A 57671-nucleotide genomic window follows, 5' to 3' on the forward strand; every position below is an offset into this window, starting at 1 on the left:
GAGATCGTTTCCGCTGCCTGTTTCGGCAGACAGCAAGCGACCATCCTGATTAACCACGGTGACGTCTTCAGCGGCAAGGTCGGGAACGCTGCCTGAGACCATGTGGACGATAGCGCTAACTTGCCCTTCACCCAGCACGCGGCCGGGTAATAGCGTGAGCACCACAGATGCTTTCGCAGGTTCACGATCGCGAATAAATACCGATGGTTTGGCCATGGAGAGGTGAACACGAACGCCTTCGACTGGCCCTAGTGATTCAATTGAGCGCGCCAGCTCGCCTTCCAGGCCGCGCTGATAATTAATCTGCTCAGCAAATTGGCTAATCCCAAACGCCTGGCTATCCATCAGTTCCAGGCCCAAATTGCCACCACGGGGAAGGCCCTGCTCAGCTAGTTGCAAGCGCAAGGTGTGGACTTGGTCGCTAGGCACCATTAATGCTTGGCCGCCCTCGCTGAACTGATAGGGAATGCCGCGGGCATCGAGCTCGTTGATGATGCCGCCGCCATCGGATTCGCTCAAGTTGCTATAAAGAACGCGATACTCTGGGCTACTTGCCCACATGAAGAGGGCTGCCACAATGGCAATAGAGGCGGCGCCAGCGATGAGTAGCGCCACCAATGGATTACCACGCAGCTGCTTCAGCGTTCGTCCGAAGGCCGAGTCGCTGGCGGCATCACGTTCGGTACTTCCATTAGGTGTACCGCCACTGCGAGGGGCGGCTTGATTCGTACTAGTTTGACGGCCTGCCGTTGCACCGGTTTCGCTCATGCGACCCTCCTAAGGGGCAGGCAAAACTGGCGTCGGCCCAGGCGCATCACCAAAGAAGGCATAGGCTATATCCGTCGATCGCGGTTATCCGCCAAAAAGATGAAGCGGAATTGTGATGGACGCCATTATCCGGTGACTAGTCCAGCCTAAAGGAGGGATAAGCTTCGCTTTTTATGCGCATTTGTCCGTATGAGGTTAGTCGCTTCAGTGTTAGGCTTTTTGCATTAGTTTTTTTGCGAATCGAGGTAAGCGTATGAGCACTCCCGCAATACAGGCTGCGCTACAACAAATGCAAGGCTTGGCAACTCAGGCGGCATCCACGCAGCCTCTTAGCGGTGCTCAGGCGTCAACAGCGGTAGGGCACGGCGGTTTTGGCGGTGAATTACAGGCTTCCATTCAGCGTATTAACCGTCTTCAGCAAACGGCTAACAGCCAGGCGATGGCTTTCCAGGCGGGCGACCCTAACTTGCAGCTCAACGATGTGATGGTTGATATGCAGAAATCCAGCGTTGCTTTTCAAATGGGGCTTCAGGTTCGCAATCGCTTAGTGTCTGCATATCGTGACGTTATGAATATGCAAGTGTAGAGCTTTAGGCTTCCAAAGAGATGATCTGCCCTTGCATTGCCTCTAGCCGCTCAGCAATTTTTAGTACTTCTTCCGCGGGAATTTGGCGTATGACGTCTCCAGACTCTCGGTCGATTACTCGTGTAATGACGCGTGATGTCTCTTCGCTTAACTCAAACTCTAAGCCGCGTGGGCGCATCGCTTCGTTAATGCGTTGAATGGGCTCGATAAGTTCGTCAGCGGAGATTTCTCGTTCGTCTTGGTCGATATTTTTAATTTGAATGTTCGTTGGCGCTAGCTGGGCCAGCGTGTTTTCTAGCCGTTGTCCCGGGTTTAGGTTGGTGAGAACCGAGGTCAGCGGCTTGGTTGCTTCAGCAGGGGGTAATGAACTCATGGGGCACATTCCTCTTTAGTTAGCTTTGGCAACCGGTTGTGGTGCAGCAGCGAGTAACGGCGGCTTCAGCTTGGATTTTTAATTATCAATATACGCCTCTACCTTTTTATCGGCATGGCGCAGAAAAACTTTATGCTGCGCCGGGGGGGTGCCTGTTTGTTGGCGCAAGAGCCAGATACCTATTCTTCTGCCTCTGCTTCTATAGTCTTTTAATAAGCATAGGAATGATGGCTTTTTGTGCATACGCCCCGCTGTTGGCATCTGATATGCTTCTGCGCTTTGCGGTGAACTAATTAACGCATAAGAGTAAGTGAGGCGAGCATGGCAGCGCAGCAGGATGAGTTTGAAACAGTAGCAAGCACAACGGTAATTGAGTCTCTGCTGAACGCGCTAATTGAAACGGGCGGAGTATCCCTGTGTCTCGCCACGGCTGATGCGCGTCCAGAACCTATTGTATTGATGGAGCAGCATCGGGACCAAACCTTGGTGATGGATCTCTCCTCGGTTGATTATTTGCTTCACCACTTGCAGGGCGGTGCTGCTTTCTACTTGCGCGGGCAGGCTCAGGGGAAAGTGGTTCAAACACCTCTCTTGCACTTGACGGAAACGCGCCATGCAGGTGGGCGTTTTTTGTGTTGCAGTGATTACCCTGCGACGTTAGACGTACTTCAGCGCCGTGAATCCTTTCGCGCCGAGTTGCGAATGGGGATGGTGGTGGCGGCCAGTTTGGGTAGTGGGGATGCCGAGGTGGCTGGCGAGCTAAAAGACCTTTCCCAAGACGGCTGCCAACTTGAGTTGCCGTTAGCGGCCAGTGGTCTATTGGCAGAAGATGCTAACTCGCTAAAGTTGGCGTTTACCTTTCCTGACGGCACTTATTTTGAAGTGCTTGGCGATGCCCGGCATCAAAAAACTGATGCTGAACGGCACCTGCTGCGTGTTGGTTTTAACTTCGTTGAGTGCAGCGCGGAGCAAGAACGCCAAATTTGGTATTTTGTGTGTGAAATTGAACGTGAGGCTGCCCGTTATAACAAAGAGCAACAGGACGAGCGCCAGCCCTCTCCACTGTTTGCATTACCGCATAAGCGTTCTGGCGCAGACGAGCTACTGGGGCGACGAGATGTTAAGCGTTACGCCACGCCGATGGCGCGACGACTGGTAAAGGTAGCCGCCTATTTAGATGCGCAGTTACTATCGTTGCAGCAAGGCAGTGATATCGATGGGCGCCAGCTCTCTCGTTATGCTGATCGAATATTGGATCTTCACGATGAGGATCGTGAAGCCTTGCTGTTTGCCTCCCGCTGCTTATTTCCAGAGCCATTGGTGGTGCGCCACGGCATTGCAGTGGCCATTCATTTGCTTGATTTTGTGGGCGCGAGTATGCCGCGAGAATTGCGCAAAGCGATTGTCGCCAGTGGTCTTATTCATGATCTTGGCAAGGCGCTGGTTCCCCAGGTGTTGTTTAAGGCGCCGCATTTTGAGGCAAGTCATCGAAAAGTAGTCAGCGAGCATGTCCAGTTGCTGTTAGATCGCTTGCACGGCTGTCAGTGGCTGTCAGTGGCGATTGTGCAGGCCGTTATTGGAGGGATTAATGAGCGTATGGACGGCAGTGGTTATCCTGAGGGAGTAGGTGGGACTGAGCTCAGTGAGTTAGCGAAAGCCAGTGCTGTTGTTGATGTGGTCGAGGCGATGAGGCGTGATCGCGCTGATCGTCCCGCTAAAACGGTACAGCAAATTTATCGTCATTTATTACAGCATCCACATCAATTCGATATGCGTTGGATCAAGCGCTATATCGAGCATTTCAAGGGGCTACCTGTGGGTTCGCTGGCGCGTTTTTCCAGCCAGCAACAGGGTTGGATATTGCGCCTAGATGCAAAGGGTAATCCCACCGAGGTGTTGCTTGCACCGCAAGCTGAACCGCCCATGCGTGACAATGTCGGGGCGATAGTAAAGGACGATGTCACTGAGCGGCTTGGGCGAACGGTAGGCGAAATCGCTGTTTCTACCTGAAAGTGCAAAAAGCGCTAGTGAATGGTTAGCCATTCGTTGCCATCAAATAGGCCTGGGTAAAAAAAGCATTGCGAGACGTTAAAGTCCCTCTGGCTCGCGCCGATAGTTAATAGTAGCAGCGTGCAGTTTGCTGTTTTATATCTTTTAATCTTCGTGGTTCCCCGCTATAGGCGATAACCAAACCACGCACAGGAGTTCCGCTTATGACTTACTCTCGCGGTGGCGCCGCCTATGGGCGTGGAGCTAACGCTTATGCGCGTATCGGCGTAGAAAGCGGAGTGATGTCGGCAGACCCACATCAACTTATTGTGATGTTATTTGACGGCGCTCAAGCGGCTATTCGCGCTGCCCGCATTCATATGCAGGCAGGCAATATAGCTGAGAAAGGTAAATCGATATCAAAAGCGCTTGATATCGTTAATAACGGTCTCGCCGCCGCGCTCGATCAGGAGAAAGGTGGAGAAATTGCCGAGCGCTTAGCGTCTTTGTATGACTATATTGTACGCCTGCTGTTGGCGGCTAATCTGCGTAACGATGAAGAGAGCTTAAATCAAGCCGAGCGTTTGCTTGAAGATATTGGCTCAGCGTGGCGCGATATTGGCCAACAGCAGAGCGCGTGAGGCAATAATGTTAGCTTCTACCACCGCTTGTGACCAAAATGCTCAACAGTCATTGCTTGCTAGTTACGAAGCGCTATTGAGCAGCGTTGAATACATGCATGAACTTGCCAATGCTGAGCAGTGGGCCGAGCTCATTGACCAACGTACCAACTATGTTGTGTTAGTGGAGCAACTGCGTGAGTTGGATGCGACCGTGCTGCTTGACGGTGCTGCCCAACAACGAAAGGCAGAGTTGCTTGAGAGCATACTTGAGCACGATGTTGATATCCGGCGTCGCTTGGTAGCACGTCGAGATGAGCTGGGTAAGCTAATTGGGGTGTCGCAACGTCAGCGCGACTTGCATCGCGCTTATGCACCCCAGCAGGGCGCAGGGGTGTCCTATGCCGCCGATGATGCTGATGTTACGGGGTCATCGTGAGCGGTATTACCCCTCTCATTGATACGCTCTTGAACCAAGTGTTAGGGCGACAAGGGGAGGTGTCGCTGCAGCGGGCGTTAGATCAACCAGTTAAGCCCGTTGCGCCTGGCGAAGGACCGCGTGCCGTAATGCGTGACGCTAATTTAGATGGAAGAGCGCCAGCGACACCATTAAATGATTTAAAGCGCTTGCCCCTTCCTCTTGATGGTGGAAAAGCGCTACCCCGCGGTGAGCCGCTGCCTTCTCCGCCGGGGTCAACCCAAACCCATTTTAGCCCCGCTGCACGAACTATTGCTGACGTGCTGCTGCGCTTTCCAGCACCTCCCTCCGTCATGCGACCCGAAGCGCCTCTTTTCACCAGCCCAGAAGCACCCGGAGTCAGCGCCGTTGCGACCCGCTTGGAAGCGAGCATCCGCGACAGCGGGCTGTTCTACGAGTCGCATTTAAAACGGTGGTTCCAGGGCGCGGGAACCCGCCAGCAGTTAATGAATGAACCTCAAATGCAGCCTGGGCCGCGCCCTTTGGCGCCCTTGTTACCCGCTGGGTTGGGCGTCACCAATGGGTTAACGGGATTAGCACCATTGGTCACACCGGGGGCTCAGGCGGCTGGGCAAGGGGTAACTATCCTGCCTAATGTGCCGTTAGTGCCGGTGACTCAAGAAAATGGCTTGGCGCCTCGGCAGAATTTAGTGGCGGCTGCTCCGCTTATGAATTCACCAGGTGCGGCTACCCAGGCGCCTTCAGCTGCTATGCCCAGCTCAGCGCCTGAGAGTAATCAAGCAAGAGTAGATCTAAGTCACGCAAGGGAAGTGACTGAGCTGATAGCTAACCGTCCAGCGCGGGATGTCGTGCATGAAAGCCTACAGAGCTTGGTGCGTCAGCAGCTTGAGATGTTGGTGATACCCACTATTCGCTGGGAAGGCGATGTTTGGGCAGGTATTTTTATGGCCTTAGTGATTAATTTGCCCGCTCGTGAAGAGGGGCAAGAGAACAAGCAGCAAGAGGGTGAGCCAGAGGGTGGTGGGCGTTCTGATATGCAGCTAGACGTTCCTAACTTGGGGGCGTTCAATGCGTCGTTATGGCTCTACCGAAATGTGCTGAGTATCGATTTCACCACTGAAAGCACAGAGGCTCATCAACGAATTAACGCTGGGTTACCAGCGTTAGAGAAGCGCCTGAGTGCTTTAGACCTACAGAAAGTGCAGCTTCGCGCACGTTATGTCGAAGCGGAGGTAGCCCATGGCCACGCCGGGTGAGCGTCGTCGTCAAGCTGTTGCGCTGGCTTATCAAGAGAATGATCGCGCCCCTCGTGTTGTGGCGAAAGGCTATGGAGATCTGGCCGAACGCATTATGGCAGAGGCTCAACGTCAGGGTATTTATGTGCACGATGCGCCCGAGCTGGTAGCGCTCTTAATGCAGCTAGATTTGGACGCGGAAATCCCCGCCGGACTTTATCAAATTGTCGCGGAACTCTTGGTATGGGTGTTTGAGCTTTCAGAAGAAGGGCTAAGTCATCGTGAAATACCTGAGTAGCCAATTACAGACGTTGTATGCAACCATGAGGATAGGTAATAAAAAGTCATTAATGGCGCCAGTACAATGGTCAACATATCGCGCCTGAGTCATTTAATGGGACATCATGAGTCAAACCAACTTTCTCGATGAAATTCAGGAAATAAATTTAGCTTATTTACTTCTGGCGCAGCGCTTGCTTGATGAAGATCGCGAGGCCGCCATGTTTCGCCTGAAAATAGATAGCGAGGTTGCCGAGCTACTTGTGTCACTCAATGCTCGTCAGCTTACCAAGCTGGCACGCACCAGCCAGCTATTGTGCCGGTTCAGTCAAACGAGTGCCGAGCGGCTGCGCCAACTCACTGACAACCCTCGTGACCAGGGCTTGGCTGGGCTCCATGCTTCGCTGCTGCTGGCTAGTGAACCATTTGAGCCAATGCCGTCAGGAGAAGTGAAGTGAGCCAGAAAAGCTTGGTCGATGAAATGCACCAAGTGCAACTGGCAATCGAATTGATTGAGCTGGGCGCGCGCTTGCAGGTGCTGGAAACAGAAACGGAATTAAGCCGCACGCGTTTGATCAAGCTGTATAAGGAAGTGCGGGGCATGTCGCCCCCCAAGGGGATGCTGCCGTTCTCTACTGATTGGTTTATTACTTGGCTACCCAACGTTCATTCGTCGCTGTTTTTTAACATTTATATAAGCCTAAAAGAGACCGCAGGTTGTGAACGAATTGATGCCTTCGTTAAAGCATATCGGCTTTATGACGAGCAAATGTCGTTGGAAAAGGTGGAGCCGGTGCTTGGGTTGACGCGCGCTTGGACATTAGTACGGTTTTTTGAAAGCGATTTGCTACAGCGCAATCAATGTACACGTTGCACCGGCCAGTTTGTGGCGCATGCGCATAGTCCTGCTCAGCACTACGTATGTGGCATATGCCAGCCACCTTCACGGGCGGGAAAAACAGGCAAAGCACAGCAGGAGAATAGTGAAAAAATGTAACAACTCAATCTACTACGCGCCCATTAGCTGTAATTAAGGTATAAGACGTAGGGATAGATACTTAATAATAAAATATGAGTGCAATGGCGTAGATAGACGCAAAAGCCAATGATACTTTTTCATTAAACAGCAGCTTAGCCCTAGTATAATGGGTCTAAATTGTGCTTTGGATGGAACATTTCTTAACCATCAGATCAGGTGGCTAAGTTTTGGTTCCCTTACTTAACACTGAATACCGCAAGGACCTTGCTTGTGCTGATACCTCTAGGCTATGTGATCGTATTGCTATCTGTATTTGGTGGCTATGTACTGGCAGGCGGCAGTTTAGGCCCTCTCTACCAACCGCTAGAGTTACTCATCATCGGCGGTGCTGGGGTAGGCGCATTTATCGCTGCCAACAATGGCAAAGCGATCAAAGCAACGTTTAAAATTCTGCCGCGGCTCAAACGGGCGAAAAAATATAACAAAGCGCTTTATATGGAGCTCATGGCGCTGCAGTACAAGCTACTGTCCAAAATTCGCCGCGAGGGCATGCTAGGCATTGAGCGCGATATTGATAACCCGCAAGAGAGCCCTCTGTTTCAAGAGCACCCAACGGTATTAGCTGATCCCCACATCATGAATTTCCTGACGGACTATCTGCGCTTAATGGTCAGTGGCGGGATGGAGCCTATGGAAATCGATGAGTTGATGCTACATGAAATTGAAGTCTTCGAGCAGGAAGCCCATATCCCCATTGATGCCATTGCCAAAGTCGGCGATGCCATGCCTGCCTTCGGCATTGTGGCGGCGGTGATGGGGGTCGTTAAAACACTCACCTATGCCGATGCTACGCCAGCTCAGATGGGCGTAATGATCGGCCAAGCGCTAGTGGGCACCTTCTTGGGTATTTTGCTGGGCTATGGCTTTGTTAGCCCTCTCGCAAGCTACATCGAACGGCAGGCTAAAGAAGCCGAAAAAATGCTGCAGTGTATTCGCATTACATTGCTTGCAAGCTTGCATGGGTACGCGCCGCAGTTGGCCGTTGAGTTTGGCCGCAAAGCACTCTTTACCGCCGAGCGCCCGAGCTTTATAGAGCTTGAAGAGTATGTGAGAGATGCAAAAAAGGCCGGTAGCGCATGAGTAAGGGTGGTGACAAGCGTCCAATCGTTATTCGACGCAAAAAAGTCGTCCATACCCATCACGGTGGTGCTTGGAAAATTGCCCTAGCGGATTTTATGACCGCTCTGATGGCCTTTTTTTTGGTGCTATGGCTTTTGAGCGTTTCCAGCGAAGAGACGCGCAGGGGCGTAGCAGAGTATTTCAGTACCCCACTGATTAGCGCCATTACGGGGGGCGATCGTTCGGGTAGTACCAGTGCGATTCCTGGCGGTGGGCCGGATCCCACTCATAGCGATGGGGAGCGGGCAATGATTGATAGCCTTCAGCGCTCTCGCCCTAGTTCGCAGGATCGACGCTTCTTTATGAATGTGCAAGAGCGTATTGAGCGAGCTATCGAGCGAGATCCCGAGCTACGTCAGTTGCGCTCTCAGATGCGCTTTGACCTCACTCGAGAAGGGCTTCGCATACAGTTATTAGATACGGATCAGCGGCCCATGTTTGAGTTGGGTAGCGACCAAGTCGCGCCTTATATGCGCAGCCTACTGCGTACTATCGCACCACTACTTAACGAGCTACCCAATGAACTAAGTATTGGGGGCCATACCGATAGCGTTCCCTATGCGGGAGGCTATAGCGGCTATAGCAACTGGGAACTCTCCAATGATCGCGCCAACGCGTCGCGTAGAGAGCTTATTGCCGGCGGGTTTGACCCAGATCAATTGCTTCGCGTATCAGGCTTTGCAGACCGTGTCATGTTGCCGGAGACTGAGCCAACAGACCCCATTAATCGGCGCATAGAGCTGGTGGTGCTGCTGCCAGAAATAGCCGAAGCGATCCGTAATCCAGCCATTATGGGCCCGGGAGCTTCACTGCCAGACGATGCGTCTGAAGCGCTAACAGAATTACCACAACAAGACGAGCCTCAGGCGCAAGACCCAGAGTGACCTGAGCCTGTCAGAGCCTTTCATAAAAGCGACGTTAAGGGTGGAGCGGTGAATGGATATAGCGGATTTTTTTGACACCTTTTTTGAAGAGGCAGAAGAGCTGCTGTCGGATATGGAACAGCATTTGTTGGAGCTGGATGTTGATGATCCAGACAGTGAACAGCTCAATGCTATTTTCCGTGCCGCCCACTCGATCAAAGGGGGAGCTGGGACCTTTGGTTTTGTCGTGTTACAGAAAACCACGCATATTTTGGAAAACCTTCTCGATTACGCACGTAAAGGTGAGCTAACGCTGCGCGCCGACCTCGTGGATACCTTTTTAGAGGCTAAAGACATCATGCATGAGCAACTCGATGCCTACCGTAGCGAAGAGGAGCCAAACCAAGAGGCATTTGAGCGCATTTGCCAAACGCTACAACAGATTGCCCTGGATGAAATTGGGCAACAGTTAGATGGACCCGCTATTCCAGCGGCTGAGCCCAAGGCTTCACCTGTTACCAGCGAAAACAGCGCAGAAGCAAGCAGTAGCGAAGAGCAAGGCGCAAACGGACTTCTGTTAGTGGCACTGCTGAATGTTGTCGATAAAGACCGCATTTTGCTGGTTGAAGAGTTAGAGCAGCTTGGCGAAGTGCAGTCCCAATCCGGCGACGCAAAGCGCTACGAAGTCATCCTTAAAAGTAGCGACAGTGCAGACGATATTGAAGCGGTCATGTGCTTTATTATCGAGCCAGATCAGATTGAGATTACGGCTGTCGAGGGCGTTGCTGCTGAGTCATCAAACGCCGCGCCAGCAACCTCTGAGCCAGAAGCTTCGGCTCCTGTGCCGCAAGCGCCTGCGGAAAAAACAGCCTCAAAGGCGAGCCCGACAAAAGCAGCGACCAAAGAGAAACCTAAAAAAGCCGCCGCCGAGTCATCTTCAATCCGCGTCTCTGTGGATAAAGTCGATCAAATTATCAACTTGGTGGGTGAGCTGATCATCACCCAGTCGATGCTTGATCAAACGGTTAGTGATTTAGAAGATCAGTCAGTGGGTAATAGCTCATTGCAAAATGGCATGAGCCTGCTTCAACGCAATGCGCGTGACCTCCAAGAGGCGGTCATGTCGATTCGTATGATCCCCATGGAGTTTGTCTTCAGTCGCTTTCCACGCGTAGTGCGCGACACCGCCGGGAAGCTAGGTAAAGAGATTGAGCTGGTTACCGAAGGCAAGTCGACCGAATTGGATAAGAGCCTGGTGGAGCGGATCACCGATCCATTAACCCACCTGGTGCGCAATAGCCTTGATCATGGCGTTGAAATGCCTGATGTACGTGAAGCGATTGGCAAACCGCGTGTAGGTAAATTAACGCTATCGGCGCGCCATCAAGGCGGTAATATTTTGATTGAAGTGCGCGATGACGGTGCCGGTATGGATCGTGACCGTCTGCTTGCTAAAGCCCGTGAAAATGGCATTAACGTCTCTGACTCCATGTCTGACGAAGAGGTTTTTCAGCTTATCTTCGCCCCTGGTTTTTCTACCGCCAAAGAGGTCACCGACGTTTCCGGCCGTGGTGTGGGTATGGATGTCGTTAAGCGCAACATTCAAAGCATGGGCGGTCGCGTCGAAATTCAGTCGAAGCTAGGTGAGGGGACCAATACGCGCATCGTATTGCCGCTGACGTTGGCGATTCTGGACGGTATGTCGATTAAAGTCGGCGGTGAAACGTTCATACTGCCGCTGTCAACCGTGCTTGAGTCGCTTCAGCCCTCTAAAGACGATATGTACGCCATGGCTGGCGACGATGTGGTCATCAAAGTGCGCGATGAGTACCTGCCCGTTATCGCTATTCACGAAGTGCTGGATGTTGAGAACGCCATTACCGATCCCACCAAAAGCATTGCCGTTATTGTGCAGGGCGAAGGCCGTCGTTACGCCATGCTGGTGGATGAATTGATTGGGCAGCAGCAGGTCGTGGTTAAGAATTTGGAAGACAATTACCGCAAAGTGCCGGGGATCTCGGCCGCTACCATTTTAGGCGATGGCAGTGTTGCGTTAATTCTGGATATTACCGGTTTACATCGCTTAAGCCGGTACAAAAAAGAAGCAGGCAAAAAAGTAGTGAACAATCAAAACTTTTCATTTTTCAAGGAGGCTGAGCCGTTATGAGTCAAGCCAACAGTGGGGCGGTATTAGCCGCAGAAGCCGAAAACCGCGAATTTCTCGTGTTTTCATTGGGTGATGAAGAGTACGCCATTGATATTTTGAAAGTGCAGGAAATCCGTGGGTACGAAAACGTGACTCGGATCGCCAATGCGCCTGATTTTATCAAAGGGGTCACCAATCTGCGCGGCGTGATTGTGCCGATTGTCGACCTACGTATTAAATTTCATCTTGAAAACGTCGAGTACGGCGGCCAGACGGTGGTCATCGTCGTCAATGTCGCAGACCGCGTGGTCGGCATCGTGGTCGATGGCGTTTCGGACGTAATGACGCTGACGCCCGATCAGATCAAGCCCGCACCGGAATTTGGCGTTACGCTCTCGTCTGATTTCCTGAGTGGCTTAGGTAGCCTAGATGATCGCATGTTGGTATTGGTCGATATCGACAAGCTGCTGACCAGCGAAGAGATGGCGCTAGTCGACAGCACCAGCAGTCACTAAACCTAAACAACAAGGCATAAGGGACATGCCGGTTACGTTCTACCTAATGATGCACTCTCGCGCTATGGAAAGCACCGAGAGCGCAGGTTGTGCGTGGAGAAAAGGGCGTGACACAGCAAATGCGGCAATTAATGAATAATATGACGGTGCGTTTAAGTTGGGGCTTAGTGCTTGCGACCCTATCAGTACTCGTCTTAGTTGCCAGTGGTATCGGCCTTTATGCATTGCACCATGGCGCGGCAATCGTGCAAGCATCGAACGATGTGCAGACCCAGCAAGCCGCCTTCAGTGCATTTGCTACCACGATACGTTGGACGTTAATTGGCATCGTAGCGATGACGGTGACTACAGTCATCGTGGTGATCTGGGGAGTAACCGCTAACGTGTTGCGCCCGTTAGATCGCTTGGTGGGTCATTTTGAGCGCATGGCACAGGGTGATTTAAGCCAACGTATTACCTCGCCGGGTAATAATGAAATAGGGCGCCTCTACAGTGCGATGGCGCACATGCAGGGCTCTATCTCCCAAACGGTAGGCACCGTGCGCACTAGTGGCACATCGATTTATGAGCGCTCCCAGCAAATTGCCAGTGGTAATAACGACCTCTCTTCACGCACAGAGCAGCAGGCATCTTCGTTAGTAGAAACCGCCTCAAGCATGGAACAGTTAGCTTCTACGGTAGGCCACAATGCAGAGAATGCTCGTCAAGCCAGCCAGCTGGCCGGTAGCGCGACGTTAACTGCACGACGTAGCGGTGAAGAGGTCGGGCAAATCGTTGATACCATGCAAGAGATCAGCGCTAGCTCACACCAAGTGTCGGATATCATAACGGTTATCGATAATATTGCGTTTCAGACCAATATTTTGGCGCTGAATGCCTCAGTAGAGGCTGCCCGTGCTGGCGAACATGGTAGGGGGTTCGCGGTGGTCGCACAGGAAGTGCGTAGCCTGGCCAGCCGCAGTGCCGCTGCTTCAAAAGAGATCCGAACGCTGATTGAAGCTTCGCTCAATAAAGTCGATACCGGCACTCAGCGCGTCAATCAAGCCGGGCAAACGATGCAAGACCTGGTGGCGGCTGTTCAGCGCGTTAGTGACATTATGGATGATATTGCCGCCGCTTCTGCACAGCAAAGCAGCGGTATTAGCCAAGTGAATCAAGCCGTTGCACAAATGGATCAGGTGGTGCAGCAAAATGCCCAACTGGTTCAGCAGGCGGCGCGAAGTGCCAATGAGCTGGAAAGTGAAGCGGCTCGTTTACGTGAAGCAGTGGAGCGCTTCCGTGTCACTGAAACAACAAACCATCACTCTTCTTCTGCCATGCCTACGCCGGCCCTGGCTGTAGTAGCACACTCGCCCCTAGCGAGTCACAAACAATCAGCAGAACACAGCGAAGAGTGGGCATCGTTTTAATGTGTCTGGTAGGGCAGGCACGCTCTTAATAAATAATAAAACACTAAAAAGGTAGATCATGCGGAATAACCAGCCAGTCTCTCAGCGTGAAGTCGAGCTAAAAGAAGATGATTTCTTAGTCTCACGTACCGATGCTAAAGGGCGTATTACCTATGCGAACCCCGCGTTTATCGATATTAGTGGTTTTGACCACGCAGAGCTGATAGGTGCGCCACATAACCTGGTACGTCACCCCGATATGCCACCAGCAGCCTTTGAAAACCTCTGGCAAACCGTGCAAACGGGAGAAACGTGGCGTGGACTGGTTAAAAATCGCTGTAAAAATGGTGACCACTACTGGGTGGATGCCAGCGTGACACCGATTATCGAAGATGAACAAGTGGTGGGTTATACCTCGGTACGTGTTCAAGCCGCACGGGAGGCTATTGAGCAAGCGGAACGGGCTTACGCTGACCTACGTGAAGGACGCAATAAACGGCTCTATTTGGATAAAGGTCGTTTACGTCAGAAAGGTCTGTTCAGCCGTCTGGCTCGAGTGCGACTCGATACTATTCGGGCAAGATTGGCAGGCATGATTGTGGTGGCAGGGGGGCTACTGCTTATGAGTGGCGGCTTGGGGCTTTATGGCTTAAATGCCTCCGGCGAGCGTTTGGCGCAGCTAAATAATGATGGTTTGCGCGATGTCATTCGCTTGCAGCAAATCGATCAAACCATCGCCCAAACCCGGCAAGCGATGATTGAGCCGGAACGTATGGATCTCATCAATCAGCGTTTTGAAATGGGCGAAAGTATTGAAGAGAGCACTGCAGAAGTCGCCGCCGTATGGCAGGAATACTACTCTCGAGACGTCAATAAAACCGAACTCGCCGGTGAGTTTGATCAGCAGTTACAGGCATTTTTAGACAATGGTATGGGCCAAGCTGCCAGTGTTTTGCAAGCGGAAGAAACCTATCAAGCCTTTACCGGATTAGATGCAGTCATCAACGTGATGAACAGCGATGGTCGCGACTTGTCAGGAATGGTTAATCAACTGATTGCCCAGAAACAACAAGCAGCGGAATCCATGGCCGTTGACGCCCAGCAAGGGCAAGCCACCATGCTCGGTGCGCAAACCATCGTGCTTGGCGTTGGTTTATTGTTGCTCATTTTGATTGGTGTATTGACGCTGCGTTCGATTACTCGTCCCTTAAAAAGTGCAGCGCGTTTTACGCTGCAAATTGCAGGCGGAAATTTGGCGACAAAAGTACCACCGCCGAGGCGTGACGAAGTGGGCCAGTTAATGGACTCGCTCAACACCATGCGCAAGAGCCTCAGCAGCATCATCGCCGACGTCAAAGGGGGTATTGATGTTGTCACTCCTGCTGCCCGGGACATTGCCATTGGTAATGAAGAGCTATCGGCGCGCACTGAGCAGCAAGCGGCCTCTCTGCAGCAGACGGCTTCCAGCATGGAAGAAATGACCTCTACTGTGCGGCAAAACAGCGAAAATGCTCAAGAAGCCCGCCGCTTAGCCGATAACAATGCTATCCAGGTAACAAATACTGGCGAGCTAATGGCACAGCTGGTCGACAATATGCAGCGGATTACCCAAAGCTCCCAGCAGATGGCCGATATCATCAACGTGATCGACTCAATAGCATTTCAGACCAATATTCTGGCGCTGAATGCGTCGGTAGAGGCGGCACGTGCTGGCGAGCATGGGCGTGGTTTTGCGGTGGTTGCCGAAGAGGTGCGTAATCTGGCGGGCCGCAGTGCAGGTGCTGCTCAAGAAATTCGTGGCTTGATTGATGGCTCTAATCGCGAGGTTAGCGCCGGTTCCAGTTTGGTAACCAAAGCTGAAGAGGCGATCGGCGAAGTGGCAGAAGCTGCACGTAGCGTGACTCAAATTATGCATGAGATTTCGGCCGCTTCTGAAGAGCAGAGTAATGGGATTACGCAGGTCAACCAGGCGGTGGCAGAAATGGATCAAGCGACACAGCGTAATGCCTTGCGTGTTCAAGAGACGGCCCGCGCGGCTGTTTCCTTAGAGAAACAGGCGGGACTATTAGCGCTATCAGTGGAAGCATTTCGCTTAAATAGCAACGGCGCTTTACGTCCGCCTACGTTAACAGCAACCAACCCTGTCGCGCAGATGCCCAGCGCACTAGCCGCTCAGCCGCCTAGTGCAACGTCGCCTAATTCGCCCGTTAAACGGCAAGCAGCCTCAGTAGAGGAGTGGGAAGCGTTTTGACCGAACAACGTGAAGGGGTTGTAGATGCTGGTCAGTGGGCATCCAATAATCAGATCGAGCGAGATCTGATACTCACTGATGCGGATTTTAAGCGTATTCGTGAGCTGATTTATCAGCGTGCCGGGATTGTGCTGGCAGAACATAAGCGTGAAATGGTCTATAGCCGCCTAGCCAAGCGGCTGCGCCACCACGGTCTGACACGCTTTACCGATTATCTGCAGCGCCTGGAGCGCCAGCCTGAGGCTAAGGAGTGGGAGGCGTTCACCAACGCCCTGACGACCAATCTCACGGCTTTTTTTCGTGAAGCGCACCATTTCCCACTGCTCGCTGAGCATATAAAAAATAAGCAAGACCCGGTCACAATCTGGTGTTCGGCAGCCTCCACTGGGGAGGAGCCTTACTCACTAGCCATGACACTTTTAGAAACATTAGGCGCTAAAGCGTCACAAGCCAAAGTGATTGCCACCGATATCGATACAGATGCGTTGGCTAGAGCCCGCGCAGGCGTCTACCCGCTAGAACAGGTGCGCAAGCTTGATGAAGCGCGGGTAAAGCGTTTTTTCCAGAAAGGTACCGGTAACCATGCAGGCTTTGCGCGGATCCGGCCTGAAGTGTCGGCCCTCGTCGAGTTTCAGCCACTTAACCTGCTGGCGCCGCAATGGCCAATTAAGGGGCTTTTTGATGCGGTGTTCTGCCGGAATATCATGATTTATTTTGATAAAGATACTCAATCAAAAATACTCAAGCGATTTGCGCCACTGATGAAGCCGGATGGGTTGCTGTTTGCCGGCCACTCAGAAAACTTCTCGTATATCAGCGACGCTTTCAAACTACGCGGCCAGACCGTCTATACCCTGGCAAAAAAATGAACAATTGTCGTGTCTTTATGATCGCTTCAGGCGCTGTGGCTCCAGCGGTTGCAATCACACATCAGGCGTCTACAGCAAGAGGAGGCGTGCTTTGAGCGCAGCCAAGATCAAAGTACTGTGTGTCGATGATTCGGCGCTAATTCGCGATTTATTAACGGAAATTATTAATTCCCAGTCTGATATGGAAGTCGTTGCGGTAGCGCCTGACCCTATTGCCGCCAGGGATTTGATCAAGCAGCACAATCCTGATGTGTTGACCCTAGACGTCGAAATGCCACGCATGGATGGCCTGGATTTTCTCGAACGCTTAATGCGTCTGCGGCCCATGCCGGTGCTCATGGTGTCGTCGCTAACCCAAAGCGGTTCGGAAATTACCCTGCGCGCGCTTGAGCTTGGTGCGCTTGATTTTGTTGCTAAGCCAAGCCTGGGTATTCGCAATGGCATGATGGAGTACGCCGACGAGATCGCCGAAAAAATACGTGCTGCGGCGCGCTCTCGGCCTCGCCAGGCGCGGCATAAAAATACCCCGCCGCCTGTCGCCTTAAAGGCCCCGTTAGTCACCAGCGAGAAGCTGATTATTATTGGTGCATCAACCGGTGGCACCGAAGCGATTCGATCAGTGCTTGAGCCCCTACCGGCTAACGCCCCCGCCATTTTGATTACTCAGCATATGCCTGGCGGCTTTACCCGCTCATTTGCCGAGCGCTTAGATCGGCTATGCCGAATTACCGTTAAAGAGGCGACTGATGGCGAGCGGATTCTACCAGGGCACGCTTATATCGCCCCCGGTGATCAGCATCTCAAATTAGCGCGGAGTGGCGCTAACTATGTGGCGCGCTTAGACAGTGGCCCACCGGTAAACCGCCACCGACCGTCGGTAGATGTGTTATTTCACTCCGCGGCGCAGCACGCAGGTAAAAATTCCATTGGAGTGATTTTGACCGGCATGGGTAAAGACGGCGCAGCAGGCTTACTTGAGATGCGACAAGCGGGAGCGCCGACCATTGCCCAGAATGAGCAAACGTGTGTGGTCTTCGGCATGCCCCGTGAGGCCATTGCGGTGGGTGGTGCGGTGGAAGTGGTGGCGTTAGACGACATTCCCACGCGCATGATGGCGCTAATCGCAGCCTCAGGCCGCGCGCAGCGCGTTTAGGGCGGATCATTATACTTAGCTTAAAGCTAGTCTAAGCATTGTGAAAAAGTGGCATAAAAATTAATAAGCTCGCAAGGGAACTCCCAATGAATCGTTTACTACGCAATTTGAGTATCCACGCCGCTGTGGTCACGGCACTCGTCTGCTTTACCACCCTAATATTATTAATTGCGGGCATGGCGGTTGTGGCCGACCGCAATTCACAAAGTAATCTGTCGACGCTCAGTAGTATTAGCGATGCGCAGTTAAATGAGATTAACCGTGCCGACTCGCTGTTAAACCAAGCGATGCTGGAGATGGAAACCGCTTCTAACTATTTGATGGTCGGCCAGACCCAGCAATCCAATGCACAAGTCGCCATCGCTGGTGATCGCATTGCGCGGGCAGAGGAGCGTTTTGAACGCTTTGCTGCAACTTCTCTATCGCCACAAGGAAAAGCGTTAGGGGACGCTTTAACTGCAGATTTTCGGTCTGTACTCGGGCTAGTTAAGCAGCAACACGAAACTTTCGAATATATGGATGTGACCAGCTACAACAACCTACGTGACGAGCTGGTTGAGCCATTAAGCAATTTGGCAACGAGTATGACGGCGTTTGTTGAGTACGGTTTCCAGCGGGTAGATGCTATTCGCACCGATGCAGCGGCTCAGGGCAATCTGTTTACTATGATTAATGCGGGGGTAGTTATCTTTGCCTTGCTGATGACCTTAGTGACCTACTTAGGTTTGCGCCGTACGGTGATTGCACCACTAAGAGGCGCCATTCAGCGCCTGGATGCGATTGCAGAGGCTGATCTGACCGATCCATTGCCAGAAGCGGGTAAAAATGAAATTGGCCGCCTGTTTGGTGCTATGGGCACCATGCAGCAGAACCTCACCAATATCGTTAGCCGGGTGCGTGAAGGCAGTAATGAGATTCACCACGGTACCCGTGAGATTGCCAGCGGCAACGCCGATCTCTCATCGCGCACTGAACAGCAGGCCGCATCGATTCAAGAAACTGCCGCCAGCATGGAAGAGATGACCGCGACGGTAAAACAGAATGCCGATAACGCCCGCCAAGCCAGTACGTTGGCAGCTGACGCTTCAACCACTGCTGAACGTGGCGGCCAAGTCGTCGCGCAAGTGGTTCAGACCATGCACGGCATCTCTACCAGCTCGAAAAAAGTCGCCGATATCACCAGCGTTATAGATTCGATTGCCTTTCAAACCAATATCTTGGCCCTCAATGCGTCGGTAGAAGCGGCGCGTGCCGGCGAGCAAGGCCGCGGCTTTGCGGTCGTGGCGGGGGAAGTGCGCAATTTGGCCAGCCGCAGTGCCGATGCTGCCAAAGAGATTAAAACCCTGATTGATGCCTCGGTAACGCAGATCCAACAAGGCTCCACCCTGGTCGAGCAGGCAGGTACCACGATGTCTGATGTCGTCACCGCGGTACGCCGGGTCACCGATATCATGGATGAAATTTCTGCCGCTTCCCAAGAGCAGAGCGACGGCATTGAACAGGTCAGCCAAGCCGTTGGCCAGATGGATCAAGTCACTCAACAAAACGCTGCGCTGGTGCAAGAAGCGTCTGCTGCTGCGGCTTCGTTGGAAGAGCAGGCCAATCGCTTAGAGCAGGCCGTTGCAGTCTTCAAACTGTTGGGTATGCAGGCGGCGGCGCATCAATCGCTACCGTCAGCGACTTCGACCTCTCAGACAATGCCTGCCGCCAGAGCCGACCAGCCAGCCCGTCGGCCTGCCGCGCAGCGCAGTGACCACGAAGAGTGGGAAGAATTTTAAGGAAGCGTTTTAACCCCTGACTGTACTTACCAGTCACCCCATGTGCCATGTATTGACGAGAGGATGACCGATGGCAGATAAGAATATGAGTTTCCTGGTTGTAGATGACTTTCCTACCATGCGTCGGATCGTGCGTAGCCTGCTTAAGGAACTGGGCTTCACCAATGTGGATGAAGCAGAAGATGGTCAAGACGCGCTCAATAAGCTGCGTGCAGGCAACTTTGAATTCGTCGTTTCCGATTGGAATATGCCGAATTTGGATGGTTTAGAGATGCTTAAGGAGATCCGCCAGGATGAGGCCTTGAAGGGACTTCCTGTGTTGATGGTGACCGCTGAAGCAAAAAAAGAAAATATCATTGCGGCCGCTCAGGCGGGCGCTAACGGCTATGTCGTCAAGCCGTTCACTGCCGCTACCCTTGAAGAGAAGCTCAATAAAATCTTCGACAAAATGGGTAAATAAAGCGGCTAGGCCTGCGTGCCTGGTTAACGAGGAGACCACATAATGAGTCAGAATGAGCAGCCCGGTTCTGCCCAGCTGTCTGAAGACGCCGCTGAAGACCTAATTCACCGCATTGGCAAATTAACGCGCATGCTGCGCGAAAATATGCGTGAGCTGGGGCTGGATAAAGAGATTGAGAAAGCGGCAGAAGCCATTCCGGATGCGCGTGACCGCTTGCACTATGTCGCTACCATGACAGAACAGGCAGCAGACCGCTCGCTCAATGCCATTGATCGTGCGCAGCCGCTCCAGGATCAGTTGTCGGACCGTGCCAGCGCCTTGGATAAACGCTGGGCCGAGTGGTTTGAAGCCCCCAAAGAGCTGGATGAGGCCAAAGCGTTGGTCATTGAGACACGGACTTATCTTAGTGACGTGCCCGATATGGCCTCAGCGACCAACAAAGAGTTGATGGAAATTATGATGGCCCAGGACTTCCAAGACCTGACCGGCCAGGTGATTAAGAAGATGATGGACGTGATCCAAGAGATCGAACATCAGCTGGTACAGGTGCTGATCGAAAACGCGCCGGGCGCCCATGCACGAGAAACGATGCAGCGCAAGGTCGAGGATCAGTGGAAAAGCGACAATGCACGGCGTAACGAAGAGCTTTTGAATGGGCCGCAAGTAAGGGACAATGCACCTGATATCGTCACTGGGCAGGATCAAGTCGACGACTTATTGGACGAGCTAGGCTTTTAGAGCACGTGGTTAAACGCCCTGCGGGCAAATAAGAGCGCCATTTAGCCGTCCCTATGGGCGGCTGAATACGTGATAACCTTTGTTTCACCTGGTCGGATGACTTATGGCAGATAACGATAGCGACCAGGAAAAGACCGAAGAAGCCACGCCCAGACGTAAGGAAAAAGCGCGTGAAGAGGGGCAGGTACCTCGCTCCCTCGAGCTAACCACGTTTATGCTCTTATTGGGCGGCGTCATTGGCCTATCGAGCATGGGTAGTATGCTTTATAACCAGTTAGGCATGGTGATGGAGCAGGCGTTCCTATTTGAACGTCGCCAGGCAATGGAAAGCACGCCCATGCTGGTCAACGCGCTTGATCTTGGTCAGCGCACGCTATTGGCCATGATGCCGCTGTTCTTACTATTAACCATCATCGCGTTAATAGCGCCCGGGCTGCTGGGCGGCTGGTTGATATCAGGGAAGTCGATGCAGCCTAAGCTTTCCAAGCTCGATCCGATTAAGGGTGTAAAGCGGATCTTCTCCTCTCAGGCACTGGTGGAATTGGCGAAAGCTATCGCCAAATCGGTGTTGGTAGGCGGTGTTGTCTCGGTGTTTTTGTATTACAACATCGGCAAGTTTATGGCGCTGATGGACCAGCCTATCCAGCAGGCGCTCACCAACGCGCTGCGTATGGCGGCTCAAGCGGCTGGCCTGATGGTGCTGGTGCTTATCGTGGTTATTTTGATCGACGTGCCCTTTCAGCTTTGGAGCAACGCCAAAAAGCTGCGCATGAGCCAAGAAGAAATCAAGCGCGAGCATAAAGAGTCTGAAGGTGACCCACTCTTGAAAGCGCGTATTCGCCAGCAGCAACAGGCCATGGCGCGGGGCCGAATGATGAGTAAAGTGCCCCAGGCCGACGTCATCATTACCAACCCGACCCACTATGCAGTAGCGCTGATGTATCAGGAAGGCAGCATGGGTGCCCCGCGTTTGGTAGCAAAAGGTGCCGATGCGGTGGCCTTGCGTATTCGCGAAATTGGTGAGGAAGCAGGCGTTGCCCGTTTAGAAGCAGCGCCATTAGCGCGCGCACTGTACCATCACGTGGATCTCGATGCGGAGGTTCCCGCCGAACTGTATACTGCGGTCGCTGAAGTAATGGCCTGGGCCTACCGGCTTAAACAAGTCGCACAACAAGGAGGTGACGTGCCCCCAACACCCGATAACCTACCGGTTCCCCCAGAGCTGGAAAACCCCGGGCGTGGCACCGGCGGTAACGAGGCGCAATCATGAAAGGCTTAAACCAGCTAATTGGTCGGCGCGACTGGATGGGTAACGTGCGCATGAAGCTGCTGGTCGGGCCGATGCTCATCCTGATGATTTTGGGCATGATGATTGTGCCCTTGCCTCCCTTTGCGCTCGATTTACTCTTCACCTTCAATATTGCCTTGGCCATTATGGTGTTGATGGTCAGCATGTTTACGCAGAAGCCGCTTGATTTTGCGGCGTTTCCTGCTGTGTTGCTATTCACCACACTGTTGCGTCTTTCGCTTAACGTCGCCTCCACTCGGGTAGTGTTAATGGAGGGCCACCAAGGCGGTGCGTCCGCGGGTAAGGTAATTGAAGCGTTTGGGGCGTTCTTGGTCGGCGGTAACTTCGCGGTGGGCCTGGTGGTCTTCCTGATTCTGGTCATTATCAACTTCATGGTCATTACCAAAGGTGCTGGCCGTATTGCTGAAGTGGGTGCGCGCTTTACGCTGGATGCGATGCCCGGCAAGCAAATGGCCATCGATGCCGACCTTAACGCCGGTTTAATCGGCGAAGAAGACGCCAAAAAGCGCCGTGCAGAAGTCGCCCAAGAGGCTGATTTCTTTGGCTCGATGGACGGTGCGAGCAAGTTTGTCCGTGGTGACGCCATTGCTGGTTTGGTAATTATGGTGGTCAATATCATCGGCGGGCTGATGATTGGTATGTTGCAGCATGACATGAGCTTTGGCGCGGCTGGCCAAACCTATATGTTGCTGGCGATCGGCGATGGTCTGGTGGCGCAAATTCCCGCCCTGGTGATCTCGACCGCAGCGGGTGTCACGGTATCGCGGGTGAGCACCGACACGAACGAGGATATTGGCCAGCAAATGCTGAGCCAGCTGTTCGTTAACCCCCAGGTACTGATCTTAGCCGCCGTGGTCATGGGCTTGCTAGGCATGGTGCCCGGCATGCCCAATTTTGTCTTTCTCTTCTTCACCGCGCTGCTGGGTGGTTTAGCGTGGCTGTTGTCGCGCCAAAAAGAGAAGGCCTTGGTTAAAGAGGAAATTGACGCAGCCCCCGTGCCTGTACAAGAGACCCCGGAAGCAAGCTGGGAAGATGTGCAGCTGGTCGATACTCTTGGCCTGGAAGTGGGCCATCGCTTAATACCGCTGGTGGACTCGCGCCAAAAAGGTGAGCTGCTTGGGCGCATTAAAAGTGTGCGCAAAAAGTTTGCTCAAGAAGTGGGCTTTTTGCCGCCGGTCGTGCATATCCGCGATAATTTAGAGCTGCCGCCCAACGCCTATGTGCTTTCGATGAAAGGCGCTGAAATCGGCCGCGCCGAAGCGCAGCCGGGTAAATGGCTGGCGATTAACCCAGGCCAGGTCTCAGGCGAATTGCAGGGCACTCATACCCAAGACCCAGCCTTTGGTTTGCCCGCTGTGTGGATTGAAAGCGGCCAGCGTGAGCACGCTCAGGTATATGGCTACACCGTGGTTGATGCCAGCACCGTGATTGCGACCCACTTGAACCACCTGCTGCACCGCCACTCACCTGAAATGTTAGGCCGCCAAGAAGTGCAGAAGCTGCTGGATAAAATGGGCGATGATCAAAAAGCCCTGGTCGAAGAAGTCATTCCAAAAGCGATTTCGTTGACGGTATTGCAGCGTATTTTACAAAACCTGCTCGATGAAGACGTGTCCATCCGTGATATGCGCACCATTTTGGATACCCTGGCGGAGTACGCCACCCAGCAAAAAGACCCCAACGAGCTGACCGCGCTAGTCCGTGTGTCCTTGGGGCGTGCCATTGTTCAGCAGTGGTTTGCCGGCCAAGAGACGCTCAATGTGATGGGGCTGGATGCTCAGTTGGAACAAGTGCTGGTACAGGCGATGAATGGCAACGGTGCCATGGAACCTGGCCTGGCCGAGACACTGATGACCCAGGCGCAGCAGGCGCTAGAGCGTCACGAAAGCTCAGGCGAGCCGCCGGTGCTGGTCGTGCAGCATTCGTTGCGGGCAGTGCTTTCGCGCTTTTTACGCCGTCGCCTACGGCATATGTCGGTGTTGTCGCAAGCCGAGATTCCCGATGACCGTACATTAAGGGTCACCACCCTAGTCGGCGGGCGTTCGTAGCCACCTGCCGTGATAGGCTAGCGTTGACCATTTTCAGCATAGGCAAAGGGTAAGTCATGAGCGTTAGACGTTTCGTGGGAGCCAACAGTCGTGATGTGATGCGCCAAGTGCGCGAAGCGCTCGGTGAAGATGCCCTGATTGTGGCTAATCGGCGCACCGAAGGGGGCGTTGAGATTCTGGCCATGGCGGATGAAGCTATTGACCATTTTGAGCCTTCGCCAGAGTCACTTCCTCCAGAGCCGTCGTCTTCAGGGGCATCGTCCCCAGGGCTATCGTCTCCAGAACCATCGCCAGCGCCGCCAATGCAAGACTCCATGCAGGCAATGAGCGAGCGGTTATTGCGTGAGATGCAGGATATGCGTGAGCTGCTGGCAAGCAGCGCACCCGCAAAAGCGGCTGCCTACCAGCCGCCGCTAGCAACGGGAACGGCCGCCCGCCTGCGCCAACTGCTATGGAACGTTGGTTTTAGCAGCGAGCTTGCCGATGAGCTACTGACAGGGCTTCCCGAACCGCTTGCCGCGTTAAATGCCGACAGCGAAGCGCCCCTGCAGTGGCTGCGACAGCAGCTGATCGAACGCCTTTGTGTGTTGAGCGATGAAGCCAGCTTTTTCGACCAAACCGGTATCGTTGCGTTGGTGGGCCCCACGGGGGTAGGCAAAACCACCACCACGGCTAAATTGGCCGCGCGTTTTGTGATGCGCCACGGTACCCGCCCCGTTGCCTTGGTGACTACCGATAGCTTTCGTATTGGTGCCCACGAGCAGCTACGCATCTATGCGCGTTTGCTGGACACGCCCATGTACGCGCTGGATGCCGAGCAACCCATCGACGATTTACTGGGCCGCTTGCAGGGCAAGCAGTGGGTGATTATCGACACCGTAGGCATGAGCCAGCGTGACCAGCGGGTGATTGAGCAGATTGCCCACCTGCAAGGGGGACGCTCGCGAGTGCGCCTGGTGCTACTGCTCAATGCCGCCAGCCAGCCGGAAACCCTCGAAGAGGTCGTGCTGCGTTATCGTCAGGCTGCCCGTGCGGCGGGGGCAGAGTTAGACGATTGTATTATTACTAAACAGGATGAAGCGGGGCGCCTCGCGCCGGTGCTCGACATTGTGATGCGCCACGGGATGCGTGTGCTGTTTGGTTCAAATGGTCAGCAGGTGCCTGAAGATATGGCCATTGCTTCCCCTGAAGCACTCGTGGATCAAGCGCTAAGTACGGCAACGCCGCAGCGCGAACAGGTACAAAGCGCTGACGTCCCCATGGGGATGCCGCGCTGGTCGCGGGATGTACTCGGGCAAGGGCGCCGCTTGTCGTCGCTACTGGCGCGGCTGCGCCAACGCGTGACGGGATTTACGGAATTAGAAGCGATCTGGGATTTAGCGTCACTCCCAAGCCGACTGCAGGAAGAGCGTTTGGACGCATTGCTCGCCCACTATCCCGCCGTGAATACGACGTTGGGTATGGCGTGGTCAGCTCGGCGGAATGAGCGCGGCTGCGACTGGGCAATGCCCGATATTGGCCTGGACACAGAGGGCGCTTGGCTGGCGCTACCCTGGTTACAGCATCGCCATGCTGCTGGGTGGCAGCCGCGCTTAGCCGCGCTGACGGAATCAAGCGGCGTCGCGGTGCATTTATTGCCGCGCTTACCCGAGCCTGATGCGTTGGCGTGGTTGGAAGCCGAGCATTTGACCTGGGTCAGCCAAGTATCCCCTAGTCATCGGGTACGCTTTCACCACGAGCGCCAGTCCATTCGTCAGCTGTTTAATGACAGCGTGCTGACGCACCAAGTGGGCGTTCGTTTTCGTGGTCAATCCGTGCAGCTGTGGACCGCCTACGCCGAAGTAGAGGATGCGACGGGTTATGCCCTGCTTGCTTGGTACGGTGAAGTGCGTGATCCGGAAAGCGCCAAAGTGGTAGCGCGCCGCTACTGGCTTACCCCTGCTCGGCTGGGAGCCGAGGTGCTCTCGCTACTGTTAACACAACTTCAAAGCGATGGCTTAGCGGCATTAACACGCCGCGCTTGGCAGCAGTTAAAAGAGGCCGACAGCGGCGATGTTAATGCCGAAGTGCGCCTACTCATGGCCAGCGGCTTGGCATCCGTTGCCGGGCATCTTGATGTTGCCGATGATGAAGAGGCGCAAACGCTGCGCGGCGACCTGCTCAATTTATTAGGCACGAGCCGTCGGCGTCGCGATACTGGCATGCTTGATGCGCTGGTTTACGCGTTTATGGCCCGCGATGCGATTCGCCAAATGGGCAGTGTCAGCCGAGAGGGTGTGACGTGAGCGATCAAGATCAAGCTTCAGGGCTGCGTAAGTGGGCGAATCTGCAGCGCCAGCAGCAGGCGGAAGGGGCGGTTGATGTCGCGGCGGCCGAGCATGTGCCAGAACCAGAACAGAGCCCATCGTTATTAACGCCTACGGCTGCAGCAGTAGAAGCAGAAGCGCCTGAGGCGATAGCGCCACCCAGACCCAAAATTCCGCTTATAGTGGTTGGGCTGCCCGGTAGCGGTGCCTCTCAGGTAAACAAAGTCAAAGCACGTCTGGGGCAGTGGTCCACGTTAGGTCGAAGCTGGGCCGGTGACCCTGAAGACTGGGATGTGCATATCGTGGCGGCAGATACTGCTGACCTTGCTCAGTTACGCGCTCAGTACAGCCGTTGGGCACTATGGATCAATAGCGATGCCGATGCCTTTGCTGCCATGTACAGCACCTTGCGCCAGCTACAGGAACACGGTGGGCCGCGTCGTTTGCTAGCGCTTCATGAACCGCATTTGCCGCGCCAGGGATTGCTCGACAACTTGCGTGGTGCCGCCGAATACTACTTAAATATGGAACTACTGGTACTTGCACGATGAGCATACTCCGCCAAGGTGACTAAGCATGCTAAGCTTGCAATTAAGAAGGGCGCTGCCGCTGGTGGCGCTACTGCTAACAGGGTGGTTACTGGCAGGATTAACGGCGAGTGCCCAGGCCGCTACCGGCAGTTGGAGCACCCAGGTTCCTGGGCTGATGGTGGCGATGAGTGATCGGGCAAGCGCTAGCCAAAACGTTTCTCCGCCCGCTGCGGCGAATCTTCGGACAAAGCAGCTTGAGCGTATTCAGTGGCAGTTCAGCCATCCTCCCGGTGCGCTGTTAAACGCTTGGTTGTGCCATCCTGAGCAGTGCGTTGCGTTAACCGGCATGCGCGGGTCCACTACCGCATTGGCAGGACGGACGGCAGGTGTGCCATTGCATTTTCGTTTCGCCTTACGCCCAGGCCAACGGCCGGTTCGAGTGCAGGGGCTGCAAATGATTGTGAACTATCAGTGAAGGCTGTATAGCCGCGAGGCGAAAGGATGTACACAGCACAAGGTAGGATCAAACAGAGTGAGCTGTTGACGCAATATATGCCACTGGTACGACGTCAGGCCTTGACGCTTCAGGTCCGCTTACCAGCCAGCATTGAGCTCGATGACCTTATTCAAGCAGGGATGGTAGGGCTGCTGGAAGCGCTCGGTCGCTTTGATGCTACCCAAGGTGCGACCTTTGCGACCTTTGCCAGCCAACGAATTCGCGGTGCGATGATGGATGAATTGCGCACCCGCGATTGGCTGCCCCGCAGTGTGCGTCGTTCAGCGCGCGCAGTAGACAATGCCGTTCGCCAGTTAGAACAACAGCTGGGGCGAGCACCGGAAGAGAACGAAATCGCCCACCATCTTGAAATGCCGTTGAGTGAATACCAGCAGCTCCTCAATGACACCAACAGTGGCCAATTGCTGCCGTTTGAAGAGCTGGTGGCCGATGGCGGCGAGCCGGTCAGTAATGAACTGAGCAACTCACCGTTCGAGCAGTTGCTTGATGGCCAGCAGCGGCAAACGCTGATTGATGCGATTGACGCACTGCCAGAGCGTGAAAAACTGCTCATGGCACTGTATTACCAGGAAGAACTCAACCTCAAGGAAGTAGGGGCTGTGTTGGGCGTAACGGAATCACGCGTTTCTCAACTACACAGTCAGGCCGTCAGCCGTTTACGTGCGCGTTTACACGACTCGGCATAACACCTCTTTTTTACTCACTTGTGACCGGCAAGGAGCCGTGGATGAATCCTTCGACGCTGATAGGTATATTTGCCAGCATATTGCTGCTGGTCAGTGTACTGTTTTTGACCGCAGAGTCCCCTTCAAGCTTTATCAATTTGCCGGGCCTGGCCATTGTGGTGACTGGTACGTTGGCGGCTACCTTTATCAGCTATCCGCTGAGAGAAGTGCTCCGTGTGGTGCGGTTGGTGGGCCTAGTATTCCGGCGCGAAAACACCTATATGCGTGACGATATCCGGGAACTGGTCGATATGTCACGACTGTGGTTTAAAGGCGATGTGCGGGCGGTTGAGCGCGAGCTAGAGCATACCCGCAATCCGTTTTTACGCACCGGCATTCAACTGGTGATCGCCAACACCAAAGAGGACGAAATTTTTGACATGCTGCGCTGGCGCATTGCCCGCCTGAAAGCGCGTGAACAGGCTGAAGCACAAATATTTCGCACCATGGCCACCTATGCACCCGCGTTTGGCATGATCGGCACCCTGGTGGGGCTGGTGAACATGCTGGAAGTCATGGATGCTGGCGACCTGCAGGTCATTGGCCCACGCATGGCGGTGGCACTGCTGACCACCTTCTACGGCATTTTACTCGCCAATTTGGTGTTTAAGCCGATTGCAGTGAAGCTAGAGCGCCGGACCGAAGAGCGCTTGATTACCATGAACATGGTTTTGGAAGGCATCTCACTGATCACTAAGCGCCGTCTGCCCTCGTTCATTGAAGAGACCCTTAACTCGTTTGTGGCCAATTACCACGATGAAATTCGTGATAACAGCGTCAAACCAAGACCAGACTCCTCGGTTAGTTCGGCGGCGAAGGGATAGTTATCATGTTAGACCGTGATACCCGTCACGCCCTGGAAATACCGGTCTCGCCTGGGGAGGGCGAAGAGGGATGGCTAACCAGCTATCTTGATGTGCTGACGCTGCTCATCACGCTATTTGTCCTCTTGCTTTCACTGACGCCACCGGGGGGTGGTGAAGCGGCGGATACGGCTTTTATGCGCTCGGCTAGCGCTGTATCATCGCTGCCGCTAGCGTCACTTGCCACAGGTATACAGCCCCGCCACCAAGGGCTGCAGCCGCAGTTTTCCGGGCTCAATATTCCTGGAGTGAGCGTGTCGCAAGGGCGTGAAGGGGTCACACTGCGTATTGATAACAGCCTATTATTTTCCAGTGGCCAAGCAGTGTTGACGCCTCAAGGGCGCGGCGTGGTTGAAAGCCTTATCGATGTATTAGCCAGTTTTGACGGGCAGATTTCGGTGGAAGGTCATACCGATAGCGTACCCATTTCGACAGCGCGCTTTCCCTCTAATTGGGAGCTTTCATCCGCGCGGGCTATTGCCGTCGTGCGTCATTTAGAGCGCCAAGGGTTCAATATTTCTCATATGCGGGCCGTCGGCTATGCTGACACCCAACCCATGGAAACGAACGCAACCGCGGATGGCCGAGCGGCCAACCGGCGCGTAGAGCTGTTGTTGAGGCAGCAGGTCGAAGGGTGAATAGATTCTTGAGGCCACGCCTGTGTCCATGTACCGCCCGCTATTACAGTCGTTTGGTGCCCTGCTGGTTTTAGATGCCGATTGTCGGCGTATCCAAGCTACCAGCACAAATTTAACCCGCTTAACCGGCATTGAGTGCCCTGAAAACGGGGAGTTAAGTCTTGCCTGCGTGTTGGGCAAACGCCTTAGCCAGCGGGTACGCCGTGAGCTTCAGGGGCAGCAACGCTTGCCTGGGCCATTGGCGTTTATTCGCCCTAAGCACAGTAGCGTACGTTTTCAACTGCATGCTTACCGAGAGGATGAGCAAGTTATTGTTGAAATTGAGCCTCTCAATCCCCTCGGCAAGCGGCGTCTACTGGGGACGGTGAACGAACGGTTGATGCACTTGGCTGAAGCGACTCATCAAGAGGAGCTACTCGACTCCTTGGTACATGCTATACAACAGCTCACCGGCTATGATCGTGTCAGCGTGTGCCATTTCGATAGTGATTGGCATGGCTTAATGGTTGCCGAAGCGCAGGGAGAGCATTTGCCTCCGCTACTGGGCCAGCGCTTTCCCGCTAGTGACTTTCCTAGCACGTTGCGACTGAGCTATGAAAATCACCCTGTGCGGTTGATTGAAGACGTTAATGCTCCGCCTGAAACGCTGATGCCCGCTTGTTCCGCCACACGCTTAAGCGGCAGTTTTTTACGTGCCCCGGCTCCAGAAAGGCAGCGCTACCTAAAGCGCATGGGGGTGCGTGGTTCGCTGAGTTTAGCCATGCAAGGAGATACTGGCCTGTGGGGCTTGGTGTTTTGCCACTCGGCAAGCCCGCATTCAGTTGAGCCATCGGTACGCGATGCCGTACGCACCTTAGTGCAAATGGCCACGCAGCGCATGCTGTTACTGCGGGCGCGTCAAGAAGCGCGCTACTTACAGCGCGTACAGGATAGCTTGATATTGAGTGCACGAGCGCCCAGTGAGCCGCAGAGCCCCCAGCAGCTACTCCATGAGCAGGCGGCTACCTGGATGAAGCTGTTTCGCGCCCATGGCATCGTTCTCTGGGTGAATGGGGGCGCTTATCAAGCGGGCGTGACGCCTGCCCCGGAAGCTATAAGTCAGTTTGTGTTACGCCTCGAAAGAGCCCACGTACATAGCGGACCTTGGTGCACACGTGAGCTGGCCAAAGAGCCGTTAACCTGCTCGTTAGCGATGCCAGAACAGTGCGGTGCCTTAGCCGTGCCGCTGCTCATGAACTCGACTCAGCGCGCTTGGTTGCTCTTTTTTCGTCCTGAGCAGGTGGAAACATTGTATTGGGCGATGCAACCTGCCACTGAGCAACAACCAGCGGCGATAGCGGTCCCGTCGGTTGCTTGGCATGAAGAAGTGGTGGGCAAGAGCGAAGCGTGGCAATGGGTAGAGCGGTTAGCCGCGGTAGATTTGGGAGAAGATCTAACGCTGGCCATTTCAGCCTATGAAATCAGTTCCCTGAATATGCACTTAGAGCGTGAGCGCAAAGCCCTGGCGGAAGCTAATCAACGGCTTGAGCAATTAGCGCATTTTGATCCCTTAACCAAAGTGTGGAACCGTTATCGCATTGAAGAGGCGATCAATGCCGAGCTGGTGGCTGCCAAGCGCTATGCGGCCGCCTTTGCCCTGTTACTGTTTGATGTGGACAATTTCAAGCAGATCAATGACACCCACGGCCATAGCGTAGGTGATGATGTGCTGGTGGCTTTGGCGAGCTTGGTAGAAAGCTCGCTGCGTGGCTGCGACCACTTGGGGCGCTGGGGAGGCGAAGAGTTTATTGTGCTGGCGACCCACTCGGACATTAATGCCGCCCTTGGCTTGGCCGAGCGGCTGCGCTCGCTAGTGGCTGAGCTGCATATAGAGGGGCTTGAGCAAACGGTGACGGTAAGTATTGGTGTGGCCGTTTGGCAGCCGGGCGACAGCTGTAAAACCATTATCTCTCGGGCAGACGATGCTATGTACCGCGCTAAACATGGCGGACGTAACCGCGTTGAAATGGCGCCTGAGCCTGTGATGCCGATCTAATCATTCACACCTTAATGGGTTCCGCTACCTTCACACTGGGTGAGCATCCGGTTAATCGCCGCGTCGGCGCCTTGCAGGCTAAAGGTCATATACCAAGGCTCGCGCTCTGCCTGGTCAAAACCGAGAAATAACTGCTCGCCCTGGCGCATGTCGGCCATCAGCGCCGTTAAGTCGCTTAAGTAAAAGTGGGCATAAAACCCGTCGTCGCCGCGTTCGGTTATAAACTCCGCCATGGTATCAATCACGGGCTGCTCATCAATGCGTAGCCTGGCGGGTACTAAGTTCACTGCACGGCTTTCACCTTGCTGCTGCTCAAGCGTCACGCGCATCTCCAGCCAGGGTAAATCACAAACGCCTGCGGTGGCGTTCAGGCTTAGGGTGGCATCAGAATAGCTGTGAGTTTCTATCGCCCGGTAGTGTCGTTCACTCCCCAATGACAGTGTCATCGACTGCCAATGTTCGTGGGTAGCCACGTCGTCGGTATTAAATGTGGCTGCGTTAGCCATGGACGTTGCGACCATCAATGAGACGACCATTGCCGCCGTAACGAATATAGGCGCTAGCATAGCGATTACCATTGAGGCGTGGAAACGCAGGGCGAGCGTCGCCGTGATGATGTGAGCCATGTAACCAAAATCCCTAGACGATTAACCGGAAAAACAGTCTATAGCGTGTTTGAGACTGTCAAAAGAGTAACGCGCTGATTTTTCTATATATGGTAGAAAATAGTTAAAAAAGTGCCTCATATGGTGGAAAGTCAAGTCTATACTTCACTCCGATGCCACGTATAATCGCCCCATTTGAGCGCTATATTCACCCCCGTTGTGAAGGAGTTTTGCGACATGAGCACCGCTGCTAAGGCTATCAAGACCTCTAATGACGTCCCGATGCAGGCCCCCTCGCGGGAGATCTGGGATGCCAAGTACCGCCTCAAGGATCGTCATAGCCAGCCCGTCGACCAAGATGTCGGTGCTACATTTGAGCGTGTTGCTCGCGCCCTTGCAGCGGTGGAAGGAGACAAGGCAGAAGAGTGGTTGCCGAAATTCCGCTGGGCGCTGGAGCATGGCGCTATTCCTGCCGGTCGCATTCTCTCTAATGCGGGCGCAGAGGCTTACAAGCCAGCGGTAAGCCTGATCAACTGCACCGTCTCGCGCACCATTCGCGACTCCATGCGCGATATTCTCGACTCCGTCGTGGATGCGGGTATGACGCTAAAATCAGGGGCGGGTATCGGCTACGACTTCTCGACACTACGCTACAAAGGCGCGTTTGTGTTTGGTGCTGGCGCAGGCACCAACGGCCCGCTGGCATTTATGGATATCTACGACAAGATGTGCTTCACCGTCGCCTCTGCCGGTGGTCGGCGTGGTGCTCAGATGGGCACCTTTGATGTAGGACATCCGGACGTACGTGAGTTTATTCAGGCCAAGCGCGAAGCGGGGCGTCTGCGTCAGTTTAACCTTAGCTTGCTGATCACCGACGAGTTTATGGAAGCGGTGAAAAACAATACCGACTGGCCGTTGGCCTTTCCACTGCACCCTGGTGAGAAAGAGGACGTTAAAGCGGAAGACTTGATCTACCGTGACTGGCCGGTAGTGGAAGAGGGCTACACGGTGGATGCCGAAGGTCGCGTCGCCTGCCGTATTGTGGAAGTGATCAAAGCGCGCGAATTATGGGACACCATCATGTCCTCTACCTATGACTACGCCGAGCCAGGTTTCATCCTGATCGACCAAGTCAACCGCATGAACAATAACTGGTTCTGTGAGGATATCCGCGCCACCAACCCCTGTGGCGAGCAGCCGCTGCCGCCGGAAGGCGCCTGCCTGCTGGGCTCCGTCAATCTGACCAAGTTCGTGATCGATCCTTTTGGCGCCGAACCGCGCTTTGACTGGGAGCGTTACCGTAAGGTCGTCGCCATCTTTACCCGCATGCTCGATAACGTGGTCGAGATTGCCGGCCTGCCGCTGCCCCAGCAGCAGCGTGAAATCGAAGCCAAGCGCCGCCACGGCATGGGCTTTTTGGGCCTGGGGTCGACGCTCACTATGCTCAAAATTCCTTATGGCTCCAAGCAGTCACTGGTGTTTACCGATGAAGTGAGCCGCCACCTGGCGATTGAGGGCTGGAAGCAGGCGCTGGAACTCTCTAAAGAGAAAGGCATGGCGCCGGTGCTTGAGCAGGAGCACACCATTACCCCCAAGATGCTGCGCGAGCGCCCACAACTGGCCAAAGATGGTTATGAAGTGGGCGATCAAGTACCGGGGCGTATTCTGCACGCCCGTTACAGCCAGTACATGGCCCAAGTGGCCGAGCTTGAGCCCGAACTGGTCGCACAGCTGGCCGAGTATGGCGCACGCTTTACTCACCACAGCTCGATCGCGCCGACCGGCACGATCAGCCTGTCGATGGGGAACAACGCCTCCAACGGTATCGAGCCCTCTTTCTCGCACCGCTACTTCCGCAATATTATCCAGTCGGGCAAGAAGACCAAAGAGCAGGTAGAAGTCGTCTCCTTTGAGCTGGCCGCTTACCGTCACTTTATTGCCGCTGATGCGGTGGATAGCGACCTGCCTGACTATTTCGTTACCGCCGATGCGATCTCACCCGAGCAGCACGTCGCCGTTCAGGCCGCCGCCCAGCACTGGGTGGATTCAGCGATCTCGAAAACGGTTAATGTGCCTACTGAGTTCCCGTTTGAGCAGTTCCAGAACCTCTATTTGCAGGCCTATGAAAGCCGCTTAAAAGGCTGCACCACTTTCCGCTTTAACCCTGAGGCCTTCCAGGGCGTGCTGGTGCGTGAAGATGATCTTAAAAACACCACCTATGTATTTGAGCTGGAAAATGGCGAAACCCTCGAACTGACCGGGGATGAAAAGGTGGTTTACGACGGCGAAGAACATAACGCTGCCAACCTGTTTGATGGCTTAAAAGAGGGCACCTACGGCAAATGGTAGCGGCGGGGGCTGCGCCCTTGCTAGCAGCGTCCATGTAAAGAACCGCCCGATTACCTTTGCTAAGTGGAGAACACCATGGCTGTAGAAATTACCTCAAAAATCGTTGGTTACCGCATCAAGCAGCAGGAGCAGGCCGCGCCCGTTCCTGAGCTACAGGATGAAAGCCCGCTGACGGTGCGGATTCCGTCACGCCCGGAAGGCACCCTAGAAGCCGTATCAGAGAAGATTTCGTACGTGGGCGCGGAAGGTCGCAAGAAAGTCTATCTGCTGGTGTCGTTTATGCCGGTGGAAGGCGTGATTGGCGGCAAACGCGTGGTGATTGAGCGTCCGGTAGAGTTCTTTTTCCCGTCGGGCCAGCTCTCCAGCGAGCACCAGTGGATCACCGCCACCATGCGCAGCCTTTCGCTGGCGGCCCGCGGTGGTTATGTCACCCAGGCAGTGGCGGATTTGCGCAAAGTGGCGTGGGACAAAGGCCTGGTACGCTGCGGTATGAACCGCTGGAACAAGCCGATGTTTCACGATTCAGAGGTCGCTGCGATTGCTTGGTCGATACAGCAGATTCTTTATCGTCGCGGTTTCCTGGATCGGGATGGCAATCAAGTGCCGGTTGAGAAGCTGGTTGAGCGCTATGCCCACCGCATGACCCATGGCCATGCTTGGCAGCCGGATGAGGAGACGGGCGATGCGCCTGTTGAAGCGGGTGCGGTAGAGCCGATCGGCGAAAAGGCTACCGCGGAAAAAAAGCCTGAAGGCAGCGGCCCGGCCACGGTGGGAAACTGCCCTGAGTGCCGCGGTGAGCTGATCATGATGGATGGTTGCCCCACCTGTTACGCAGGCTGCGGCTGGTCCAAGTGCGGTTAAGTTGGCCTTAGGCGTTATTTAAAAAACCGCGTGCTATTTATTTAGCACGCGGTTTTTTATTTAGGGAAGGCTAACTTAAGCAGTATCACCAAGCAGGGGGCGGACGTTGTCGGTGAGATAACAGTCATCAAATTGGCCTTCGGCACATAATGCCGCTAAGTCCGGAATGGTTAGGTGATGACGATCACGGAATACTAACTCGCTTTCACTGAGGGCGGTAAACGTTCGGCTTACGTGCACGGGGCTCAGGCCAAGTACATCGGCCAACTGCTCTTGAGAGAGGGGTAGGCGAAACTGATTACTAATATCGGTATTAGTTTGGCGTAGCCGCAAATACATCTCGTAGAGAAAATGCGCCATTTTCTGGCGGGCACTGCGTCTTGCCAAGGTGACCAGCCGCTCGGTCATCAGCGCCTGTTGGCGGCTACCAATAGCAAACATCACCGATGTAAGGGGGAGCGACTGACGGAAAATATCCAGCATACGTTTATGCGGGAAGTGGCAAACCACACCATCATCAATCATGCGCACATTCTCTAGGCGCTCGGAGAAGGCAAACTCGCGCAGACCAATAATGTCACCCGGCAAAAACACTTCCAGAATCTGCCGATCACCATTTTCTAAGTGGCGGTAGGAGAAGGCCCAGCCACTTTTTAGCGTGCAGAACTCATTGGCCGCATCGCCCATTTCCCATAGGATCGTGCCAGATTTTATAGTGCTTGGACTCTCTTCAAGCGAGAGGAGTAATTTTTTTTCCTCCTCCTTCAACGAGCAATAGTGACTGAAGTGCTTGATAATACAGCTTTTTTCTTCGTTCATGGCCTATCCCTCTAAGAGAGGTTTACTTAATATAACTAACTATTAGCTGCTCGTCGCAATACACAATAAGGCGGCTTACTGCGTTGTTCAATACATAGGGCAGTGGGCTCCTTTACTCAGGGGCGCGCGTGCGCGCCCAACTCCGAAAAAAGACCTAAAGGTTATCGCTTGGTTGCTCGTTTGCCACGCGCTAGTAGCGGCGCTAAGAAATGCCCGGTATGCGAGACTTTCTGTTTTGCGAGCTGCTCCGGCGTGCCTTCAGCGATAATCTGACCGCCACCTGAGCCCCCTTCGGGGCCGAGATCGACAATCCAATCGGCCGTTTTGATCACATCAAGATTGTGCTCAATCACTACGATAGTGTTGCCATGATCGCGCAGGCGGTGGAGCACCGTCAGCAATTGGCGAATATCTTCAAAATGCAGGCCGGTGGTTGGCTCATCGAGAATATACAGCGTTTTGCCGGTATCACGCTTGGCTAACTCACGGGCGAGTTTCACCCGCTGCGCTTCGCCGCCCGACAGGGTGGTAGCGCTTTGCCCCAGGCGGATGTAGGAAAGCCCCACGTCGAGCAAGGTTTGCAAACGACGGGCAATAGCGGGCACTGGGCTGAAGAATTCCAGCGCGTCTTCCACGGTCATGGTCAGCACTTCGTGGATCGTTTTGCCTTTGTAGTGAATATCCAGCGTTTCACGGTTATAGCGCTTGCCTTTACAGACGTCGCAGGGCACATAGATATCGGGTAGAAAGTGCATCTCCACCTTGATCATGCCTTCCCCCTGGCACGCCTCGCAGCGCCCGCCTTTCACGTTAAAGCTGAAACGGCCGGGCTTGTAGCCCCGCGAACGCGCTTCCTGGGTGCCCGCAAATAGCTCGCGGATCGGTGTGAAAATACCGGTATAGGTAGCCGGGTTGGAGCGTGGGGTTCGCCCAATCGGACTCTGGTCAATATCGATGACTTTATCGAGTTGATCGAGCCCTTCGATTTTTTCATAAGGTGCGGCGGTCAGCGTGGTCGCGCGGTTTAGCTCGCGAGCCGCAATCGGCATTAGCGTGCCGTTGATCAACGTCGATTTACCCGAGCCCGAAACGCCGGTAATGGCGATAAACAGCCCCAGCGGCAACGTTAGCGTCACGTCCTGCAGGTTATTGCCGGTGGCGCCGCGTAGCACTAATTGCTTTTCTGGATTGCCGGGAATGCGGTAAGGCGGTACGGCGATTTCCCGTGTGCCGGAAAGGTACTGGCCGGTCAACGAGTTGGCGTGATCCATTATGTCTTGGGGCGTGCCCTGAGCGACGATTTCACCGCCATGCACGCCTGCACCGGGGCCGATATCCAGCACGTGGTCGGCGGCACGAATAGCATCTTCATCGTGCTCTACCACAATCACGGTATTGCCCAAATCGCGCAGCCGCTCAAGGGTTTTCAACAGCCGGTCGTTATCGCGCTGGTGCAAGCCAATCGACGGCTCATCAAGAATGTACATGACCCCGACTAAGCCTGCGCCTATCTGGCTGGCCAGACGGATACGCTGGGCCTCGCCGCCAGAAAGCGTGTCGGCGCTGCGCTCCAGATTAAGGTAATCCAGCCCCACATTGACCAAAAACTCTAGCCGAGCGTGAATTTCATGAACAATTTTATCGGCAATTTCGCCTTTACGGCCGGGTAGTGTTAGATCGGCAAAGTAGCGCCACGCCTCGCCAATTGGGAAGCGGACGATGTCGGCGATGTTGTGATCATCCACATAAACATGGCGTGACTCTTTGCGCAGTCGCGAGCCATTACAGGTGGCACAAGGCTGCACCGCGATGTATTTGACCAGGTCATCGCGCACCATGTTGGATTCGGTTTCCCGATAGCGGCGCTGCATATTAGGCAGCACGCCCTCAAAGGCGTGTTCGCGGGTCACTTTACGGCCGCGGTCGCCCACGTAGACAAACGGAATCTGCTCGTCGCCGCTGCCGTTTAAGATAACCTCCCGCTCGTGGCGGGCAAGCTCTTGCCAGGGCGTTTCCAGCTCAAAGCGGTAGTGCTTGGCCAGCGCCTGGAGTTGGGTAAAGTAGTAAATATTGCGCCGATCCCAGCCTTTGATGACGCCTTCGGCAAGCGAAAGCTCTGGGTGGCTGATCAGCTTGTCCGGGTCAAAATACTGCTGTACACCTAGCCCATCGCAAGTGGGGCAGGCGCCCGCCGGGTTGTTGAACGAGAACATGCGTGGCTCAAGTTCTGCCAGCGAGTAGCCACATACCGGGCAGGCAAAGCGCGACGAAAAAGCAATATCGTCGCGCTCGCCGTCCATAAAGTGAATCATGGCGGTGCCGTCGGCGAGGTTCAGCGCCGTTTCAAAGGACTCCGCCAAACGTTGGGCAAGATCGTCGCGCACTTTGAAGCGATCAACGACAACGCTGATATCGTGTTTTTTGCGCTTATCCAGCGGTGCGATGTCGTCCAGTTCCAGCACTTGGCCATCGATCAGCGCGCGTACGAAGCCCTGGGCGCGTAGCTCGGCTAATAGCTGTAAATGTTCGCCTTTGCGGCCTTTGACTACCGGCGCCAGCAGCATCAGTTTGGTGCCTTCGGCGAGATTCATCACCTGATCGACCATCTGCGAGATGGTCTGGGCTTCCAAGTCTTCACCGTGCTCCGGGCAGCGGGGCGTCCCGGCACGGGCAAACAGCAGGCGCAGGTAGTCGTAAATTTCAGTAATGGTGCCCACGGTCGAGCGCGGGTTGTGGGAGGTGGACTTCTGCTCAATAGAGATCGCAGGTGACAGCCCTTCGATGTGATCCACATCGGGCTTTTCCATCATCGACAGGAATTGGCGCGCATAGGTGGAAAGTGATTCCACGTAGCGGCGCTGCCCCTCGGCATAAAGAGTGTCAAACGCTAATGATGATTTTCCCGAGCCGGATAGGCCGGTAATCACAATTAGCTTGTTACGGGGCAGCTCCACATCGATCTGCTTGAGGTTGTGGGTGCGGGCACCCCTGACCAGAATGCTGTCCATCAACACCTCGAATCGCGCGGCAAAAGCGTGATTATACGTTTGTCGGCACCCTCCCGGCAAAACCGCTTTCATAACTCAAGATAAGCTGCGGCAACTCGCGACGTTTCCAGCGCCAGCCCAAACCGCTAGAATAGAGGATTGTCACATTCCACACTGACTCACCACATGCTTAACCACCATATAAAAGGGCATTATGCGCAAGGTTTCCGCACTATTGCTGGCCTCTGAACGTCGTGCGATCAGTGGTCTGGCCGGGCTTTATGCATCGCGTATGCTGGGTCTGTTTATGGTGCTGCCCGTGTTGGCGCTGTATGCCGATACTCTTTCGGGGGCCACGCCACTGCTGGTGGGCGTGGCGTTGGGTATCTATGGTTTAACCCAGGCAACATTACAAATTCCGTTTGGCTTACTCTCTGATCGCATTGGGCGTAAGCGGGTGATTGCCATGGGGCTGGTGATTTTTGCACTCGGCAGCGTGGTCGCTGCGCTCTCCGATAGCATTACTGGTGTGATAGCCGGGCGAGCGTTGCAGGGGGGCGGCGCCGTGGCTGCGGCGATCATGGCGCTGCTGGCGGATCAAACCCGTGAAGAAATTCGCACCGCCGCGATGGCCACTATTGGGCTTTCGATAGGCGTGTCGTTTGCTATTGCCATGGTATTGGGGCCTTGGCTGGCCGCCTGGGCGGGGCTGGCGGGCGTGTTCTGGTTTACTGCACTGCTAACACTGGTGGGGTTGCTGGTGCTGTGGCGCTGGGTGCCTGCAGCGCCCAGGCGGAGGCGACATCGCGATGTCGGCATGGATCGGCAGCAGTTTAAAAGCGTGATCACAAGGCCCGATTTATGGCGGCTGGATTTATCGATTTTTGCCCTGCATCTAGTGCTGATGGCGATATTTGTGGCGGTACCGTTTCGCTTGCTAAATGCTGGCGTGGCGATTGAGTATCACGGGCTGGCGTATCTTGGCATTATGGCGCTATCGTTTGTGGCGATGGTGCCGCTGATTATTGTGGCCGAGAAGCAGCAGCGCATGCGTTTGATGTGCCTAGGGGCGATCGGCGCTATTGTGATTAGTTTAGCGGGGCTGGGACTACCATTATCACCCGGTTATTGGCTGTTTGTATGGCTGTTTGTCTTCTTCACAGGCTTTAACTTGCTGGAAGCGACGCTACCTTCCATGCTCAGTAAGCTGGCCCCGGCGGGCGCGAAAGGAACCGCCATGGGTGTGTATTCCACCAGTCAATTTTTAGGCGCTTTTTTAGGCGGTACACTAGGCGGTTTACTGGCGCATTATGGTGGCCTCAACGCGGTCTTTATTGGCTGTGCTGGGCTTGCGCTATGCTGGTGGATCGCCATGTGGCGGATGCCTTCACCACCACCGCTCTCCAGTGAAGTGGTGGCGCTGCACGAAACTCAGGCAGACGCGCTCGACCTGTTGATGGAACATTTAGCCGATGTGGTCGGCGTAGAAGACGTCATGGTGGTGCCGGAAGAGCGGTTGGTCTATTTAAAGGTGAATCGTCAGCAGCTTGATCAGGCAGCATTAACTCGGCTGATGGCGCCACCCAAATCTTAATCCAGCCCGGCCGGTAAAAGCGTGACGGCGGTTGGCAGTAAACTCTACATGACATCTATTAAAGGAGCGCCTTATGGCTCGCGGCATTAACAAGGTCATCTTGATTGGCAACCTCGGGCAGGATCCAGAGGTGCGTTTCACACCCAGCGGCACCGCCGTGGCTAACTTGAACTTGGCGACCACCGATACTTGGATGGATCGCCAGAGCGGTCAGCGCCAAGAGCGTACCGAATGGCACCGTGTGGTGATGTTCAATAAAACCGCCGAAATTGCCCAGCAGTACCTGAAAAAAGGCTCCAAAGTCTATATTGAAGGGCGTCTGCAAACCCGCAAATGGCAGGATCAGAACGGTCAGGATCGCTATTCGACAGAGATTGTCGCCAACGATATGCAGATGCTTGATGGTCGCAGCGGTGATTTCCAAGGCGCTGGCGCTGGGCAAAACAGCTATCCCCAGAACGCTCCTCAGAATGCGCCCCAAAACGCGCCGGTCCCCAATAACCAAGGCGGCGGTTATCCGCAGCAGGGTGGTGCTCCTCAGGGCGGAAACTACCCAGGCGGGCAGAGCCCACAGCAGCCTCGCCCCGCACAGCCAGCGCCCCAGCAGGGCGGCAACCAGGCACCGCCGCCCAATCAGCAGAACAGCAGCTACGGTGCGCCTGACCCGGGTAACTTCGACGACTTTGACGATGAGATACCTTTTTAAGTGCACTATTCACCCAATAGTGTAGAGCTGAGCGTGAGTAAGGGGAAAGCGTCTTGAAATTGCTTATATTGGATGCCGGACACTGCTTAAGCTTGGCACTGGCCCGGGAAGCAAGCCGTCGCGCCGATACAGAATTAGTCATTGAGCAAGGGACGACCATTACACCGTCGCGCCTTGAAGCGATTGCGCCTGACGCAGTGGTTATTCCACCGTTGGCACATCCCTTAAATATGGCGCCAGCGGATGTCACTGCTCATGCGGATGCGGTCGATAGCTGCCTAGATGCTTGCCTATCTCAAAATGTAGCGTTGGTATGGTGTGTGTCTGATCAGCTCTACGAAGATGGCTTGGAAGTCCCTATTGATGAGCATGTAGTGCCTGCACCACGAGACGACAGCCTGCGCCGTCTGGTACAGACCGGTGACCGTATACGGGCGGAATATCAGCGGCATCTGATTGTGCGTCTAGGCCCGCTGTTTGCTTTGGAAGGCAGTCATGCGTGGCTCAATGAGATCATCGGTAACTTAGTACTCGGGAAACCAGTGCGGGCAGCAGAAGACGTGATCTTTTGCCCGACATCGGCGGATGCCGTCGCCATGGCGCTGATTGGTATGTTACAGCAGCAGGCCAGCGGCGCGGGTGCATGGGGCGCCTATCATCTCGCTGGCACCGAGCCGGTCAGCGCCTTTACCTTTACCTCCATGGTGCGAACCCAGCTGTTAACCCATCTTGAAGGCCGCGGTGAGCAGATTACTCTCGGTGAGGTGCAGCCGCTTAAACACCATCATGATGCCAAGCTTCGGCGCGTCTTAAATTGTCGCCGTGTGTTGGATGTCTTTGGTGTCCATCAAAAGCCATGGCGGTTAGAGGCTGGGCGTATGTTGGATGCGTGGTGTTTAATCCGTGAGAATAATCGTGTCAGCGATACAGGAGCATCGGCTTGATAAATGTGGTTCGCAGCCTGGTATTTTATGCTGGCTATTTTTTTGCCATGCTGATGATTGGCATTCTGTTTCTACCCATTGCGCCGTTTCTTCCGCTTTCTGGCCGCTACCGCTTACTCAATCTGTATAACTACTTTTTGATGGTGTGGTTTCGTATCGCCTGTGGCGTCCGCTATGACATTCAAGGGCGTGAAAATCTACCCAGCGGCCCCTGTGTCATTCAAGCCAACCACCAGTGTGAATGGGAGACGGTGTTTCTACAGGTGATGAAGCCACCTGTGTGTACCGTACTGAAGCGTGAGTTACTGCGCCTGCCCATCTTCGGTTGGGGATTACGTTTGCTACGCCCGATCAGCTTGGACCGCTCTAAACCGGCGCGGGCGATGAAGCAAGTGCTTACGCAAGGCGTAGAACGTCTTGGTACCGGCTTATCGGTACTGATTTTTCCAGAAGGAACGCGGGTGGACCCAGGCATTCGCAAACGCTATAACAAAAGCGGTAGCGTAGTGGCGTGTCGTGCGGGGGTGCCGGTATTGCCGGTAGCTCACAACGCTGGTGAGCGTTGGCCAGGGCGTCATTGGGTTAAGCGGCCAGGCGTATTGCGGGTGCGTATCGGTAAGCCTATTGAGACGGCGGGGCGCATGCCCGATGAAGTGCTCGCAGAAGTGGAAGTGTGGATCGAAGCGCAGTTACAGGAAATTTCTGATGTGCCGCGGCCTACCACTCGTCAAAGCTGACGCGATATACCGAGCTAGTTAGACTATTAAGCAACAATGGCGCCCACTGGGCGCCATTGTTGTCTTCAGCATGCCTGTTGTCTTATCAGCGTTAATCGTTAAAGCGCTGGAAGACTAAACATGCATTAGTGCCGCCAAAGCCGAAGCTATTAGACAAGGCACGCTCTATTGTCACGTTATCTCGACGTTTGGTGACAATATCAAAGCCATCGGCCTGCTCATCCAAGTTGGCGATATTCGCCGATGCAGCGACAAAGTTATGTTGCATCATCAGCAGCGAATAGATCGCTTCCTGTACACCGGTAGCGCCAAGAGAGTGACCGGTCAGCGATTTGGTTGAGCTCATCGCGGGTGTCGTATTACCAAACACTTCACGTATTGCTTTTAGCTCGGCCACATCGCCCACGGGGGTAGAGGTACCGTGCGTATTAATGTAATCGATCTTACCCTCTACGGTAGCCATTGCCTGATGCATGCAGCGCATAGCACCTTCGCCTGAAGGAGCCACCATATCGTGGCCGTCAGAGGTGGCGCCGTAGCCAACTAACTCGCCGTAGATCTTGGCACCACGCGCTTTAGCGTGCTCAAGCTCTTCCAACACCAGCATGCCGCCACCGCCTGCAATCACGAAACCGTCGCGGGCGTTGTCGTAAGGGCGCGAGGCTTGCTCTGGGGTATCGTTATAGTGTGTTGAGAGCGCGCCCATGGCATCAAACAGGCAGGAGAGCGTCCAGTGCTCCTCTTCACCGCCACCTGCAAACACTACATCCTGCTTGTTAAGCTGAATTTGTTCCATCGCGCTACCAATACAGTGTGCTGAGGTAGCACAGGCAGAGGAGATGGAGTAATTCACGCCCTTGATTTTAAAGGGTGTCGCCAAACAGGCGGAAACAGTGCTGCCCATTGTCCGCGTCACGCGATAAGGGCCAACGCGACGCAGGCCTTTCTCACGCAGTACGTCGGCAGCTTCCACTTGGTTAGCGCTTGAAGCACCGCCGGAGCCAGCAATAAGCCCTGTCCTCTCGTTGGAGACTTGCTCCTCAGAGAGCCCCGCGTCTTCAATGGCCTGGGCCATTGAAACATAGGCGTAGGCAGCTGCATCGCCCATAAAGCGGCGCAGTTTGCGGTCGATGAGTGCGTCAAGATCGATATCGACGCTGCCAGCCACATGGCTACGGAAGCCACGCTCGGCGTACTCTTCCTTAAAACGAATACCGCTACGCCCAGTTTTGAGCGCGTCCAGGACCTGTCGTTGGTCGTTGCCAAGGCAAGATACAATGCCAAGGCCGGTGACTACCACTCGTCGCATGGGAGCCTCCTGTTCAGAAATTCGCAGTGGAGGTGAATAGGCCAACGCGCAGATCATTAGCCTGATAAATGTCGCGTCCGTCGACGGATACTGTGCCGTCGGCGATACCCAAGATGAGTCGTCGGGTAATAATACGCTTAATATTAATACTATAGGTCACTTTTTGTGCATCTGGCAGGATCTGCCCGCTGAACTTGACCTCGCCACAGCCGAGTGCACGTCCGCGCCCTGGGTGGCCTAACCAGCCAAGATAGAAGCCGACTAGCTGCCACATGGCATCTAGACCTAAACACCCAGGCATAACGGGGTCTCCAGGGAAGTGGCAGTCAAAGAACCACAAGTTAGAGCTAATATCCAGCTCGGCGATCAGTTCGCCCTTGCCATGCTCTCCGCCTTCTTCATGAATGTGCTTAATGCGATCAAGCATCAGCATATTAGGCGCTGGGAGCTGTGCATTACCGGGGCCGAATAGCTCGCCGCGTGAGCAGGCCAGCAGTTCTTCGCGATCAAAGGAGTGTTGCTTGGTCACTGAATCGTTCCGAATATCAAAATGGTTGTTTGGCTAGTCTACTTCCCGAAACCGCTGAATGCACGTAACTGGCTATTTATCGCTTATATCTGAAGATTTTAGCGTTTTGGCCGATAGCACTATAGTAGAAGACTTTATTCAAAAGCTGTCGTTTATGCACAATAAATGTCGCATTGCCGTAATATAGAGTATCCAAGTTTTTGATTAGGCGGCATGATCAACATGGCACCTAGCCTGGATTTCTCATAGTACCTCAGCCAGTACCGCACTCAGGCTGTAACACCGCTAAACACCTACTGGCTCGACTTACATCGGCTACTTTTTAACCACTTTCCGGCGTTCAGACACACTTCCCCCTTTCCCCCATTGCTTCGGGCCGGGGGCGCCCGAGCAGTCAGTTAGGAACCAACCGCCTGACGAGATCGGATAGCGCCGTTTTATAGGGGTAGCTGTCACTCATGAGTACTCGGATTCGACGCGTATTGCGGATGATGACCGCGCCTACTTTGATGAGCTTGAGCCTCAGGTTGCTCGGACTTATGCGCGCGAAGGGCGTGTGCTTCAGATAAGTCCGTAACCGCTCGAACAGCGTATAAGCGAAGCCCGACAAGATCAGCCGCCACTGATTGGCCCACCAGTGCGTGCTGGAGGTCCGGTCAGCAAACAGGCTCAGTTGTTGATCCTTGATCCGGTTCTCCATGTCACCCCGGGCACAGTACTGCTCGTAGTAAAGCTTGAAGCCATCATCGTAACGGGAACTGATGATAAACCGGGGATTAGAGCCTAACTCGCCTTCTTCTAGGCGGGCCACCACCCAGCGTGAGTATTTCCAGGAGTGGGCTTGATACGGGAAGCGGAACGTCCCCGCTACTTTCCCTCCCACCTGCCATTGGGTCTTGCGCACCAGCATCATGGGGACGTCCACTTCCTTGAGCAGTCGGCTGTTCTTGGCGATTCCCACGATGTAGTCGACGTGATGCCGATCACACCAGTTCAGCATCCGGGGACGACAAAAGTGGCTATCACCTCGTAACACGATGCGCGTATCGGGCCAGTATTGACGGATAAAGCGTACCAGTAAGGCGAGGATCGCCCAGCTATGGCGGCTGTCGCTGCGGTCACTGGTGCGCAGATAGCTCACCAGTAAGTGGCGCCCACAGAAGACATACAGTGGGAAGTAGCAGTGGTGATCGTAATAACGGTTAAAGAACTTGCCGGGTTGCTCGCCATGCACGGGGATGTCGGTGCCATCAAAGTCCAGCACGATCTCCTTTGGTGGTTCGTCATGCTGTTCAATGAAGTGATGCCACAGCAACTCATGGGCCTTCACTATTGCTTGCCGATCGGCGTTCTGCTCCACCCGGCACAGCGTCGACTTGCCTGCCAGCGTATCCTCTTCACCGAGCGCTGTCTGAAGGGCCTGATCATAGCGCAGGGCCTCATGGTCGTTGAAATCTTCATAGCCAGCGGCGACACCGAACACCCGCTGACGAACCAAAGTGTCGAGCTTATGACGAACCTGTTCCGGTGCGCGGGGATCATGAAGCACGGCGGCCAAGCGGCGTGTCAGGCGATGCTGTTTATCGACTTCACGAAGCAGGAGTAATCCGGCGTCCGACGTAATGTGGCCCCCGGAGAAGTCGGCTTCAATTTGGCGGCGTGAGAGTGGCGAGAAGGTCAGCTTTTCAGGTACCATTTTGGAAGCGGCTGTTGGTGCTTGATGGATTGGTTAGGTTCTTGAAATCATAGCACTTTCAGCCGCTTTCTTTTATACCCTGTGAGAAATCCGGGCTAGCGCTAAATTTTTTATCTAGATTAATTTGTATAGGGTATAGCGAATTGCCATGTGGCTTCCTGTTTCTCTCAATCGTCCGTTAGTTTGGGTCGCGCTGACGGCGCTCCCTGCCTGTGTTTGGATACCCGATGCGACGCTGCGCCTAGTTGCCGCGACATTGGTTACGTTAGGGCTATGGGATGCCTGGAACCAAGTGCGTCAACAGCGGCTACGCCTGCGTCTGTCCCAAGATACATTAGGGCTCACCAGCGATGCCATGGTGATTACCGATGCGCAAAATCGCGCCATCGTGGTTAATCCCGCCTTCACCGAAGTGACCGGTTACTCGAGCCAAGAGATTCAGGGGCTGAAACTGGAGACGCTGGCAGCGCCACGGCACGATAAAAACTTTTATCAAACGTTTTGGAGCACGCTGAAAAGTACCGGCCGCTGGGAAGGTGAAATGTGGAGCCGCCGTAAGCACGGCGATGAGTATCCTGAGTGGTTAAAAGTACGCGCCGTGACCGACAACCGCGGCAACATCACTCATTTTATTAATCTGTTTACCGATATTTCGGCACAAAAAGCCCGCGAGCGTGATTTGCGCCGTATCGGCTATGAAGATCCGCTCACAGGGCTACCCAATCGTCGTCGCCTTCACGATCTGCTGGCTTCCCGGCTGCGCCATCTGCGCGCTGGAGAGAGCTTGGATATGGCGCTGGTCGATATTGATGGGCTGAAATCCGTCAATGATAGTTTGGGGGTGGAGCAGGGTGACCGCTTGTTAGCGCGCTTTGGTCAACGTTTAACCAGCTATGTGGCGGGCAGTATTGTAGGTCGTTTGGGCGGCGATGAGTTTATGGTGATCCGCACCACCACTTTTGACGATCATGACCAGTGGGTTGCCACCCTGCGTGAGCATATGAGTCGGCCATTTGAAATTAACGACCAATCGCTGCGCTTAGGACTGTCGATCGGTAGTTGCCGAGTGCCCGAGGATGGTAACGACTCAGGCGTGCTCTTCCAGCGCTTAGAGTCGGCGCTTTACAGCGCTAAACGGCTGGGACGTAACTTAAGCCAGCGCTTTCGTCCGGCGCTGGATAAGCAGGATAATCCTCAACTGGCGCTGGTCAGTGATTTACGCGCCGCGCTTATTTCCGGTGACCAATTGGAGCTGCATTATCAAACCCAGCATGAGCCTGCTAGCGGCGATCTGGTGGGTATGGAAGCACTGCTGCGCTGGCGCCATCCCACTGATGGCATGATTTCCCCTGGCGACTTTATTCCGTTGGCCGAGCGGCACGGTTTAATGAGTCAGCTGGGCACCTGGGTGATCGAAAAAGCCTGTGCCCAACAGGCGCACTGGCGTAATAGCGGGATGCCTAAATTGACGATATGGGTCAATATTTCGGCCCTGCAGCTCTTTCAAGGCGACCTGGAAAGTCAGTTGACGACTTGCCTAAAGCGTTATCAGTTGAAACCATCGCAAATTGGTTTAGAGCTGACCGAATCGGTGCTGCTTGACGAACGCGCTGGCGATATGGGACCACGCCTTCAGGCGCTGCGCGACCAAGGCTTTGCGATTGCCATCGATGACTTTGGGACAGGCTATTCGTCGCTCGGTTATTTGAAGCGCTTGCCGGTAGACAAAATTAAACTCGATCGGGCGTTCATTAAGGAGCTGCCACATGATCAAGCGGATGCCTCAATCGTGAAGGCGGTCTTAGCGATGGCGGAAGGCATGGGGCTAGGAGTGATTGCCGAAGGCGTTGAAACCAAAGAGCAGTGTCAGTTTTTGGTGGATGCCGGATGTACGTCCGTACAAGGTTTCTACTTTGCCAGACCGCTACCCGCTGCGGAATTGGAAAAGCGTTTGCTGCCTGAGCCAGCCACTGCCTCTGCTGCTTCTTAACGCTTATAAAAACGGCTAATGCCTACACACAGTAACGCCCATATCAGCGCCTGGGCTGGCAGCAGCCAAGGGGCAAGCGTCACCTCCGCGAGTAGCGCGCCGCCGTAATACGAGAGCGGGCCGCTAACAGCGCCACACAGCGCGGCTAGTAGCGGATAACGCCACAGCCACGCCAGCGAGTGATGGGCCAGGGTGGCAAACAGCGGCCAGAGCATCCATAGCCAAAGGGGTAATAACCCCAGCACCAGTGCCTGATCGTTAAAATCAAAGCCTCCCAGCAGGTTTAAGCCGCCATCGACCATCAAGCCGAGCAGTGCAAATCCCGCGATAAACCGCCACTCTCCCGGCAGCGCGCAGCGCCATAGATGCCAAGCTAGCAAGCCTCCGCCCGCCAGCGCGGCAACGCCTGAACCTCCTACTACGCATAACAGCCAGCCAGCTTCAAAACGCAGGGCATTGAACAGCAGTGCATGCCATCGGCGTGATGCCATTTAGAGAGCGCCGGTGAGCGGTATGGGCTTCGCCGCTGGTTTAGCCAACAGCAGATGGCAGGTACCGATAGAGCGCTCGATGAAGCCGCCTTCGCAGTAGCATAAGTAGTAGCGCCACATGCGGATAAAGCGCTCGTCGTACCCCAGCGTGCGTACCTGCTCCAGGCTGGCTTCAAAGCGGTGGCGCCACTCACGCAGAGTGCGGGCATAGTGCGGGCCTATTTCATCCAACGCGACCACGTTCAGTGACGTTTTGCGCATTACGCTGCTTAACATGGCATGGTGCGAGGGTAGAAAACCGCCGGGGAAAATGTAGCGCTTGATAAAATCCATGTCGCGTTTAGCGTCTTCAAAGCGCTGGTCGCGGATGGTGATGGCTTGCAGCATGGCCTGCCCATCGTCGGTTAACAGGCTATCCAGCTTGTTGAGGTAGGTATCGAGATACTGATGCCCCACCGCCTCAATCATCTCGACCGAAATAAGCCGGTCGTAGCGGCCGGTTAATTCACGGTAATCCTGTTTGAGCAGGGTAATTCTGTCTTCCAGCCCCTCTTCTTTGATGCGCTGAGCAGTATGAGCGTGCTGTTCATCGGAAATGGTCGTGGTGGTGACACGGCAACCACGGGTTTTCGCCGCGTGAATCGCCAGACCACCCCAGCCGGTGCCAATCTCTAGCAGGTGATGCTCTGGCCGGACATCAAGCTTTTCAAGCATCAAATCCAGTTTGTAGGTTGAGGCCTCTTCCAGACTAGCTTCCGGGTAGGGGAAAACGGCGCTGGAGTACATCCAGTGGTGGCGATCCAAAAACGTCGAAAATAGGTCGTTACCAATGTCATAGTGGGCTGCAATGTTGCGCTTAGAGCCGCTTAGGCTGTTGCGCTGAAAACGGTAGGCGGCACCCAATAACCAACGGGCAATGCGGGCACTGCCGTTCTCCATTTTGGTATTAACCTGTTCCAGGTTGGCGGCAAACAGGCGGACTAGGGCGACCAAGTCGTCGGCGTCCCAATCACCGTCCATATAAGACTCGGCAGCGCCAACGGTGCCGCCGAAGGCCAGCCGCTTCCAGGCGCGCGAGTGGCGGATTACCACGGTTACCTGCAGCGGTCCTCCCTGGCCTAAGTGGTGGCACTGGTCACCTTCAATGAGGGTAATACGACCACCGCGAAAGGTATCCAGTTGGGCCACTAGGCGCGGCTTCAGCCACTTGGTTAAGCGGTCTTGGGCAACAGGTTGAATATTTGGCGGCGTAGAACGCAGGGTCGTCACTTTGAAGTCTCCTTGCGCTGCTTGGGGTGGTTATAAACAGGGATGCGCTTAAGCCACAGCCGAAGCGCTTCAAAATGAATACCCGCAATGGTTTTCAGGCTCATCCATGGTTGGCGAGCCAAGGTTGTTAGCAATACACCGCGGGTGGCAGGTGAGGCCTCAAGGGTTAATGTGGCATCAAAATGGCACTGCTGTTCCCGCCAGTTCTCCATATGCAAAAAGAGCGTTTCGCCGGGGGCGTTAAATTTCCACCGATAGGTCATATCCATGGGGTTGAAAGGCGAAACGTGGAGGTCTTTGTCGAAACGGGCCTGGTGGCTGTGACGTGAAGGGTCCACCGCACTGGCGTAACGGGTACGCTCACGCCAAGGCATATTGGTGACTTCGCTCAATACGGCTGCCAATCTACCCAAATGGTCGTAGGCGTAGTAAACGGAGATAGGGTTAAACATGCAGCCCAGCGTGCGCAGTTGGGTGAGCACACAAATCCGCCCCGTGGGGGCGCTGCCTAATTGACGAACGAGCTCTTCGCGCACGGCGGTTTTTAGCGGGCGATCCACCGGGCCTAGATAATCTTCCCGCCGAAAACGCGCCAAGGCAGGCCTGCGGGCGCTGAAGCCGGGCACCTTGTCGAACAGATCGGGCAGCTCGTCCAGATCCAACCACGCCATCCATACCTGGTAACTGAATGCGTGGGGCTTGGGCGTGAAGCGGCGGTGGCGCAGGGTGCCACGATAGATACGCGAACGCGGAGCGGCAATCATCCGAGACCCTCAACACCTTGCGGTGTCAGCAGCTCATGAGCAGGTAGCGCCAGCGGTTCCGCGGGAGGCGGGGCAGCTTCGTCACAGCCCAAGACCTGGGCGACGCGCAGGGCGCTCCACACCCCGTCTTCGTGGAAACCGTTGCGCCAATAGGCACCGCAAAAATGCGTACGCTGCGCTGTCGACGATATCTCAGCGTGGCGCGCCTGCGCCGCCTGGCCAGCCAAGGTAAACTGCGGGTGCGCGTAGGTATAACGTCCCAGTACTTTATCGGTATCAATGCTGGCGCTGTCGTTCAGGGTCACGCAAAACGTAGTGTCACTGTCTATCCGCTGAAGAATATTCATGTCGTAAGTGACCGATACCCGTGCTTCGCTATCGCGCTGATCCAGCCGGTAGTTCCAGCTCGCCCAGGCACGTTTGCGCCGCGGTAGCAGGGAGGTGTCGGTATGCAGCACCACCTCGTTATCCTGATACGGCATGGCGCCGAGCACTGCTTTCTCGTCTGCACTGGCGTCACCCAGCATCGCCAAGGCTTGGTCGGCGTGGCAGGCGAGCACCACTTGGTCAAAGTGTTGGCTGCCAGCGGGAGTGGTAATCGTAACGCCAGCACGCTCTCCAGAGCGTTCGCGGGTAATCTTGGTTACCGGCGTATTGAGGTGAATGCGCGACGCGTAGGGGGCTGTTAGGTTAGGGATATAGCTTTTCGAGCCGCCCATTAGGGTGTACCACTGGGGGCGGTGATTAACCGATAACAGGCCGTGATTGCGGAAAAAACGCACAAAAAACGCCACCGGAAAGGCGCGTAAATCGCTGATGCTGGCCGACCAAATGGCGGCTCCCATGGGCAGTAAGTAACGCTGCTGGAAATCGCGGTTGTAGTGGTGGCGATCCAGGTATTCCCCTAGGGTCATCTGTTCGGGGAGCTCGTTGCGATCAAGCGCTTTAGTGGCCTGCTTGTTAAAACGTAGGATATCGCGCAGCAGGCGATAAAAAGAGGGGTTAAATAAATTGCGTCGTTGGGCAAACATCGATCCTAACGTGTGCCCGTTGTACTCAAAGTCCCTTGCTGTTTCATGCACCGAGAAACTCATCTCAGTGGCTTGTGAGGCAACGCCCAGGGTTGCCATCAAGCGCTGAAAGTGCGGATAGGTCCAGTCGTTAAAGACAATAAAGCCGGTGTCGATCGCATACGTTTGCCCTTTTACGTCCACGTCCATCGTGGCGGTATGGCCCCCAAGCCGCGAATCCGCCTCGAACAGCGTGACTTCATGCTGAGCAGAAAGGTACCAGCCAGCGGCCATGCCGCTGATACCGCTGCCGACAATGGCAATACGCTGAGATGCCCCAGCACTATTTGATACCACGGTACTCATGACGATTCCTTTTGGGCGCGGGTCATGCGCAGGCCTATCTGACGGCGCAAGGCAGGAGGCAAAATGCCCAGCAATTTGACCAGATAGGTGAACCGGCGTGGAAAATGGATATCCAGTCGACCCTTTACCAGGCCTGCGATAATGGCATCGGCCGCTTGCTCGGCGGTGACCTGCATGGGCATCGGGAAGTCGTTTCGCTCGGTGAGTGGCGTTTTCACAAAGCCGGGGTGGATAAGGCTGACATCAATGCCTTCCTGATCGAGATCCAAGCGCAGCGATTCCAGGAAGTAGCTGACGGCGGCTTTAGAAGCGCCATAGGCTTCTGCGCGGGGTAGCGGTAAATAGGCCGAGGCGCTGGAGGTGGCCGCTAGTCGGGCGGGCAGACCCTGCTGCCGTGCTGCCCGCAGCAGCGGCAGAGCGGCTTCGACACCGTACAAAGTGCCAAATAAGTTGGGCTTAAAAACGCGCTCGACTAAATCCATATCGAACTGTTGAGCGTTCAGGTATTCGCAAGTACCAGCATTGAATAACGCTAAATCTAATGCCCCCAGGCGCTCGGCAATGGTCTCGCCAGCGTTAAGCACGGCTTGGCGGTCACTAACATCTAGCGGGAGCGGATGGGCATTGGGGTGGCCTTGGCACAGCGCTTCAAGTGACTCCGCGTTGCGGGCACTGAGTACCACCTGGTGGCCTTGGGCGATGAATTTACGGGCAAGCGCTTCACCAATGCCGGACGTGGCACCGGTTAACCAAATACGTTGGGGCGTTTCCCATGTACTCATTAAGCCTCCTCGTGCGCCCCGCCGTGATGTTACTGCTTAGGCAAGGCGTTTTTTTAACCAGCGAATGGCGCTTCCCATCAGCGGTAAATGTTCGTAAAGCATGGCGCCAGCATCAAAATAATCGCGATGACGCTCAACGCGCCCATCGGCGGCAAAGGTGAGTGCGCTACAGCCTTCGACCTTGACAGCCTGGCCACCTGCCAATCGGGGATGCATAAACGTCATGGTCCAGGTAACAAACGCTTGTTGTCCCTGTAACTGCCGAGTGTGGTAAGTAAAGTGGCAGTGCTCGACATTTTCATACATGGCTGAAAAATAACGCGCTAACGCTTCGCGACCTTCAAGATGGTGCAGCGGGTCACTAAAAATTATATTTTCAGTATATACCTCGTATAGCTTTTCTGTACAGGTATTGTCCAGTTTTTTGAAAAAGGCGCAGAACGCCTCCAGCGCCGCAGGCTCAGCCATGACGGTCTCCTTGATTCGCTTTGTAACTATAATGGCTTAGGAAAGGGGGAAAGAAGCGATTATTTAGTGAGTGATTTAAACGCGTCCAGTGCACGTTGACGTGCCGCTTTGTGATCAACGATCGGCGCTGGGTACTGCACATCGGTGAGTAGGTCTTGAGGCGGCGCATGGCGCGCTTTGGCGGGCAGGTCAGCAAGCTCAGGCAGCCAGTGGGCAATAAACTCACCGTCAGCATCAAAACGGGTGGATTGGGTGGTGGGATTAAAAATGCGGAAGTAGGGCGCGGCATCGGTACCCGTCGAGGCCGCCCACTGCCAACCGCCGTTGTTGGCGCAGAATTCGCCATCCACCAAGTAGCGCATAAAAAAGGCTTCACCGCGCCGCCAGTCAATCAGCAGATGCTTACTTAAAAACATTGCGGTCACCATGCGCAGCCGATTATGCATCCAGCCGGTGGCGACTAACTGGCGCATGGCCGCATCGACGATAGGGTAGCCGGTGCGCCCTTCGCACCAGGCTTGAAAGCCTTCATCATCGTCGCGCCACTGCAACTGCTTGGTGTGTGCCTGGAAGGGTTGATAGCGGCACACCTCCGGAAACCCTACCGCGACATGCTGATAAAATTCGCGCCAGATCAGTTCATTAACCCAGGTCGTCAGGCCAATATCGCCATCGCCAAGATGACCGCCATTCTCGGTCATTACGGCTTGCAAGCACTGGCGATGGGAGATCATGCCTAGTGCCAGATAGGGCGAGAGTTCGCTGGTACCACGTACCTTGGGCAGGTCGCGCTGGTCTTTATAGTGGCGGCCACGAAAGCGCAGGAAACGCGCCAAGTTATCCGCCGCGGGCCGTTCACCGGCAGGCCACAGGCGCTCTTCAATCGGTGTGCTGTCAAGGGTCGGTAGCGCAGGCAGCGGATCACTTTTAATATCCAGTGCTGTTTGCACCGGTGGTGACTCGCGCAGCGCTAACTGGTCGGCGGTGACCTGCTTGTGCCACGCTTTGGAAAAGGGGGTAAAAACACCGTAAAAGTCGCCTTTTCCGGTTAACAGGCTGCCAGGGGAAAATGCCACGGCATCGTGATAACCATGGGCGGTTCTCTCAGCTTTTTTAAAGGCATCTTGTACGGCTTGGTCGCGGCGACGCTCATTGAGGGCGTACTCGCAGTTGAAGTGCAACTGCTCAACATCATGTTCCCGAGCGATCTCAAGCAGTACGTCTGGCGCTTGGTTATAGTGGTCAATATCGCGATGCAGCAGCGGAATATTCAATCCGTTAAGGGCTGTTTTAACGGCGGCGACACCGCGCGCCCAAAAGTCCAGCTTGTTGGCACCGTGCCCGTGCTCTTGCCACTGGGGAATACTGCGCAAAAAAACCGCGATGACAGGCCCTTTGGCCGCTGCGGCAGCCAGGGCACTGTTGTCATCAATACGCAAGTCGCTGCGCAGCCAAACCAATTGACGTTTCATAGGCTTTTCTGTCATAGGGGCTCCTGCGGCACAAAAAAATGGCCGGTCGCCAGAGAGCGAACGGCCAGGGTAAGAGCGTGTTGGTTACAGTACGCCTGACTCGCGTAAGAGAGGACGCAAGCGAGCAATCGCCTGAGGCAGGTCATCGCCTAGCATGTGAACCGGGCTATCGCGCAGATCGGCTTCGCGCAGGCGCGCCACTTCACCACACACGCCGATGGGCACATTAAGCGTCTCGGCGGCTTTAGGCAGCGCTTGGCGAATATAGCTGTCACTTTCGCGCTGGCCGCTAGACAGCAGTACCATCGACGAGTGTAGCCGCGCGACTGCCTGGGGGAGATCCTCCAGTGGCAGCGAGTGGTCAAGCATCTGTACTCGGTAGCCTTGCTCGCTGGCCATCAATGCCGACATCAACACCCAGAGCGGGCCAGGGTCATCGGGCATGGCATTGAGCAAAATCAGCGGGCCCCGGGTAGCCTGGTTAGCATAATGCAAGCGGATGCCCACTTGGCTGCGCAAAAATGCTTCCAAGGTGCGGCGTACTAACTGATCTGCCTGAATGGCCCATTTCGCCTCTAAGCTTAAAACAACCGGCTGCCAAAGCTCGTTAATGGCAATACTCAGCGGGTAGAGCGCTAAGCTCTGGTAATAAAAAGCCTCTAGCTTGGGCAGGTCTAACGCTTCGATGATGGCTTGCAGCTGCAGGCGTTGGCTAGCCCAATCGCCGGCATCAGGGGTAGGCGTCTCAATTGTTTCTGGCTGGTCAAGCAAGTCGGCGACTTGACTGACCGGCACACCACGATTGAGCCACTGCAAGATACGTTCGATGCGTGTGATGTCGTCTTGAGCGTAAAGGCGATGCCCTTTGGGGGTGCGCTGGGGGCGAATTAGCCCGTAGCGTCGCTCCCAAGCGCGAAGGGTGACCGAGTTTACGCCCGTCAAGCGAGACACTTCGCGTATCGGATAGAGGGGCGTATCGGGGGGATGGGTCGCCTTAAGACTCATGTGCGCCAGTACCTCTTCGTTAACTGCAATCTAGTGAACCGCAAGCTAGTTAACTGCAGCGCCGCGCTGTAAGGGCCGGACATTATTCGCCGCGGCGAAGGTGAAGCGTGTTCCATGTAGAGACTGCCTAATCAAAGATCTGAACATTAGTACGTTACTGTATGCTCATTTGTACAACTTGTCGCTACTCGGTACAACCTTTATAAGAATCCCTCTTAGCCCGTATAATATTTTATATAATTAGACCGACCGGCCTATTAGCGCTTTCCCTAAGCGGTGGCCTGATAGCCAGGCATCTTCTACGCGGCCGTCGCAAACGTTATCGCCGCACAAGGCCAAACCGTTTCCACTGTATAAGTATGTGTGTTCACAAGCGGCCGCTGGTTGTGCATAGCGCCACCGGTGCGCGCCTGTTTCAATCAGGTCGGGTAGCGTTGCTGAGACGGGAAAAAAACTTTTTAGAGCAGTAAGAAGTTGGTTAGCCACCTCACTGGCAGGCTGCTCCAAATGTGCTTCGCTCCAGTCGAGTTGAGCCAGCAGGCTAAGGCTTTCAGATTGAGCAGCGCGTCCTGGTTTTGTTTGGTTACGTGACACAATATGCAGGGCAGGGTGGGCAACCCGCGCCATCTGCCAGTCTGGGTCAACACCGGGTATGGCGGGAAGCGGTCCGTCAAAAATCGCCCATCCCGCCCAGCAGGCGCGTTGCTTTCGCGTTTGGCAAGCGGTGGCCAAATCGTCGTCCCACATTGCCAGCAGTGCATGGGCCTGGGGCGGTGGTGCGCTAATCACTACCTGATCATAAGGCCCATGCGTCATGCCGCCCGCCGCTACCAACTGCCACCCTTTTTGATTGCGTTTGAGTGACGTGATGGAAGTGCCTGTATGCAGTGCTGCCTGAGGTAGCGCCGTTAGCGAGTCGGCCAAATGACGCGTCAAGGCACTCATTCGAGGAGCACCGGCGTAGCGCTTTTGCCCATCGTTATGCGCCTGCCAGCCATTTGGGCTAGCCTGATAGGTAGCGGTGGGCCAGAAAGCGATGCAGCCAATGGATAGCCATGTATCAACTGCGCGCTGAAAGTCTGCGTCGCGCACGCTGAAAGCCTGAGCGCCTAGATCCAGCGTCGCGCTGGGTCTGCGCTTACTCGACATGCGCCCGCCAGGGCCTTGGGCTTTATCAAACAGCGTAACGCTAGCGCCGCTATTGGCGAGTACCTGCCCACAGGCAAGCCCTGCGATGCCTGCACCAATGATGGCGACCGATTGTTGAGCACTTAGAGGCAGTATCGCCATGGTTCCTCGCAGCGTTGTTTAGATGTCGTATGAATAGAACTGAAAGCTT

General features: G+C 54.7%; 52 protein-coding genes (1 of these 52 running past the window's edge). 35 read left to right on the top strand and 17 right to left on the bottom strand.

The window, feature by feature from the left end:
* Positions 1–768, bottom strand: partial view of a flagellar basal-body MS-ring/collar protein FliF gene (gene fliF / locus ACWI0H_RS00530; RefSeq protein WP_485874548.1) — the 5' portion only. The gene continues 1017 nt to the left of window position 1, outside the view; the window shows 768 of its 1785 coding nt (coding positions 1–768); its start codon is at positions 766–768; its stop codon lies beyond the left edge, outside the window.
* Between the two features lie 253 nt (positions 769–1021).
* Here fliF and fliE point away from each other — a divergent pair, with 253 nt between their 5' ends.
* Positions 1022–1354 (top strand): flagellar hook-basal body complex protein FliE, encoded by a 333-nt coding sequence (gene fliE / locus ACWI0H_RS00535; protein WP_485874549.1) that lies wholly within the window; start codon positions 1022–1024, stop codon positions 1352–1354.
* Positions 1355–1358: 4 nt separating this feature from the next.
* Here the strand turns inward: fliE and ACWI0H_RS00540 are convergent, their stop codons facing one another.
* Complete coding sequence (locus ACWI0H_RS00540; protein WP_485874550.1) at positions 1359–1727, bottom strand: flagellar protein FlaG; 369 nt, start codon at positions 1725–1727, stop codon at positions 1359–1361.
* A 321-nt stretch (positions 1728–2048) separates the two neighbouring features.
* Between ACWI0H_RS00540 and ACWI0H_RS00545 the strand changes: the two genes are divergently transcribed.
* The 27 genes from ACWI0H_RS00545 (at position 2049) to ACWI0H_RS00675 (ending at position 31579) form a co-directional block, all read left to right on the top strand.
* Positions 2049–3737 carry an HD domain-containing phosphohydrolase gene (locus ACWI0H_RS00545; RefSeq protein WP_485874551.1) on the top strand — a complete coding sequence of 563 codons (1689 nt, stop codon included), beginning with the start codon at positions 2049–2051 and terminating at the stop codon, positions 3735–3737.
* Positions 3738–3940: 203 nt separating this feature from the next.
* Positions 3941–4357, top strand: a complete 417-nt coding sequence (gene fliS, locus ACWI0H_RS00550; RefSeq protein WP_101145830.1) for a flagellar export chaperone FliS — start codon at positions 3941–3943, stop codon at positions 4355–4357.
* 7 nt (positions 4358–4364) lie between these two features.
* Positions 4365–4775, top strand: a complete 411-nt coding sequence (gene fliT / locus ACWI0H_RS00555) for a flagellar protein FliT (RefSeq protein ID WP_101145829.1) — start codon at positions 4365–4367, stop codon at positions 4773–4775.
* Positions 4772–6031 (top strand): flagellar hook-length control protein FliK, encoded by a 1260-nt coding sequence (gene fliK / locus ACWI0H_RS00560; RefSeq protein ID WP_485874552.1) that lies wholly within the window; start codon positions 4772–4774, stop codon positions 6029–6031. Before fliT ends, fliK begins: the two co-directional genes overlap by 4 nt.
* A complete protein-coding gene (locus tag ACWI0H_RS00565) occupies positions 6015–6308 on the top strand; it encodes an EscU/YscU/HrcU family type III secretion system export apparatus switch protein (RefSeq protein ID WP_176303443.1) in 294 nt (97 codons plus the stop codon). The genes fliK and ACWI0H_RS00565 overlap by 17 nt, the downstream gene beginning before the upstream one ends.
* Positions 6309–6414: 106 nt before the next feature.
* On the top strand, positions 6415–6747 hold the full coding sequence (flhD, locus tag ACWI0H_RS00570; RefSeq protein ID WP_101145827.1) for a flagellar transcriptional regulator FlhD: 333 nt from the start codon (positions 6415–6417) through the stop codon (positions 6745–6747).
* The gene (gene flhC, locus ACWI0H_RS00575) at positions 6744–7286 is read left to right on the top strand and encodes a flagellar transcriptional regulator FlhC (protein ID WP_336273272.1); all 543 of its coding nucleotides are present in this window, start codon (positions 6744–6746) and stop codon (positions 7284–7286) included. The genes flhD and flhC overlap by 4 nt, the downstream gene beginning before the upstream one ends.
* A 252-nt stretch (positions 7287–7538) precedes the next feature.
* On the top strand, positions 7539–8408 hold the full coding sequence (motA, locus tag ACWI0H_RS00580) for a flagellar motor stator protein MotA (RefSeq protein WP_101145825.1): 870 nt from the start codon (positions 7539–7541) through the stop codon (positions 8406–8408).
* Entirely contained in the window at positions 8405–9331 is a 927-nt protein-coding gene (gene motB / locus ACWI0H_RS00585; protein WP_101145824.1) for a flagellar motor protein MotB, read from the top strand. The genes motA and motB overlap by 4 nt, the downstream gene beginning before the upstream one ends.
* 52 nt (positions 9332–9383) lie before the next feature.
* A complete protein-coding gene (gene cheA / locus ACWI0H_RS00590) occupies positions 9384–11477 on the top strand; it encodes a chemotaxis protein CheA (protein WP_485874553.1) in 2094 nt (697 codons plus the stop codon).
* Positions 11474–11971 carry a chemotaxis protein CheW gene (gene cheW, locus ACWI0H_RS00595; protein WP_101145822.1) on the top strand — a complete coding sequence of 166 codons (498 nt, stop codon included), beginning with the start codon at positions 11474–11476 and terminating at the stop codon, positions 11969–11971. The genes cheA and cheW overlap by 4 nt, the downstream gene beginning before the upstream one ends.
* Positions 11972–12102: 131 nt before the next feature.
* Positions 12103–13380 (top strand): methyl-accepting chemotaxis protein, encoded by a 1278-nt coding sequence (locus ACWI0H_RS00600; protein ID WP_485874554.1) that lies wholly within the window; start codon positions 12103–12105, stop codon positions 13378–13380.
* Between the two features lie 58 nt (positions 13381–13438).
* Positions 13439–15610 carry a methyl-accepting chemotaxis protein gene (locus ACWI0H_RS00605; RefSeq protein WP_485874555.1) on the top strand — a complete coding sequence of 724 codons (2172 nt, stop codon included), beginning with the start codon at positions 13439–13441 and terminating at the stop codon, positions 15608–15610.
* A complete protein-coding gene (locus ACWI0H_RS00610; protein WP_485874556.1) occupies positions 15607–16479 on the top strand; it encodes a CheR family methyltransferase in 873 nt (290 codons plus the stop codon). The genes ACWI0H_RS00605 and ACWI0H_RS00610 overlap by 4 nt, the downstream gene beginning before the upstream one ends.
* A gap of 91 nt (positions 16480–16570) precedes the next feature.
* Positions 16571–17632, top strand: a complete 1062-nt coding sequence (locus tag ACWI0H_RS00615; protein ID WP_101145819.1) for a protein-glutamate methylesterase/protein-glutamine glutaminase — start codon at positions 16571–16573, stop codon at positions 17630–17632.
* 86 nt (positions 17633–17718) lie between these two features.
* On the top strand, positions 17719–19410 hold the full coding sequence (locus tag ACWI0H_RS00620; protein WP_101145818.1) for a methyl-accepting chemotaxis protein: 1692 nt from the start codon (positions 17719–17721) through the stop codon (positions 19408–19410).
* 70 nt (positions 19411–19480) lie between these two features.
* Positions 19481–19870, top strand: a complete 390-nt coding sequence (gene cheY / locus ACWI0H_RS00625) for a chemotaxis response regulator CheY (protein WP_009097747.1) — start codon at positions 19481–19483, stop codon at positions 19868–19870.
* Between the two features lie 42 nt (positions 19871–19912).
* Positions 19913–20608 carry a protein phosphatase CheZ gene (cheZ, locus tag ACWI0H_RS00630; RefSeq protein ID WP_101145817.1) on the top strand — a complete coding sequence of 232 codons (696 nt, stop codon included), beginning with the start codon at positions 19913–19915 and terminating at the stop codon, positions 20606–20608.
* A 103-nt stretch (positions 20609–20711) separates the two neighbouring features.
* Positions 20712–21878 (top strand): flagellar biosynthesis protein FlhB, encoded by a 1167-nt coding sequence (gene flhB, locus ACWI0H_RS00635; protein WP_101145816.1) that lies wholly within the window; start codon positions 20712–20714, stop codon positions 21876–21878.
* Complete coding sequence (flhA, locus tag ACWI0H_RS00640) at positions 21875–23965, top strand: flagellar biosynthesis protein FlhA (RefSeq protein ID WP_290670186.1); 2091 nt, start codon at positions 21875–21877, stop codon at positions 23963–23965. Before flhB ends, flhA begins: the two co-directional genes overlap by 4 nt.
* A 56-nt stretch (positions 23966–24021) precedes the next feature.
* Positions 24022–26250 carry a flagellar biosynthesis GTPase FlhF gene (gene flhF, locus ACWI0H_RS00645; RefSeq protein WP_485874557.1) on the top strand — a complete coding sequence of 743 codons (2229 nt, stop codon included), beginning with the start codon at positions 24022–24024 and terminating at the stop codon, positions 26248–26250.
* Positions 26247–26822 carry a hypothetical protein gene (locus ACWI0H_RS00650; protein WP_101145813.1) on the top strand — a complete coding sequence of 192 codons (576 nt, stop codon included), beginning with the start codon at positions 26247–26249 and terminating at the stop codon, positions 26820–26822. Before flhF ends, ACWI0H_RS00650 begins: the two co-directional genes overlap by 4 nt.
* A 25-nt stretch (positions 26823–26847) precedes the next feature.
* Positions 26848–27276, top strand: coding sequence for a flagellar protein FlhE (locus ACWI0H_RS00655; RefSeq protein WP_101145812.1), 429 nt, complete (start codon positions 26848–26850; stop codon positions 27274–27276).
* A gap of 26 nt (positions 27277–27302) precedes the next feature.
* Entirely contained in the window at positions 27303–28004 is a 702-nt protein-coding gene (locus tag ACWI0H_RS00660; RefSeq protein WP_101145811.1) for an RNA polymerase sigma factor FliA, read from the top strand.
* 41 nt (positions 28005–28045) lie between these two features.
* Positions 28046–28867, top strand: coding sequence for a motility protein A (locus ACWI0H_RS00665; protein WP_101145810.1), 822 nt, complete (start codon positions 28046–28048; stop codon positions 28865–28867).
* A gap of 5 nt (positions 28868–28872) precedes the next feature.
* Entirely contained in the window at positions 28873–29544 is a 672-nt protein-coding gene (locus ACWI0H_RS00670; protein ID WP_101145809.1) for an OmpA/MotB family protein, read from the top strand.
* A gap of 28 nt (positions 29545–29572) precedes the next feature.
* Positions 29573–31579 carry a sensor domain-containing diguanylate cyclase gene (locus ACWI0H_RS00675; RefSeq protein WP_485876139.1) on the top strand — a complete coding sequence of 669 codons (2007 nt, stop codon included), beginning with the start codon at positions 29573–29575 and terminating at the stop codon, positions 31577–31579.
* 11 nt (positions 31580–31590) lie between these two features.
* Here ACWI0H_RS00675 and ACWI0H_RS00680 read toward each other — a convergent pair whose 3' ends face one another.
* The gene (locus tag ACWI0H_RS00680) at positions 31591–32115 is read right to left on the bottom strand and encodes a hypothetical protein (protein ID WP_442906338.1); all 525 of its coding nucleotides are present in this window, start codon (positions 32113–32115) and stop codon (positions 31591–31593) included.
* A 306-nt stretch (positions 32116–32421) separates the two neighbouring features.
* Between ACWI0H_RS00680 and ACWI0H_RS00685 the strand changes: the two genes are divergently transcribed.
* Both ACWI0H_RS00685 and ACWI0H_RS00690 read left to right on the top strand, forming a co-directional pair.
* Positions 32422–34533 carry an adenosylcobalamin-dependent ribonucleoside-diphosphate reductase gene (locus ACWI0H_RS00685; protein WP_485874558.1) on the top strand — a complete coding sequence of 704 codons (2112 nt, stop codon included), beginning with the start codon at positions 32422–32424 and terminating at the stop codon, positions 34531–34533.
* A 75-nt stretch (positions 34534–34608) separates the two neighbouring features.
* Positions 34609–35394 carry a ribonucleoside-diphosphate reductase gene (locus ACWI0H_RS00690; RefSeq protein ID WP_101145805.1) on the top strand — a complete coding sequence of 262 codons (786 nt, stop codon included), beginning with the start codon at positions 34609–34611 and terminating at the stop codon, positions 35392–35394.
* A gap of 75 nt (positions 35395–35469) precedes the next feature.
* On the opposite strand, the gene ACWI0H_RS00695 is transcribed toward ACWI0H_RS00690, so the two are convergent.
* The gene (locus tag ACWI0H_RS00695) at positions 35470–36213 is read right to left on the bottom strand and encodes a Crp/Fnr family transcriptional regulator (protein WP_336270151.1); all 744 of its coding nucleotides are present in this window, start codon (positions 36211–36213) and stop codon (positions 35470–35472) included.
* Between the two features lie 161 nt (positions 36214–36374).
* A complete protein-coding gene (gene uvrA / locus ACWI0H_RS00700; protein ID WP_336273293.1) occupies positions 36375–39221 on the bottom strand; it encodes an excinuclease ABC subunit UvrA in 2847 nt (948 codons plus the stop codon).
* Between the two features lie 193 nt (positions 39222–39414).
* Here uvrA and ACWI0H_RS00705 point away from each other — a divergent pair, with 193 nt between their 5' ends.
* The 4 genes from ACWI0H_RS00705 (at position 39415) to ACWI0H_RS00720 (ending at position 43181) form a co-directional block, all read left to right on the top strand.
* The gene (locus tag ACWI0H_RS00705; protein WP_485874559.1) at positions 39415–40794 is read left to right on the top strand and encodes an MFS transporter; all 1380 of its coding nucleotides are present in this window, start codon (positions 39415–39417) and stop codon (positions 40792–40794) included.
* A gap of 73 nt (positions 40795–40867) precedes the next feature.
* Complete coding sequence (locus ACWI0H_RS00710; protein ID WP_485874560.1) at positions 40868–41500, top strand: single-stranded DNA-binding protein; 633 nt, start codon at positions 40868–40870, stop codon at positions 41498–41500.
* A gap of 53 nt (positions 41501–41553) precedes the next feature.
* Entirely contained in the window at positions 41554–42444 is an 891-nt protein-coding gene (locus ACWI0H_RS00715; RefSeq protein WP_485874561.1) for a sugar nucleotide-binding protein, read from the top strand.
* Positions 42441–43181 (top strand): lysophospholipid acyltransferase family protein, encoded by a 741-nt coding sequence (locus ACWI0H_RS00720; protein WP_176303415.1) that lies wholly within the window; start codon positions 42441–42443, stop codon positions 43179–43181. Before ACWI0H_RS00715 ends, ACWI0H_RS00720 begins: the two co-directional genes overlap by 4 nt.
* 91 nt (positions 43182–43272) lie before the next feature.
* On the opposite strand, the gene fabB is transcribed toward ACWI0H_RS00720, so the two are convergent.
* The 3 genes from fabB to ACWI0H_RS00735 all read right to left on the bottom strand — a co-directional run bounded on the left by fabB (position 43273) and on the right by ACWI0H_RS00735 (position 46715).
* On the bottom strand, positions 43273–44490 hold the full coding sequence (gene fabB, locus ACWI0H_RS00725; RefSeq protein WP_101146646.1) for a beta-ketoacyl-ACP synthase I: 1218 nt from the start codon (positions 44488–44490) through the stop codon (positions 43273–43275).
* Positions 44491–44503: 13 nt separating this feature from the next.
* Positions 44504–45019, bottom strand: coding sequence for a 3-hydroxyacyl-[acyl-carrier-protein] dehydratase FabA (gene fabA / locus ACWI0H_RS00730; protein ID WP_008959204.1), 516 nt, complete (start codon positions 45017–45019; stop codon positions 44504–44506).
* A 394-nt stretch (positions 45020–45413) separates the two neighbouring features.
* A complete protein-coding gene (locus tag ACWI0H_RS00735) occupies positions 45414–46715 on the bottom strand; it encodes an IS1380 family transposase (RefSeq protein WP_485874562.1) in 1302 nt (433 codons plus the stop codon).
* 148 nt (positions 46716–46863) lie between these two features.
* On the opposite strand from ACWI0H_RS00735, the gene ACWI0H_RS00740 reads away from it, so the two are divergent.
* Complete coding sequence (locus tag ACWI0H_RS00740; RefSeq protein ID WP_485874563.1) at positions 46864–48705, top strand: putative bifunctional diguanylate cyclase/phosphodiesterase; 1842 nt, start codon at positions 46864–46866, stop codon at positions 48703–48705.
* Here ACWI0H_RS00740 and ACWI0H_RS00745 read toward each other — a convergent pair.
* From ACWI0H_RS00745 to ACWI0H_RS00785, 9 genes are all read right to left on the bottom strand, one after another.
* Entirely contained in the window at positions 48702–49196 is a 495-nt protein-coding gene (locus ACWI0H_RS00745; RefSeq protein WP_485874564.1) for a DUF2878 family protein, read from the bottom strand. The genes ACWI0H_RS00740 and ACWI0H_RS00745 overlap by 4 nt on opposite strands.
* Complete coding sequence (locus ACWI0H_RS00750; RefSeq protein WP_485874565.1) at positions 49197–50465, bottom strand: class I SAM-dependent methyltransferase; 1269 nt, start codon at positions 50463–50465, stop codon at positions 49197–49199.
* Positions 50462–51229 (bottom strand): DUF1365 domain-containing protein, encoded by a 768-nt coding sequence (locus ACWI0H_RS00755; protein ID WP_008959200.1) that lies wholly within the window; start codon positions 51227–51229, stop codon positions 50462–50464. Before ACWI0H_RS00755 ends, ACWI0H_RS00750 begins: the two co-directional genes overlap by 4 nt.
* On the bottom strand, positions 51226–52605 hold the full coding sequence (locus ACWI0H_RS00760; protein ID WP_485874566.1) for an NAD(P)/FAD-dependent oxidoreductase: 1380 nt from the start codon (positions 52603–52605) through the stop codon (positions 51226–51228). The genes ACWI0H_RS00755 and ACWI0H_RS00760 overlap by 4 nt, the downstream gene beginning before the upstream one ends.
* Entirely contained in the window at positions 52602–53387 is a 786-nt protein-coding gene (locus ACWI0H_RS00765; protein ID WP_008959198.1) for an SDR family NAD(P)-dependent oxidoreductase, read from the bottom strand. Before ACWI0H_RS00765 ends, ACWI0H_RS00760 begins: the two co-directional genes overlap by 4 nt.
* Positions 53388–53423: 36 nt before the next feature.
* Positions 53424–53855: a nuclear transport factor 2 family protein gene (locus tag ACWI0H_RS00770; RefSeq protein WP_485874567.1), complete on the bottom strand. Its 432-nt coding sequence runs from the start codon at positions 53853–53855 to the stop codon at positions 53424–53426.
* Between the two features lie 59 nt (positions 53856–53914).
* On the bottom strand, positions 53915–55327 hold the full coding sequence (gene phrB / locus ACWI0H_RS00775; RefSeq protein WP_485876140.1) for a deoxyribodipyrimidine photo-lyase: 1413 nt from the start codon (positions 55325–55327) through the stop codon (positions 53915–53917).
* Positions 55328–55411: 84 nt separating this feature from the next.
* A complete protein-coding gene (locus ACWI0H_RS00780) occupies positions 55412–56332 on the bottom strand; it encodes a MerR family transcriptional regulator (RefSeq protein ID WP_008959195.1) in 921 nt (306 codons plus the stop codon).
* A gap of 240 nt (positions 56333–56572) precedes the next feature.
* Positions 56573–57622, bottom strand: coding sequence for an NAD(P)/FAD-dependent oxidoreductase (locus ACWI0H_RS00785; RefSeq protein ID WP_485874568.1), 1050 nt, complete (start codon positions 57620–57622; stop codon positions 56573–56575).
* Positions 57623–57671: the final 49 nt, after the last annotated feature.

It is taken from the genome of Halomonas sp. NYA30 (genome assembly GCF_976980765.1).

Coding starts and splice junctions, on each gene's coding strand:
- fliE (WP_485874549.1), top strand. CDS start 1,022: ATGAGCACTCCCGCAATACAGGCTGCGCTACAACAAATGCAAGGCTTG.
- ACWI0H_RS00540 (WP_485874550.1), bottom strand. CDS start 1,727: ATGAGTTCATTACCCCCTGCTGAAGCAACCAAGCCGCTGACCTCGGTT.
- ACWI0H_RS00545 (WP_485874551.1), top strand. CDS start 2,049: ATGGCAGCGCAGCAGGATGAGTTTGAAACAGTAGCAAGCACAACGGTA.
- fliS (WP_101145830.1), top strand. CDS start 3,941: ATGACTTACTCTCGCGGTGGCGCCGCCTATGGGCGTGGAGCTAACGCT.
- fliT (WP_101145829.1), top strand. CDS start 4,365: ATGTTAGCTTCTACCACCGCTTGTGACCAAAATGCTCAACAGTCATTG.
- ACWI0H_RS00565 (WP_176303443.1), top strand. CDS start 6,015: ATGGCCACGCCGGGTGAGCGTCGTCGTCAAGCTGTTGCGCTGGCTTAT.
- flhD (WP_101145827.1), top strand. CDS start 6,415: ATGAGTCAAACCAACTTTCTCGATGAAATTCAGGAAATAAATTTAGCT.
- motB (WP_101145824.1), top strand. CDS start 8,405: ATGAGTAAGGGTGGTGACAAGCGTCCAATCGTTATTCGACGCAAAAAA.
- cheA (WP_485874553.1), top strand. CDS start 9,384: ATGGATATAGCGGATTTTTTTGACACCTTTTTTGAAGAGGCAGAAGAG.
- cheW (WP_101145822.1), top strand. CDS start 11,474: ATGAGTCAAGCCAACAGTGGGGCGGTATTAGCCGCAGAAGCCGAAAAC.
- ACWI0H_RS00600 (WP_485874554.1), top strand. CDS start 12,103: ATGAATAATATGACGGTGCGTTTAAGTTGGGGCTTAGTGCTTGCGACC.
- ACWI0H_RS00605 (WP_485874555.1), top strand. CDS start 13,439: ATGCGGAATAACCAGCCAGTCTCTCAGCGTGAAGTCGAGCTAAAAGAA.
- ACWI0H_RS00620 (WP_101145818.1), top strand. CDS start 17,719: ATGAATCGTTTACTACGCAATTTGAGTATCCACGCCGCTGTGGTCACG.
- cheY (WP_009097747.1), top strand. CDS start 19,481: ATGGCAGATAAGAATATGAGTTTCCTGGTTGTAGATGACTTTCCTACC.
- cheZ (WP_101145817.1), top strand. CDS start 19,913: ATGAGTCAGAATGAGCAGCCCGGTTCTGCCCAGCTGTCTGAAGACGCC.
- flhB (WP_101145816.1), top strand. CDS start 20,712: ATGGCAGATAACGATAGCGACCAGGAAAAGACCGAAGAAGCCACGCCC.
- flhA (WP_290670186.1), top strand. CDS start 21,875: ATGAAAGGCTTAAACCAGCTAATTGGTCGGCGCGACTGGATGGGTAAC.
- flhF (WP_485874557.1), top strand. CDS start 24,022: ATGAGCGTTAGACGTTTCGTGGGAGCCAACAGTCGTGATGTGATGCGC.
- ACWI0H_RS00655 (WP_101145812.1), top strand. CDS start 26,848: ATGCTAAGCTTGCAATTAAGAAGGGCGCTGCCGCTGGTGGCGCTACTG.
- ACWI0H_RS00660 (WP_101145811.1), top strand. CDS start 27,303: ATGTACACAGCACAAGGTAGGATCAAACAGAGTGAGCTGTTGACGCAA.
- ACWI0H_RS00665 (WP_101145810.1), top strand. CDS start 28,046: ATGAATCCTTCGACGCTGATAGGTATATTTGCCAGCATATTGCTGCTG.
- ACWI0H_RS00670 (WP_101145809.1), top strand. CDS start 28,873: ATGTTAGACCGTGATACCCGTCACGCCCTGGAAATACCGGTCTCGCCT.
- ACWI0H_RS00675 (WP_485876139.1), top strand. CDS start 29,573: ATGTACCGCCCGCTATTACAGTCGTTTGGTGCCCTGCTGGTTTTAGAT.
- ACWI0H_RS00680 (WP_442906338.1), bottom strand. CDS start 32,115: ATGGTCGTCTCATTGATGGTCGCAACGTCCATGGCTAACGCAGCCACA.
- ACWI0H_RS00685 (WP_485874558.1), top strand. CDS start 32,422: ATGAGCACCGCTGCTAAGGCTATCAAGACCTCTAATGACGTCCCGATG.
- ACWI0H_RS00690 (WP_101145805.1), top strand. CDS start 34,609: ATGGCTGTAGAAATTACCTCAAAAATCGTTGGTTACCGCATCAAGCAG.
- ACWI0H_RS00695 (WP_336270151.1), bottom strand. CDS start 36,213: ATGAACGAAGAAAAAAGCTGTATTATCAAGCACTTCAGTCACTATTGC.
- uvrA (WP_336273293.1), bottom strand. CDS start 39,221: ATGGACAGCATTCTGGTCAGGGGTGCCCGCACCCACAACCTCAAGCAG.
- ACWI0H_RS00705 (WP_485874559.1), top strand. CDS start 39,415: ATGCGCAAGGTTTCCGCACTATTGCTGGCCTCTGAACGTCGTGCGATC.
- ACWI0H_RS00710 (WP_485874560.1), top strand. CDS start 40,868: ATGGCTCGCGGCATTAACAAGGTCATCTTGATTGGCAACCTCGGGCAG.
- fabB (WP_101146646.1), bottom strand. CDS start 44,490: ATGCGACGAGTGGTAGTCACCGGCCTTGGCATTGTATCTTGCCTTGGC.
- ACWI0H_RS00735 (WP_485874562.1), bottom strand. CDS start 46,715: ATGGTACCTGAAAAGCTGACCTTCTCGCCACTCTCACGCCGCCAAATT.
- ACWI0H_RS00740 (WP_485874563.1), top strand. CDS start 46,864: ATGTGGCTTCCTGTTTCTCTCAATCGTCCGTTAGTTTGGGTCGCGCTG.
- ACWI0H_RS00745 (WP_485874564.1), bottom strand. CDS start 49,196: ATGGCATCACGCCGATGGCATGCACTGCTGTTCAATGCCCTGCGTTTT.
- ACWI0H_RS00755 (WP_008959200.1), bottom strand. CDS start 51,229: ATGATTGCCGCTCCGCGTTCGCGTATCTATCGTGGCACCCTGCGCCAC.
- ACWI0H_RS00760 (WP_485874566.1), bottom strand. CDS start 52,605: ATGAGTACCGTGGTATCAAATAGTGCTGGGGCATCTCAGCGTATTGCC.
- ACWI0H_RS00765 (WP_008959198.1), bottom strand. CDS start 53,387: ATGAGTACATGGGAAACGCCCCAACGTATTTGGTTAACCGGTGCCACG.
- ACWI0H_RS00770 (WP_485874567.1), bottom strand. CDS start 53,855: ATGGCTGAGCCTGCGGCGCTGGAGGCGTTCTGCGCCTTTTTCAAAAAA.
- phrB (WP_485876140.1), bottom strand. CDS start 55,327: ATGAAACGTCAATTGGTTTGGCTGCGCAGCGACTTGCGTATTGATGAC.
- ACWI0H_RS00780 (WP_008959195.1), bottom strand. CDS start 56,332: ATGAGTCTTAAGGCGACCCATCCCCCCGATACGCCCCTCTATCCGATA.
- ACWI0H_RS00785 (WP_485874568.1), bottom strand. CDS start 57,622: ATGGCGATACTGCCTCTAAGTGCTCAACAATCGGTCGCCATCATTGGT.